This window comes from Halorubrum laminariae (assembly GCF_024494655.1).
Taxonomy (GTDB): Archaea; Halobacteriota; Halobacteria; order Halobacteriales; family Haloferacaceae; genus Halorubrum; species Halorubrum laminariae.
In genome coordinates this window covers 112628-170298 of the sequence record NZ_JANHDL010000005.1, presented here as the reverse complement: position 1 = coordinate 170298, position 57671 = coordinate 112628, and the positions used below count along the sequence as shown (strand labels likewise).

Here is a 57671-nt window from a genome sequence, read left to right as displayed (position 1 = left end):
TGATGCCCCAGTAGCACCGGCTTTTTCGCCGGTACGTACTCCTGTCCGTCTTCGTACTTGTGTGCCGGCGTCTCTCGGCTATCGTCGAGGTCGACGAACCGAGAGAGGTACCGCGAGTACCCCATATACCCTACGGTGAACGTGCCGAGCACGGCAGCTACGATCCAGATTACACTTGTCATTGGTTCCCTGCCTCGTGGTAGTAGTTCACGATCGAATACTTAAGTATTGTCTTCACTTATAGGAACGGCCCGGAAAACCGGCCGCCCCAGCGGGGGACACCGTACGGACGAATCCTCGTTCGCATTGTGAAATCTCCCCCAGATTCTAGGACATTCTCCTTCGCGCGCGCCTCTATCTCGACGTTGATTCGCGTCGATCCGCGCCAGTTCGCGTGGTCTGCAGCAGACGGCGGGCTACGTCGCATTCGGCGTCGATGTCTCGACGTTGAGTTCGGCGGCTACGTCCGAGAGTAGCTCCCCGCGCACTTCGCGGGTACGCGATTCGATCTCGGCGACGAGCGGGGGTGCGAACCCCTCTCGAACCTGTTCGAGGCGGTCGCGCTCGGTTTCGACCTTGTCTCGGAGATACCGGGCCCCCCGACCGTCTTCGTCGTCGTCGGGTGGCGGCGTGAGCTTGTTCGCGACGAGTCCACGGACGCGCAGGTCTCGGTCGGTGAAGCCCTCGATGGCCCGTCCGGTCTCGTTGACGGAGAGCTGATCGGGGTTCAACACGAGGAAGAACGCGGCGTCGTTCCGCATCGCGTCGCCCGCGTACTCGAAGAACTCCTTTCGTCGCTGCAGTCGCTCTATGACGGGATCGCCGTCGAGCAGTCGCCGAGGCTCCATGTCGCCGATCGCCGCCTTCTCGAAGAGGTCGATGGACTGCTTCCGCTTGTACAACAGCCGGTCGATCCAGTCGCCGAGGAACTCGGGAAGCCCGAGCAGCCGCAGCGTCGACCCCGTTGGTGCGGTGTCGAAGACCACCCGGTCGTACGGGTCGCTCTCCTCGCGCATCACGGTCACGAACGCGTCGAAGAGGGCGGCCTCGTACGCGCCAGGCGTCCCGTGTGACATCTCCAGTTGGCGGTTGATCTCCGAGACCATCGCCGCCGACACCTGCTCTGAGAGCCCCTCGCGGATCTCTTGGAGGTGGCGTTGCATCTCGTCTTCGGGGTCGATCTCCATCGCGTCCAGCCCGTCGACGCCCGCGACCGACTGGGGCTCGTCGCCGAACTGTTGGTCGAACACGTCCGACACCGAGTGTGCCGGGTCCGTTGAGACGACGAGCGTTCGGACGCCCGCGTCCGCACAGCGATAGGCGTACGCACACGAGACGGTCGTCTTGCCGACGCCGCCTTTCCCGCCGAAGAAGACGAACCGCTCCATCACCGCCCCTCCGTGTCTGTCGCGTCCGTCGGAACCGTGGCAACCGTGTCCATCAGAAGTGGTACTGCTGGCCCTTCCGCTCGATTAGGCTCTCGCGGTCCCACAGCCGCCGCTCCCACGCCTCGAACTCGTCTTCGAGGTACGGAAGCAGTTCGGCGGTGTAGTACGACACTGGCGACGGGATGCCGAACGCGTCGGGGAAACACGCGAGCATGAACTCGTCTTCGGCGTCTTCGGCCTCCTTCTCGATCTTTTCGTAGGCCGGATGGGTGATCATCCCGTGATAGAGGCCGCGGAGCCATTCTTCTAACTCCGCGCGAAAGGCGGCGATGCGGTCTGCGATGGTCATGATTCACCGTGACGGTCGGCTCGGTTAAAACCTATCGCGGGCCTTCGCAGGCAGTTCGTGCTCTCGTCAGGGCGATCGCCGGTACGCCGCGGCACCGGCTCAGTTGTGGTGAACAGATCGCGGACACGAAGGGATGCCAGCCAAGTTTTGCCCGAGGAAAGACAGCGACCCCCGATCAGGCCGAGTTGCCCTCGGCGGTCAGCTCGCCCTCCGCCGCGTCCGCCGACTCCACCGATTCCGATGATTCCGTCGACTCGTCCAATCCCGGTCCCTCACCGAGTTCGGGGCTGTCGCCGGTGTCCGGCGTCGGGGAATGCACGTCGTTGTTGAGAGCGCCCCAGACGAGATACAGCATGACGGCGACCATCAGGGTCGTCGCGATAACCGCCGCGACTCCCACCGCAGAGAGGTACTGGAACATGCTCCGCGGTCGGTGGGCCGAACGTATCAACGTATCGGCTTTCGGTGGCCTGCGACCGCCTGCACGTCCGTAGGTGGGCGTTCGAGCCGGTCGCCGCCGAGGAGTTGAAGAGGACGGCCAACCGAACGGATCGCATGACCGATCGGATTCCGGTGACCGTGCTGTCGGGAAGCCTCGGGGCGGGCAAGACGACGCTTTTGAACCACCTCCTCTCGACAGCCGGCGACCGCGACATCGCCGTCCTCGTCAACGACATGGGAGACGTGAACGTCGACGCCGATCTGATCGCAGAGGAGTCCGAGGTCGACGTTGAGGGCGTCACGGAGCTGTCGAACGGCTGTATCTGCTGTGAGCTGCAGGACGACTTGGAGACCGCGGTCGTGCGGCTCGCGAACGAGCGATCCTTCGACGCCTTGGTCGTCGAGTCCTCGGGCATCTCCGAGCCGGCACCGGTCGCGCGGCTGTTCACCACGGAATCGCGCGCGGCCGCGCGCTACCACGTCGACGCGCTCGTCACCGTGGTCGACACGCGACAGTTCCTCGACGCGTTCGCCGGTGACGAGGCCCCGACGCGCCGCGTGGATCCCGATGCGATCGGAGGCACCGATGTGGCCGACACCGAACGAGACCGCCCGCTTTCAGATCTCTTGGTCGAACAGATCGAGGTGTCGAACGTGGTCGTGTGCAACAAAGCTGACCTCTGTACAGACGCAGAGCTCGAGGAGGCGGTCGGTCTCGTCGGCGCGCTCCAGCCCGGTGCCGAGACGATCGTAACCGAATTCGCCGCCATCGATCCCGACCGGATCCTCGGCGTCGATCTCTTCGACGAGAGCGAAGTCGGCGACCTTCCGGGGTGGAAGCGCGCGCTCGAAGAGGCACAGTCCGAGAGCAGCGATGGAACGGACGGAACGGGAGACGATCACGGGGACGATCACCACGGACACGGCCACCGCCATCCCGACGAGGTCTACGGCGTCACCTCGTTCACGTACCGTCGCCGCCGGCCGTTCCATCCCGACCGGATCGCTGCGCTGCTGGGCGACCTCCCCGCCGACGTGGTCCGCTCGAAGGGGACGCTCTGGGTCGCGGGGGTGGACCAGCGCCAGCAGGTCGGGCAAGCCGGGCGATCGGTGCGCGTCGAGGCCCTCGGTCCGTGGATCGCGAGTCTCCCGCCGGTCGAGCGCGACATGCTCCGCTCGAACCGCCCGGGGCTCGACTGGGACGACGATCACGGCGACCGACTGACGGAGTACGTCGCCATCGGGACGGGGATCGACGAAGATGCGATCGTCGACCGCCTCGACGACGCGCTCGTCACCGACGAGGAGTGGGACGTGTTCGCAGGCGACGGCGGACGTGGCGGGGACAGCGAGCTGCCCGTCCCGACCGAACAGGGCGACGCGGTGGCACTCAGAGAGCCCTGAGAGCGAGAGCCGGGGTACGTCTAGATACTGGTGGGCGTCACCACGGTCGCTCGCTGCGGCGCGAACGAGTTCGCGTTTCTCCTCGCGGTGATGTTTGCATTGGCAGGCCGCTCCCGTCTCTGCGCGTCGGCGTCGCGATGGTGGGAACCGTATATGAGTGGTGTAGGAAGCGTGCCTCGGCGGTTTTAACAACCCGGCGTTAGTACTGTGAGTGAGCCGAATGGACGCAGACCACTCCCCCGTCACCGCCGACGACTTCTATCAGACGCTCGTGGAAAACGCGGCCGAGGGGATGTTGACGATCGACGAAAACAGCGACATCGTGTACGCCAATCCGGCGATCGAGGATATTCTCGGCTACACGCCGCAGGAGCTGATCGGGAGTTCAAAGATGGAGATCATTCCCGAGCGGTTAGAGCCCGTACACGCCGCAGCGCTCGAATCGTACGTCGAGACGGGAGCGCGGAACATCGACTGGAACGGGATCGAACTCCCGGCCCTCCACAAGGACGGCCACGAGGTGCCGACGCTCATCAGTCTACGCGAACACGAACACCACGGCGACCGGTATTTCACGGGGATAATTCGGGATGTCACCGAACGACGGCGGCGGGAGAACCAACTGCGCGATCAGAAAGAGCGGTTGGACGAGTTCGCTGACATCCTGACACACGACATTCGGAACCCGCTCTCCGTCGCCGAAGGCTACACCAAAATCGCCCGAGAACAGGATGACAGTCCGGAGTTAGCGAAGATCGAAGAAGCGCTTACCCGGATCGACACCCTCGTCGACGATGTCCTCGATCTCTCGAAGGAAGGGCGATCGATCGGTGAGACGGACGTGATCGATATCGGAGGAGGCGTCCGCGAAGCGTGGGAGAGCGTCGAGACTCACGAAGCCACGATACGGGTTGACGACGGTCTCGGGACCGTCGAGGCGGACGAGAGCCGACTCCAAGAGCTACTGGAGAACCTGTTCCGCAACGCGATCGATCACGCCGGGAGCGCTCCGACCGTTCGTATCGGTCCTCTTTCCGACGACGCCGGACTGTACGTCGAAGACGACGGGGCGGGGATCCCGGCGTCCATTCGTTCGGACGTGTTCGACCACGGATACTCGACGGATCAGGACGGAACCGGCTACGGCCTCTCGATCGTCGCGAAGATCGTGGACGGGCACGGCTGGGATATCTCCGTGACTGAGGGAACAGAGGGCGGCGCGCGGTTCGAGATCACTTGGTAACTCCGCCGGAGAGACGGAGGGCCGTCACTGACCGCCAGCCGAAGGCCGCTCTGCGGCGTCTCGTTACTCCGGCCCGTCGACCTCGGGCGTCGACGGTTCGGTTGAGACTCCCGTATCCGCGGGCGTCTCGGGCTCCTCGATCAGGTCTCCGGACCGCGCGCCGCGGCCGAACAGCCGCGAGAGGATACCGCGGTCGCTACGCTTCTCGGCGAGCAGGACGGAACACTCCACATCGTCGAGCACCTGCAAGACGAGCGAGCCGCGGACCAGCCGCGAGAGCAGACCCTTCTCCGTCGCGCCGACGATGAGCAGCGTGGCGTCGCGGGCGGCCCGCTCGATGTTCGTCTCCACGTCTCCCGACTCGATCCGCAGCGTTGCGTCTCCGAGGCCATGCTCGTCGGCCCACGTTGAGAGGAACTGTCGTCCCGCCGTCTCGTCGTCGGAGACGTGTAACAGGGTGACTTCACCGTCGAACTCCAGTTGGAGCATCCGGGCGACTGCCGCGGACAGGTCGGAGGCGGGGCCGCCGGCGGTCGGCACCAAGATTCGGGAGGGGTCGAAGCCGCGGTCGCGGAACACGAGGAAGTCGGAGGGGAGCGAGTACGCCAGCTCGTCGATGGCGGATTCGGCCCGGCCGGGCGCGCCGTGGGAGTCCTTGCCCCAGCCCATCACGGTGAGGTCAGCACCGTAGGTTCGGGCGGCGTCGAACACCTCCTCAAACACGCGGTGTGAGAGCACGACATGGGTCTCCACGTCGACGCCGAACGTCTCGGCGTCCTCCTTCGCGCAGTCGAGTAGGTCGTGGGCGGCGTCGTGAGCGCCGCGGTCGCGGGCGGCTTCGAGCGAAGTCTGGTCGGGGACGTTCGCGATGTTGACCGCGACGACCGTTCCGTCGCGCTGCTTGGCGATGGCCGACGCCAGCGTGATCAAGTGCTCTTCGGTCGCAGGGTTCGCGAGCGGTACCATCACGCGGTAGTCGCCGCCGCTCGGCTGGACGGAGGTGGCCGCGGCGACGGCCTGTTCCGGTAGCTCGTCGGACCGGTCGAGGATCCACGTGCCCAACACGCCCCGGGACTCCACCTTGTCGCGGGCGTACAGGAGATACCAGAGGACGGCGAAGACGACGAGACCGAAGGAGATCAGGATGATCGTTGGGTCGATGTACACGATCAGGGCGAACGACGACACCGTGCCGATTATCGGCACGATCGGATAGAAGGGGACCTCGAAGTCGGGGTCGTACCCCTCGACGCCGGACTCACGCATCACGATGAGCGCGAGGTTAAGCAGGCCGTAGACGATGAGGTGAAGCACGGAGCCCATCGTCGAGAGCGACTCGACGCCGCCGGCGACGAGGAACACGAGGATGAGCGCGCCGGTGAGCGCGATGGACTTGTAGGGAGTGCCGAACCGGTCGTGGATCTCGTTGAGCGACGGCGTGACGATCTTCTCGCGGCCCATCGCGAAGTTGATCCGCGACGACGAGAGGATGGAAGCGTTCGCCGAGGAGGCCGTCGCGAGCAGCCCGCCGATCAGGAGCATCCCCGCGCCGACCGCGCCGAGCGAGTAGCCGAACACGTCGTAGTTACCGAAGAGCAGGCGTGCGGCGTCGACGACGGCGGTCTCGTTGTTCGCGACCAGCTCGTTCGGCACCGCCGCAAGCAACACGAGGAGGAATAAGGCGTACACGACCGTGACGATGACGACCGATCCGAGCACCGCGAGTGGGAGGTTTCGGCCGGGATTTTTGATCTCTTCTGCAACGGACGTTATCTGGACGAATCCCAGATACGAGACGAAGATGACGCCGGTCACTGGGAGCACCTCGCTCGTCGTTCCCGGCGGCGCGAGCGGGCGCAGCGATTCCATATCGGCGTTCAGCAGGCCGACGACCGTGAAGACAGCGAGTATACCCAGAAGCGACATGACGATGACGATCTGGAGGCCGCCGGTCTCTTTCGCGCCGAAGTAGTTGACCGCGATGAACAACAGCGCGCCGGCGAGCCCGATCACCTGCGCGGCCTCCAGCGTGATCGGACCGAGTCCCACGGGACCGATCCCGACGAGGGCGTTGACGTACTCGCCGAAGCCGTACATATAAAATGCGGAGGCGAAGGCGAGTCCGAGCCAGTTGGCCCAGCCGGCGACGGAGCCGAACATTGGGCCCAACGCGCGATTGACGTAGAAGTACGCCCCACCGGACTTGGGCATCGCCGTGCCGAGTTCCGAGGCCGAAAGCGCCGTGAACAGCGCAATAACGCCGCCGAGCACGAACGTGAACGCCGCGAGCGGACCGGCGCGAGCGACCGCGGTGCCGGGAAGCACGAAGATTCCCGCGCCGATCATCGTCCCGATCCCGATTGTAATCGCCGCAAGCGGACCGAGGTCTTTCGCGAGCTCCTCGTCGCCGCTCACGGGGGGCCACCTCTGCTAGTGATGGCTACCCCTCGGGCGGTTGTGACTCTCCGTGCGTGTATCATACTATCTTTCTCTCCTCTGATCGTATAAACCCGGCTGATTCGGGTAGGGTCGCCGGAATATCGCCGAATTTGGGAGTGGTTCAAGACGAAGGTTCCGAACACCGTCGCCCGCGATTTTCGAGAATATCACAAGGAACATACCCGCCCGCGTCTCCGTAGTAACCATCAGGTGGATCCCGTGACTGAGAAACGCGAATACCGCGACGACTACGACGACAAGACGCTGTACATTCCCGGCCCGACCGAGGTCCGAGAGGACGTGATAGAGGCGATGGCTCGGCCGATGTTCGGCCACCGAATGGACCGGATGACCGATCTGTACACCACCATCGTCGAGGACACGAAAGAGTTCCTCGACACGGACAACGAGGTCGTCATCCTCACCGGCTCCGGTACCGAGTTCTGGGAGGCGTCGACGCTGAACCTCGTCGACGAGAACATCCTCGTGCCGACCTGCGGGAGCTTTAGCGAGCGCCACGCCAACGTCGCCGAACGGCTCGGCAAGGACGTGGATCGGCTTGAGTACGAGTGGGGCGAGGCCGTCAAGCCCGAGGACATCCGCGAGCACCTCGAATCCAGCGAAAAGGAGTACGACGTGGTCGCGACCGTGATGAACGAGTCGTCGACCGGCGTCCGTAACCCCATCGAGGAGATAGGCGACGTGATCTCAGAGTACCCGGACACGTACTTCGTCGTCGACGCGGTCTCCGCGCTCGGCGGCGACTACGTCGACATCGACGCACACGACATCGACGTGATCTTCGCGTCGACCCAGAAGGCGTTCGCGATGCCTCCCGGACTCGCCGTCTGCGTCGTCAGCGACGACGCCTACGACCGCGAGGTCGAGAAGGGAACCTCCTCGTGGTACGGCGGCTTCCGCCGCACGATCGACTACTACGATCGCAAGGGACAGACCCACTCGACGCCCGCGATTCCGGTCATGTTAGCGTACCGCAAGCAGATGAAACACATGCTGGAGGAGGGCCACGCCGCCCGCGACGAGCGCCACCGCGAGATGATGGAGTACGTCCACGACTGGGCGGGCGAGCACTTCGCGATGTTCCCCGAAGAGGGGTACGAGTCGCAGACGGTCGCCTGTATCGAGAACACGCGGGGGATCGACGTCGCCGCCACCATCGAGGAAGTGAGCGAGGAGTACGATATGGCCTTCTCGAACGGCTACGGCTCCCAGCTCGGCGAGGAGACGTTCCGGATCGGGCACATGGGCGAACACACCGTCGAGAGCGTCGAAGAGCTGACCGACGCGATCGAAGACGTGGCCGGGCTCTGAGTCGGGGACGCGACCCGGTTCTTTTGCTCACTCGCCGCCGAGCAGTTCGACGAGCAGCGCGTTCTGCGCGTGCATCCGATTCTCGGCCTGATCCCACACCAGCGCGCGGTCCGATTCGAGCACGTCGTCCGTGATCTCCTCGCCCCGATGAGCGGGCAGACAGTGCATCACGCTCGCGTCGGTGCCGGAGAGGAGGTCAGCGTTCACCTGGAAGCCGTCGAACGCCGCCAGCTTCTCGTCGCGCTCGTCCTCCTGTCCCATCGAGATCCACACGTCAGTGTACACGACATCCGCGCCGTCGATCGCCGCCTCGGGGTCGGTCGTCGGCTCCACGTCCGCGCCGAACGCGGCCGCTCGATCGAAGACGGCGGGGTCCATGCCGTAGTCGGCGGGCGTCGCGACTTCGACGTCGATCCCGGCCATCGCCGCGCCGACGACGAACGACTGCCCGACGTTGTTGCCGTCGCCGACCCACGCCACGGTCGCGTCCTTGCCCACCGTTTCGCGGATCGTCAGGAGGTCCGCGAGCGTCTGACAGGGGTGCGCCTCGTCGGTGAGCCCGTTGATCACGGGACAGTCCGCGTACTCCGCGAGTACCTCCACGTCGGCGTGGTCGAAGAGTCTGGCCATCACGCCGTCGACGTACCGGCCGAGCACGCGTGCGGTGTCGCGCAGCGGCTCACCGTGGCCGAGTTGGATGTCGTCGGGCCCGAGGAACATCGCGTGGCCGCCCAGCCGGGTCATTCCAGTCTCGAAGGAGACGCGAGTCCGCGTCGAGGGTTTCTCGAAGATCATTCCGAGCGTCACGTCGGTCAGTCGAGGGTCCGTCTCGCCCGCTTTCATCGCGGCGGCACGGTCCAGCAGGGCGTCCAGTTCGGCGGGCGTCACGTCGTCGATGTCGAGGAAGTCGTCGGTGGAAAGTGGCATCGTGTCGATGTGTTTGGTGTGGTGTCGTTCGAGAGTGAAGTGTCGGTCGAGAACGAGATCGTGGTTTTCAGACGCCGTTACAGTCGCTTGCGACAAACCTCGGTGAGGACGGTCACGGCGCGGTCCAACTCGGGGAGCGGGAGCCGCTCGTCCGGGGCGTGGTCCAGATCGGAGTTGCCGGGGCCGTAGGTGACCATCGGGCAGTCCCACGCGGCCGCAAAGAGGTTCATGTCACTCGTGCCGGTCTTTCGCAGCAGGCGAACGTCGCCGCCGGCCGATCGGATCGCGACACGAAACGCCCGCGCTAGGTCCGTCCGCGGGCTCTCCATGACGGGCGGCATCGGGTCGCCCCAGTGGACCGACCCGGTCGACAGCTCCGCCTCCGCGAGTTCGTGAATCTCGTCGACCGGGCGCGAAGGCGGGACCCGCAGCTGCACCTCCATCGTCGTCTCCACGGCGAGACCGTCGTCGCTCAGTCCGCCGTCGATCGAGATGGGCTTGGTCGTCACCTGATCGAACACCGCGGTCTCCGAGTCATCCGGGGTAAACGTCTCCTCGACCCCGTGCCACCAGTCGATCGCGTGCTGGATCGCGTTCGGCTCTGGCCGCGAGGAGTGACCCGACTCGCTCGTGTTCACGTACGTCCCCTCCAAGAGTCCGCGGTACCCGAGTGTGATCCCCGCCCAGCCCGACGGCTCGCCGTTGATCACTGACGCCGGCGCGTCGCGGTCGCCGATGAGGTGTCGCGCGCCCGCGGAGTCGACCTCCTCGCGGACGACGCCCACAAAGGAGACCCCGGTCTTTACCGCTGCGACCGCCATCGTGACCAGCGGCCCCGTCGCGTCGACCGCCCCGCGGCCCCACAGCACGGGGTCGCCGGGCTCTCCGACCTGAATCTCGGACGGCTCCGGCAGTTCGCCCGCCGGCGGGGCCGGCCGCACTTCCACTGGAATGTCGCCCGGGACGGTGTCGATGTGAGACGTGAGGAGCACGGCGTCGTTCGCCGGTGCCCGGACGTTTCCCGCGTCGTCGATCCACGCCTCGCGTCCGTTGGCCTCGAAGAAGTCGACGAGCCGCTCCGAGGCTCTCTCCTCCTCGCCCGACGGGGACGGGATCGACACCATGTCGTACAGCAGCTTCCGGGCCGGAGTGTCGCAGGCCGCGGGATAGCCGCCGCCGGCGACGATGTCGTCGCCGGCTCGCGTCGAACCGTCCGCGTCTGCGGCCTCGTCGCCCTCACGCTCTTTTCCGGCCGCCATCAGTTGATCACCTCGGCGATGGCGTCAACGACCGCGTCAGCGTGCTCACGCTCGATCGTAAGCGGTGGGAGCAGCCGCAGCACGGTCCGACCCGCCGGCAGCGCGAGTATCTGATGGTTGATCGCCAAGTCGCGAATCAGGCGATTCGAGCCGCGTTTTACCTCGATGCCGACCATCAGCCCGTCGCCGCGCACGTCGCGGATCTCGTCGCCGAGACGGCTCTCGATCTCGCCGCGCAGGTAGCTCCCTACCTCGTCGGCGTGCGCCGAGAGGCTCTCGCCTTCGATCACGTCGAGCGTCGCCCCTGCGGCGGCCGATACGACGGGGCCGCCAGAGAACGTCGAGCCGTGGTTTCCCGCCTCCTCGGCGATCCAGTCGCGACACAGCGTCGCGCCGATCGGGAGTCCGCTACCGAGCCCCTTCGCGGTCGTGAGCACGTCGGGTACCACGTCGTGGCGCTCCGCCGCCCACAGCGACCCGGTGCGGCCGAGGCCGGTCTGGATCTCGTCGAGGATCATCGCAGCGCCGGCCGCCTCGGTCGCCTCGCGGACTGCCTGCAGATAGTCGGTGGGCGCGGGGTTGATCCCGCCCTCGCCCTGCAGCGGTTCGAGGATGACCGCGGCGGTCTCGTCGTCGACGGCCTCGCGCATCGCCCCCGCGTCGCCGTACTCGACGAACTCCACGCCGCCCGCGAGCGGCTCGAATCCCTGTTTGTACTTCTGTTTCCAGGTGGTCGCGAGCGCACCCATCGTCCGGCCGTGGAACCCCTGCGTCGTCGCGACGATCTTCTCGCGTCCCGTGGCGTGCCGGGCGAACTTCAGCGCGGCCTCGTTGGCCTCCGTCCCGGAGTTACAGAGCCACACGTTGTCAATGTCACCCGGGCCGCCGGCGGAGAGCTTCTCGTACAGCGCCGTCCGCGCGGCGTGGGGATACGACGCCTGCACGTACATGAGATCCTCCAGCTGGCTCGTCGCGGCGTCGACAACCTCGGGGTGACAGTGACCGACCGGCGTGCACGCGTAGCTCGCACCGAAGTCGAGGTACTCGGTTCCGTTCGTGTCGGTGAGGTACACCCCGTCGCCGGAGGCGATCTCGATCGGTTTCTCGGAGAAGACGAACCCACTCATGCGGTCTCGCCCTCCGTTTCGGCCTGTTCAACGATCGCGGTGTGCTCGATCGTCGTCCCCGCGCCGCCGAGCGCGGCGACGATGGGATCGTCGACGTTGGCGTCGGAGACGACGACGCGGCCGGATCCCCCCGAGAGCGCCTCTTTCGCGGCCATCACCTTCTTACCCATGAACCCCTCTGCGGCGGATTCGACCGCCGCGAGTTCTTCGGGCGTCGACGCCGACTCGATCAGCGTGCCGGGGTCGTCGGGATCGGCGTAGACGCCGGCCACGTCGGTCAACAGGACGAGGTCGGCGTCGAGCGCGCCGGCGACCGCAGCCGCGGCGCGGTCGGCGTCGGCGTTGACTGGCGTGACGCCGCCGTCACTCTCTTTCCCTTCCATCGGGGGCGAGGCGACGGGCGTGTAGCCGTCGGCGAGCAGCCCCTCGAGGAGGTCGGCGTTCACCGACTCGATCTTCCCGGAGTGCTCGCCGCGGCGGATCTTCTTCTTGCCGTCCTCGACCACGCGGACCGCCGACTTGCGCGGACCCGAGAGGAGCCCGCCGTCGACGCCCGAGAGGCCGACCGCGTCGACGCCGGCCTCGCGGAACAGCGCCGTCAGCTCGGTGTTGAGCTTGCCGGCCATCGCCATCGTGAACGCCTCCATCGTCTCGCCGTCGGTAAACCGACCGGTGACGCCGGAGGCCGACTCGACGTACTCGGGCTCCATCCCGAGCCGCTCGATGACCTCGTCGACGACCGTCGAGCCGCCGTGAACGACGACGACCGCTCTGCCGTCCGCGGCGAGCGTCGCCACGTCGCCGACCGCGCCGGCGGGATCGACCGCCTTCGCGCCGCCGATCTTGACGACGACGGGGGGCTGGTCGGCGGGATCGCGCTCGGAGCGGCCGCCATTCGCGTCCTCGCTCATGGCGATCCCACCGGGTGTAACCCCTCGAACTCCAGGCCGGCGTCCTCAGGGAGGTCCAAGGCGATGTTCGCCGCGTGGACCGCCTGCCCGGCCGATCCCTTCATCATGTTGTCGATCGCCGAGAAGACGACGACGCGCCGGTTGCCCGGGTCGAGTTCGAAGCCGACCTCGCCGTAGTTCGTGCCGGCGACCGCCTTCGGCTCGGGGTAACGGTAGACGCCGCCCCCGCCGGAGACGATCCGCATGAACCGCTCGTCGGCGTACGCGTCGCGGTACGCCCCCCACAGGTCACCCTTCGAGACGGGGTCGCCAGGGAAGACGTGACAGGTCGCGCTCGCCCCGCGGACCATCTCGACCGCGTGAACGGTGAAGGAGACGGACAGACCGAGGTACGCCTCGATCTCCGCCTCGTGCCGATGACTCGTGGGCGCGTACGGGCGCACGACTCCCGAGCGCTCCGGGTGCGAGGAGGCCGCACCGCCGCCGGCACCCCCCTCCGAGGATCCGACCTTCACGTCGACGACGACCTGATCGGTCTCGGGGTCGAGAACGCCGGCGTCGACGAGCGGCTTCAGGCCGAGGATCGTCGCGGTCGCGTTACAGCCGCCGCCAGCGATCAGGTCCGCGCCGGCGAGGTTCTCGCGGTTGAGTTCGGGGAGCGCGTACTCCGCGCGCTCTAGGTACTCCGGCGACTCGTGGCCGTCGTACCACTCGTCGTAGGCGTCGGCCTCCGGCAGCCGGAAGTCCGCGGACAGGTCGACGACCGTGTCCGCCGCCTCGAAGTACGCGTCGATCTGCCCCATCGAGACACCGTGCGGCGTCGCCGAAAAGAGCACGTCGACGGATTCCAAGTCGTCCGGGTCCGAAAAGCGCAGGTCGAGCCCGCGCAGGTTCGGGTGCGAGCGCCCGACGGTCATGTTGTCCGCCGACCGCGACGTGGCCTGCACGACCTCGAAATTCGGGTGGCCGGAGAGCAGACGCAGCAGTTCGCCGCCGGTGAACCCCGTGCCGCCGATGACGCTCGCGGTGTAGGTTTCCCCGCTGACAGCGTCGCCGGCGGCCGCGTCAGCGTCGGCGTCCGTCGTCATGCGTTCGCCTCCTCGGCCGCGCTGTCGGCCAGTTCGGTCGCCTTTGTCTCCAGCCAGTCGACGACGCGTGCGGGCACGTCGACATCGGTGGCCGAGTCAAGTGCCTTGAACTCGACCGTGTGGTTCACCTCGTGGACGGTGTATTCGCCGGAGTCGGTCCCGCCGACCTCCATCAGGTCGACGCCGAGCAGCCCGCCGCCGACCGCCTCGCTCGCGCGCTCGACGTACTCGAGCGCCCGGTCGTCCAGATCGAACGACTTCACCTCGCCGCCCTTCGCGGCGTTCGTGAGCCAGTGCTCGGACGACCGCGTCATCGCCGCGACCGGTTCGCCGTCGACCGCCAGCACGCGGATGTCGCGGCCGGGCTTGTCGACGAACTCCTGGACGTAGAACACTTTGTGCTCGTAGTGACCAAGCGTCTCTTTATGCTCTAAGATCGCCTCGGCGGCGTTTCGCGAGTCGATTTTCGCCATCAGACGGCCCCACGAGCCGGTGACCGGCTTGAGCACGCACGGGTAGCCGAACGACTCGATCGCTTCGAGGGCGGCCTCCGTCGTGAACGCCACCTCCGTCGCAGGAGTCGGTATATCGGCCTCCGCGAGCGCGAGCGAGTTCTTCGCCTTGTCGGCGCAGACGTCGCCCGTCTCCGGTGAGTTGACCACGGGCACGCCGTAGCTGTCGAGGAAGCGGGTCGCGTACAGCGACCGGCTCGTCGACAGGCAGCGGTCGACGACGATGTCGAGGTCGTCGACGGCCGCGGTCGTCGAGTCGAGCCCGAACCGCTGTTTGCGGACATCTATCTTCTCTACCTCGTGGTCGCGGTCGCGAAGCTCTGAGAGCAGCAGCTTCTCGTCCTTCCGGATCCGCGAGTAGAGGATCCCGACCTTCACGCGGACCACCTCGGCGCGGTCGTCACCATCGACGTTACTCGCCCCAGTCTTCCTCGAGCTCGGGGGCCTCCTCTAACACGACGGGGTCGAGCGAGATGACCTCCAGCTCGGTTCCGGTGACCGGACTGTCGATTATCTCGCCGACCTCGACGTCGGCCGGCAGTTCGATCTCGTCACCCGTGATCGGGTCCTCCGCCACCAGCGTATCGGTGTCGCTCGTCATCGTGGATCCGTGTCAGCGTCGAGAGCGCATAAATGCTTCGAACTTGTTTGATAACTTACACTAGGCGAAGCGGCCGCTAGTCGCGTAAAACCGGAACGAATCGCCCCTCGTTCCGTTTCGTGTCAGAATCCAGTACGAACCGCGCCCCCTCGTGGGGACGGGATCGCCGCCGGCGGTCGCGGACCGACCGCCGACCGCGGCGGTCGTCGCAGCCGGTCCGGCTGCCGTCGTCGGTCAGACACCCCAGTCCACCTCGACACGGGTGCTCACCTCAGACATACTCGTTCACCTCGGCGTCGAGGGCGGCCGCCGCGTCCGCGAGCGACTCCCGACGCGACGCGATCGCCGTCTCGTCTGCGTCGAATCCCTCGTGGCGCGCGTCGAGATCGGATGCGACCGCGTCGGGGGCGGGTCCGCCCGCGGAATCGCGGCTCGCGACGCTGTGTAGGGGGTCCAGTGCGGCCTCCACGTCGTCTCGGCTCACGTACGCCGAGAGGGGCTCGCCCGTGACCGTTCGAGCGGCCTCGTCAACTTTTGCGGCGGCTTCCGACGGCGTGTCCTCGTCGTCGACACGCTCAGCCGCAGTCGCGACTATCTCGTGGGCCGTGCGGAACGGGAGCCCGCCCATGGCAAGCAGGTCCGCGACGCCCGTCGCCGTGGAGAAGCCGTCGCCCGCGGCGTCGGAGAGCACCGCTTCGTTCCAGTCGGCCGTCGCGACCGCGCCCGCCGCCACCTCGGCGGCCTCCCGAACGTCGTCCGCGGTCTCGAACACGCTCGCGTGGGCGCGTTGCAGGTCGCGGTTGTACGCTCGCGGCAGCCCCTTGAGCAGGCTCAGCGTGCCGGTCGCCTCGCCGATCGCATCGCCGGCGACGCCCCGAGTCAGCTCCAGCGTGTCGGGGTTCTTCTTCTGAGGCATGATCGAGGAGGTGGACGCGTAGTCGTCGGACAGTTCGACGAATCCCTTGTTCGAGAACAGGACTAGGTCCTCGGCGAGCCCCGAGAGCGTCGTCGCGAGCGTCGCGCACGCGGTCGCTCCCTCAGCGAGGAAGTCGCGCGCGGACGCGGCGTCCATCGAGTTGGCGACGAGCCCGTCGAAGCCGAGCAGGTCGGCCGTCCGCTCGCGGTCGACGTCGAACGGCGTTCCCGCGAACGCGGCCGCGCCGAGCGGCGAGCGGTTGGTCCGGTCGTAGGCGTCGAGCAGCCGCGCCGTGTCGCGCGCGACTCCACCCTCGTACGACAGCAGGTAGTGCGCGACCGTCGTCGGCTGGGCGGGCTGGAGATGCGTGTACCCCGGCATCACCGTCTCGGTGTGCTCGCCGGCGACGTCGAGGAGCGCCTCCCGCAGCGTCAGCGTGGCCTCGGCGGCCGCGAGCAGGTCCTCGCGCAGCCGGTACCGGATACAGGTCGCTACCTCGTCGTTGCGCGAGCGGGCGGTGTGCATCCGGCCGCCGTCGGGTCCGACGTGGTCGATGACCGCGGTCTCGATCGCCTCGTGAACGTCCTCTCCCTCGGAGAGTTCGGCGTGGCCCGCGGCTTCCACGTCGCCGAGCGCCGACAGGATCTCGCCCGCGACCGCGTCGGCGACGATCCCCTGCTCCGCGAGCATCACGGTGTGCGCGCGGTCGACCGCCAAGTCCGCCTCGAAGATGGCCGCGTCGGCCGCGAGACTGGAGAGGAACGCGCGGGCGGGACCGCCGCTGAAGCGGTCGCGGCGAACGGCCGTGTCGCTCCCGGCGGCGTCCGCGTCAGCGGACTCCGGCTTGGCGTCGTCCGTCGTCGTATCGGGATCGTCGTCGGTCATTCAGTTGTCGTCGGCGAGTTCGGGCTTCGAGACCGCCTTCTTCACGTCGTTGGCGAGGCGCTCCTGCAGGCCGTGGTACTTCGCGACGCCCGTGGCGTCCTCTTGGGCGATGCCGGCGACGTCCTCGGTGTTGAACGAGGCCATCTCCTCGGAGTAGACCGCGTACTCGGAGTCGCGAGCGACGACGCGGCAGTTGCCGCCCGAGACTTTCACGGTCGCCGTCCCCGTGACTACATCCTGCGTCTCGTCGACGAACGCGTTCAGCGCGTCGACGACGGGCGCGAAGACGAGGCCTTGGTAGGCCTTCTCGGACCACTCCTGCTCGATCCCCTTCTTGAACGAGCGCTCGTTCTTCGTGAGGACGAGGTCTTCGAGCGCCTGGTGGGCCGTCAGCAGGACCGTCGCGGCCGGGTGCTCGTAGTTCTCGCGCACCTTCAGCCCGAGCATGCGGTCTTCCATCACGTCGGTGCGGCCGATCCCGTAGCCGCCCGCGTACTCGTTGAGATGCTGGATGAGCGGGACGGGGTCCATCGCCTCGCCGTCGACGGCGACCGGGACGCCATCCTCGAAGGCGACCTCGATGGTCGTCTCGCCTTCGGGCTCCGCGGTCCACTCGTAGATCTCCTCCGGCGGCTCGTAGTTCGGGTCCTCTAGTTTCCCGCCCTCGACCGCGCGCGACCAGATGTTCTCGTCGATAGACCAGACGCCGCCGTCGCCGGCCTCGACGGGCAGGTCCTTCTCGGCGGCGTAGTCGATCTCCCACTCGCGGGTGAGCCCGAGCTCGCGCACGGGGGCGATCACTTCGAGGTCGGATCCGCGCCAGACGGCCTCGAACCGGAGCTGGTCGTTCCCCTTCCCCGTGCACCCGTGCGCGATGGCGTCACAGCCCTCCGCCTCGGCGACGCCCAAGATGGCCTCGGCGATGACGGGGCGGGCCAGCGCGGTCCCGAGCGGATAGCCCTGATACGTGGCGTTCGTCTTCACCGCGTCGAAACACAGCTCGGCGAACTCCTCTTTCGCGTCGACGACGTGGAGGTCGAGCCCGAGCGCGTCGGCGGTCTCTTCGGCCTCGTCGAACTCCTCCGTCGGCTGGCCGACGTCGACGTTGACGCCGATGACCTCGTCGTAGCCGTACTCCTCTTTCAGAAGCGGTACGCACACTGTGGTGTCGAGTCCCCCGCTGAACGCGAGTGCAACGCTCGTCATTATCGGAGTAGATCCGGCCTACCCCCTTAAATTCGACGGTTTAAATTTTGGAACAAAATAGCAGAACGGTCGCTAACGACGGACGGAGCTATCACTCTCGGAGACGAAGCGGCGCGAACGCGACGAGGGAAGAAGTTTACTGGCCTCGGGAGGCCAGTCGTCGCGCCGCGCCGGAAACCGGTCGCGGTCGGACGCCTCGTCGCGGTCGCGGGGCTCGTCGGCCTCGGAAGAGCGCCGCCACCGGACGAGCCGCCGCGGTCATTAGCTGCTAATTGTCGGGGTTTCGTACAAAAGGGTTCCGCAATCTTCGTGCCGTTCGATACCGGCGTGGCGCTCGCTGCCGCCGCGCCGCTCAAGTGCCTCGACCGCCAACGGCGCGTATCGTGAGCGACGCCGACTCCCCCCTCTCTGAGGACCGCCCGACCGTCGATCGCCCCCTCCGCGTCGACGCCCCGTTCGATCCCGCGGGCGACCAGCCCGAGGCGATCGAACAGCTGGTCGAGGGGTTCGAGTCGGGTGCCGAAACGCAGACGCTCCTCGGCGTCACAGGCTCCGGGAAGACGAACACCGTCTCGTGGGTCGCCGAGGAGTTGGACCAGCCCACGCTCGTGTTAGCCCACAACAAGACGCTCGCCGCCCAGCTGTACGAGGAGTTCCGCGAGCTGTTTCCGGACAACGCCGTCGAGTACTTCGTCTCCTACTACAACTACTACCAGCCGGAGGCGTACGTCGAGCAGACGGACACGTTTATCGACAAGGAGATGTCGATAAACGAGGAGATCGACCGGCTCCGCCACTCCGCGACGCGCTCGCTTCTCACCAGAGACGACGTGATCGTCGTCGCCTCGGTCTCCGCCATCTACGGGCTCGGCGACCCGCAGAACTACCGGGACATGGCGCTGCGGCTGGAAGTGGGGGAAGCCGTGGGCCGCGACCAGCTGCTCGCCGACCTCGTCGACCTCAACTACGAGCGCAACGACGTGGACTTCACGCAGGGGACGTTCCGCGTGCGCGGTGACACCGTCGAGATATACCCGATGTACGGGCGGTACGCGGTCCGGGTGGAGCTGTGGGGCGAGGAGATCGACCGGATACTGAAGGTCGACCCGATGAAAGGCGAGGTCGTGAGCGAGGAGCCCGCGGTCATGCTCCACCCGGCGGAGCACTACTCGATCCCGGACGACAAACTGGAGCGAGCGATCGCGGAGATCGAGGATCTGATGGAAAAGCGGGTGGCCTACTTCGAGCGGCAGGGCGACCTCGTGGCCGCCCAGCGCATCGAAGAGCGGACCACTTTCGATGTAGAGATGCTCCGGGAGGCCGGCTACTGCTCGGGGATCGAGAACTACTCCGTCCACATGGACAACCGCGAGTCCGGCGACGCCCCCTACACCCTGCTCGACTACTTCCCCGACGACTTCCTCACCGTCATTGACGAGTCTCACCAGACGATTCCCCAGATCAAGGGACAGTATGAGGGCGACAAGTCACGAAAAGACTCGCTCGTCGAGAACGGGTTCCGACTGCCGACCGCCTACGACAACCGCCCCCTGACGTTTGAGGAGTTCGAGGCGAAGACCGACCGTACCCTCTACGTCTCGGCGACGCCGGGAGACTACGAGCGAGAGACCTCCGAACAGATCGTCGAACAGATCGTCCGTCCCACGCACCTCGTCGACCCGAAGGTGGAGGTGGCGGAGGCGACAGGACAGGTCGAAGACCTCTTAGGGCGGGTCGACGACCGGATCGAGCACGACGAGCGCGTCCTCGTCACCACGCTCACGAAGCGGATGGCCGAGGACCTCACGGAGTACTTCGAGGAGGCCGGGGTCGACGTGGCGTACATGCACGACGAGACGGACACCTTAGAGCGCCACGAGATCATCCGCGACCTCCGCTTGGGCGACATCGACGTGCTCGTCGGGATCAACCTGCTGCGAGAGGGGCTCGACATCCCGGAAGTGAGCCTCGTCGCCATCCTCGACGCCGACCAAGAGGGATTCTTGCGCTCCACCACCACGCTCGTCCAAACGATGGGACGGGCCGCTCGCAACGTCAACGGCGAGGTGGTGCTGTACGCCGACCGTGTCACGGACTCCATGGAGGCCGCGATCGAGGAGACCCAGCGTCGCCGCGAGATCCAACAGGAGTATAACGAGGAACACGGCTTCGAGGCGACCACCATCGACAAGCCGGTCGGCGAGACGAACCTGCCGGGCGCGAAGACGGACACCTCCTCGGTCAGTGTCGGCGACGTGGAGACCGAAGACGGGGCGAGAGCGCAGATCGACGCGCTCGAAGACCGGATGGACGAGGCGGCGAGCAACCTAGAGTTCGAGCTGGCCGCCGATATCCGCGACCGGATCGCCGAGCTCCGGCGTGCCTTCGAGATCGGCGACGACGAAGACGAGGGGGTTCCCGCGCCGATCGGCGAGGAGTGATCGTCGACCGAGTCGCCCGGCCGAGCGGATGCTCCGATTCTCAGTCGATTGAACGCCGAGGCAGGGGTTTTTATCCGACACCGTCGGATCCGGTCCCATGCACCGGCGCGCGGTCGTGGTCGGGGTTCTCACCGTCGCCACCGCGGGCTGTACCGACCGCCTCCGTGACGTGGCCGCGTCGACTCCCCGGGATATCGCCGTCCGGAGCCGATACGTCGACGGAAACCCCCTCACTGAGGGGCAAAGTATCCGCGGGCTCCCGGCCGAGCTCCACGTCCACGCCGCATCGTATCGATCGCACGACGGCGCGCTCGGGGCACTCCGTCCCGACGCGATCGAGTCGCGGTCGTTCGTCGACGCGACGGAGTTCGTCGACGGCGGCGGCGAGGCGATCCTCGTCGTCGCCCAACGGCTCACCGCGCCCGAGGTCGAACTGCGACTCGGCTCGATCAGCCGCATCGGCGACGGCGCTCTCCGCGTCGCGCTCGATGAGTCCGGCCCCGACGTGGATGTCGAGAAGCTCGACGATCCAGTCGTCAAGACCCTCCTTCTCCGGCTCATCGACCGGCAGGAAACGCCGACGCGCGTCGTCGTCTCCGTCGACGGCGACCGCGCCGGCGTGACGATCTGAGCGTCGGCGCGTCTGGCGCGGGCCTCGGCCGACGATCGCCCACTGGTCGCGTCTGCGTCCCGCGATCGTTTAGTGGCTCGGCCACCTCCCGCCGGTATGATCGCTGTGTCCCGCAGAATCCGCGGAGGAGTCCTCCTTGCCCTAGCGGCGGCCGCGTTCGCGGGCGCGGCTGCCGTCGCGCCCGTGATCGTCCCCGAGACCGGAGGCGCTGCCGGCAGTCCTGACCTCGTCGTGCCGTCGCCGGTCTCGATGCTGGCCGCGCCGGCGCTGCTCGCTGCCGGGTCGGTGTTTCTGGTCGCCGGCGCGGCCGCGCTCGGCGACGCCGACCTCTCCGCCCGCGCTGCGCTCCTCGTGCCGGCGGTAGGGGGCGTCGCCGCGGTCGCGCTGGGCATCGGCGTCGGCACCGACTTCGGAGCGGCCGCCGCCGCGGTCGCCGCACCAGAGGTGCTCGCTGCACTGCGGTCCGGCCCGCCGGCCGCGGTCGCGGTGGGCGCGCTCTGGGCGCTCGATCCGGCGGCGTGGCGGCCCTGAAACGAACACAGACTGTCGCCGCCGCGGACGCTCCGCGCCGTGTTCAGTCGCCCGGACGCTCAGTCTCGGCCTCCAGATCGACGTTGCGGTCGGCTTCGCGGGTCTCCTCTCCCTGCCGGGCGAGGTCGACGTCGCGGGCCGTGTCCGCGTCGCGAGTCTCGTCGGTGCGCAGGTCGCTGTCGGCCACCGTGTCGAGCTGTTCGAGGGCGCTCTCGATGTCCTCCAAGCCGAGCATCTTCTCCGTCTCTTCGTCGAACTCCTTGCTTTCGAGCCCATCCATCTGTTGCACGTCGGAGCCGGACAGCGCCTTGCCGTACCGGCCGACGAGGCTCGTCAACTCCTGCGGAAGGACGAACGTCGTGGACTCGCCCTTGCCGATCTCCTCTAGTGTCTCCATGCCGCGCTCGATGATCGCGCGTTCGCCCATCGACTCGGCAGAGCGGGCGCGGAGCACGGTCGAGATGGCGTCTCCCTGCGCTTCGAGGATCTGCGACTGCTTTTCGCCCTGCGCACGGATGATGTTCGACTGCTTGTCACCCTCCGCCTGCTCGACCGCCGAGCGACGCTCGCCCTGCGCCTCCAGAATCATCGCCCGGCGACGGCGCTCCGCTCCAGTCTGTTGTTCCATGGCGCGCTGGACCTCCTGTGAGGGGCTTACCTCGCGGACTTCGACGGCCTCGACGCGGATGCCCCACTCGTCCGTCGGCTCGTCCAACTCCTCGTTGATCCGGTCGTTGATCTGGTCGCGCCGGGAGAGCGTGTCATCGAGTTCCATGTCGCCGAGGACAGCGCGGAGGGTAGTCTGCGCGAGGTTGGAGACGGCCCGCTTGTAGTCGTCCACTTCGAGAAACGCCTTCTTCGCGTCCATCACCTTGATGTAGACGACCGCGTCCGCCGTCACCGGCGAGTTATCCCGCGTGATCGCCGACTGGCTCGGCACGTCGATCGTCTGCGTTCGCATGTCGAACGGGTACGTGCGGGAGACGAACGGCGGGATGACGTGGACACCCGGTTCGAGCAGCTTCCGGTACTCGCCGAACACCGTCAACGCCTCCTTCTCGTAGGCGTCGACGATCTCGACGGCGCTGACGACGGTGACGACCGCGAGCAACAACGCGAGCGCGGCGACACCGAAGACGAGGCTCTGATTGAGGAGGGCGAAGCCGACGACGACTGCGGCACCAAGCGCGAGGTACTGCCAGACTGAATCGGGGACCGCCCCGACCGCGTCCGACATGTCGACGGCGTCACCGCGCGGACCGTTGGTTCCCATGCGAGACGTTACGACCGGACGCTGTTAACGGTTGGCACGAGAGGCGGCCGTTACGGAGAATCGAGGAGAAAGCCTCGCGCTTCAGCGCGGGGAGGATGTCAAGGAAGTACAAGGAGAACCTTTCGTGTCACCGCAACGCGTCGAGGTCGAACTCGAAGGCCGCGACGGGGACTTCCAAGTCATGTTCGACGAGCACGGCGGGGTGGATCTCGCCGATCACGCCGACCGCCTCACTGTCGATCATCACGTCTGCGGTCCGGCCGTCGATAAACGATGGATGTTCGGTCCGGGGCGTCTCCAACTCGGCTCCGAAGTCGTCACACACCGCCTGCAGCCGACCCTTCGCCGCCTCGTAGGAGGCGTCGCGCCGAGCGACCGCACCGGCGACGTGGCGGGCCTCGGCAACGTTCGAGTTCTCCGAGTCGTCGTGTTCGGCGACGAACCCAACCTCCGCGACGTCCTGCGGATAGGTGTTGTGGGTGTTCCGTTCCAACAGCATCACGAGCGACGGGAGCGCCCACGTCCGGAGCTGGGTGTACTCCTCGCTGTACGGTTCCGTGATCTCGACCGGGCGACCCCCGCCGAAGACGGAACTCTCCGGCTCGACGTTCATCCGGACGTAGTTCTCCGTCATGCTCGTCATGTGGAAATTCAACAGATCCTCGAAGCCGAGTCCGACGAGGCTCGTCCGGACCGCGTCCTCCAGCCGGGAGCGCTCGTGGCGGCCGCCGACGGTCCCCACGTCCGGATAGCGCGGCTCCAATTCGTCGAAGCCGTGCGCGCGCCCCACATCGTCGACGAGGTCGAGCGGGTGAAGCACGTCGACGCGGTAGGGCGGAATCGTCACCTCGTAGGTCACGTCCTCGTCGAGCGTGTAGCTCGCGTCGAGGCCGGCACGCTCGAAGCAGTCGACTACCTCCTCTCGTTCGAAGTCGACGCCGAGCAGTGTCTCGATTCGGTCGTGGGTGACCGACTTCTCGGTCGTGTCGAAGTCCGGCCGGACCAACTGAGGGCCGTACTCGTCCGGGTGGGTCGCGCCGTCGGCGTACTCGACTTCGACCTCCTCGATCGTCGCGCCGCGGGCGGAGAGCGCGTAGCAGACGATCGCACACATCTTGTCGATCGTCCACTGGTCCGTCCCCGTCAACTCGACGAGGAGTTCGCGCGACCCCGTCGTCACCTCGGTCCGCTTGCCGTTGATCACCGGTGGGAACGAGAAGAGACCAAGATCGTCGTCGATCGCCGGATACCGGTCGAGGTCGCCCACGAGGTCAGCGTAGGTCTGTCCCGTCCCGTGTTCTTCCAGCACTTCGGCCGGCGTCAGCTCGTCGTTCGAGTCGAGCGGGACGAAGGAGACGCCGTCGGGATCGACGCCGCGGTAGGTGATCGACGGCTCCGCACCCTCTTGGAGCGCTGCGCCCTTCACCATCGCCAAATCGTGGATCCCGATCGCGCCCTTCGCGCGGCCGCGTCCCATCGTTGCGTGGAGTTTCTCCTGCAGCTGGATCAGCGAGTCGAGCCCCCCCTCGTCGAGGTCGACGCCGCGGACGATTGCGCCGGTGACGTACGGTCGCTCGTCCGGCACCGACTCGTCGACCTCGATGGTCCACTCGGGATCGTTCGTGTCCGGGACGTACACGCCGCGATCGTCGCCGTAGTGGTACCGCAGCGAGCGCGCGACGCCCTCGACCGAGAGGCGATCGAGCCGGTCCGGTGCGAACTCGAACTGGAGGAGCCCGTCGTCGGTCTCGCCTTCGAACTCCAAGCCGAGCCCGAACAGATCCGTCTTGAACTCCTCGTCCGTGGTGTCCGTCCGTCCCGTCAACCCGCGAATCTCGTCGGTGTCGATGTCGACGACGGGCATCAGTAGCTCACCTCCGCGTTCCGCAGGAAGTCGATGTCGGCGAGGGTCCCGTGGAGGTCGCGGATATCCTCCGCGCCGGTCGTCAGCATGGCGAGTCGCTCCAAGGCGAGCCCCCACGCCATCACGTCGCAGTCGACGCCGAGCGGTCCGGTGACCTCCTCGCGGAAGACGCCGGAATTACCGATCTCGATCTCTTCACCCGTCTCCGGATGTTCGCCGAACAGCTCGAATGACGGCTCGGTGTAGGGATTGTAGTGCGGTTTGAATTTGATATCCGTGATCCCGAACTGCCGATAGAACTCCTCGAAGGTGCCCATCAGGTCACGCACCGAGAGATCCTCGGCCATCACCCATCCCTCTATCTGGAAGAACTCCAGCAGGTGCGTCGGATCGAGCGTGTCGTTGCGGTACACCTTCTCGACGGAGAAGTAGCGCTGTGGCGGCTCTAACTCCGCGCCTGCGATCCCAGAGAGGTATCGCATCGACAGGGAGGTTGTATGGCCGCGTAGCGCGACTTCGCGGGCGAACTCCTCGGACCACGGCGAGTGATAGCCGTCGCCGTCCTCACCCCATCCCTCGCGATGAGCCCGCTCCACTCGGCGAATCAGCTCTTCGGGGATCTCGTCCATCGGGTCAACGTCGAGCGCGAACCGGTCCCAGTGGGTCCGCGCCGGATGGTCTTGGGGCATGAACAGGCAGTCGTTGATCCAGAAGTCGCTGTCGGCGTGCGGGCCCTCCATCTCCTGAAAGCCCATCCCGACCAAGACATCCTTCACGCGGTCCGCGGTCCGGCGGAGGACGTGCTTGCGTCCGCCGCTCGCGGTCGGCGCGTCCGCCTCGACGTTGTACTCGGAGAACTCCACGTCCCGCCACTCGCCGCTCGCGAGGAGTTCGGGCGTGACCGCAGAGACCGTCTCGGTCGCCTCGATGCCCGTCATCAGCGCGTCGACGCCGTCGTCGGTGAGCGCGATCGACCGGGTCGTCGACTCCTCGACGGACACGAGCCCGCGGGAGTCGAGCCGGTCGATCACCGCGTCGTCGTCGTCCGACATCTCGTCGGCCGCGAGCGCGGCGAGCGCGGCGGCTTCGGCGTCGGCGTCCGGGTCGGCGTCCGGGTCGAGGACCAGTTCGCCGGAGTCGATCCGTCCGAACCCCTTCCGCGCGAAGTTCGAGAGCGCGATGTCGACTGCGGGGCCGTCGAGACCGGCCTCACCGATGACACGTCCCATCGAGACCGGCTCTTCGTCGGCGTCGAGCGTGACCCCGGCCCGGTAGAGCCGGACCTCGGGGAGCCCGTCGTCGACGTATTCGCGCCCCTCGTCGGTGAGCGCGAGCGTCTCGGTCGCGGTCTCGGCCACCGTCAGTAGTCCCTCGTCGCGGAGGTCGAAGGCCGCACCGGTGACTGTCTCGGGTTTCAGTCCCGTCTCCGCGGCGATTTCGGCTACGCTTCGTTCGTCTGTCGCGCTCGCGGCTTCGAGGACCGCGAGCTGTCGTTCCGGGAGTCGCATTCGAGTTATCCGTATAGGTGGTCGGCTGGTTGGTAACGGTTCCGGGACATCGCTGTCACCGGCTCAGGACACCTGCTCTCGAAGCCGCTCGATCCGGTCCCCGAGCGGTGGCTGGACCGCGAACCACGTCGACCAGTCGCCGATCGCCGGTTCGACTCCCCGAAGCTCGGCAGCGCGCTCAAACGCGTCGGCGACGCGGTTCGCCCCTACCGCGTCGGCCGCGCGGGAGTCGGCCGCGTACTGCACCCGGCGACCCACCCAGAACGCGGAGAGCCCGATCGCGATGAGCGACGCGAATCCGGTGTCGAACGGGACCGCCGCGGTGACGATCGCGGCCAACACAGCGAGAACTGCTGCGACGGCGACGGCCCGGAACTCCGTGTACCGCGTCTCGACGCGGCCGGCCTCCGCCGCGAGGAGGCCGATCGCGATGTCTTCGTCCACCTCGTCCAGCAGGCTCTCCGTGACGAACAACACTTGTCGACGGGGCGGTCCGCGCACCGCCACGTCGACGGGCTCTCGATCTCCGTGGTCAACCGAGTTCGTCGCCGTCGAGTCGGTCGCGTCCGTCGTCGCCGTGTCGCCTTCGGATATCGCGCCCGAGCTGCGTTCGATCGCTATCCGATCGATGTTGAGGCCGGCCTCTTCACGGAGGAACGCGAATCGACCGCGCTCCGCGTCCGTCGGTTCGCGCAGGTCGCGGAAGCGGTCGGCCGCGACGAGGGGACCGACCTCGACCGCGAGGAACGCGACGACGGCGACGGCGGCGACGAACGCGGCGGTGAGCATGGACTCCTGTTTCGCGCCAGTCGAGTAAAACGCCACGACCGCCGCCCGACACCTCACCTCACCGCGGCACCCGACGAACCACCTCTCGAACCGCGCCTGCGGCGTCGCTGTCGGGTGCGGTATCGATCACCGGCCGCTCCTCGGCGACCGACCGGCCGACGCGCGGGTCCGCCGGAACGACCGCGACCGGTGCGCCGAGAGCGTCTCCGATCGTCTCTACCGGCGGTGGCTCGACGACGCGGTTGACTATACAGCCGACGAGCCCGGCATCGAGTTCCCGGGCGAGTTCGCGAGTCCGGATCACGTCCGCCAGCGCGAACGCTCGCGGCGACGCGACGAGGACGGCCGCGTCCGCGACCGCCAGCGGAACGCCGGCGTCCGCGCGTCGCCCCGCGGGACAGTCGAGGACGACGGTGTCGCGCTCGCGTTCGAGCCGTCCGATCGCCGATTCGAGCTGCGTCAGGTCACAGGCCCGAGCGCCGGCGAGCGTTCGTCCGCAGGGAACGATGTCGACCGGTCCGGACCGCAGGGTTTCGATCGGGTCGGCGCGGCCGGCGAGCACGTCGTGGAGATCCGGTCCGCGCCCACCCGGGAGGTCCGCCATCCCGAGATCTGTATCGACGACGACGGCGTCGAGCGCGGCGGCGACGTTGTACGCCATCGTCGTCTTCCCGACGCCGCCCTTGCCACCGGCGACAGCGAGTATCACGCCAAGCGCTCCAGCGACTCTATCGGCACATCCGTCGCGTCGGCGCGCGCCGCCAGCGCGGCCGTTCGTTCGCTCACCACACGGAGGCGTTCTGTGTCTGCATCAACCCGACGATCGAGGTCGGATAGTCCACGGAGCCCGCCCGTTTCTTCGACTACCGCCGTCGCGGTGGCAAGATCGGCGTCCGTGATCCGCTCCGCGCGTTCCACCCGGTCGGCCACCGCGTCGAGCCACTCGTCGACCGCCGTCGGTACCGCGTCGTCGCCGTCGTTCTCGCGGCCGTCGCCGCTCGCATCACCGCCTCCGTCACCAGCCTGATCGGTCCCCACATCCGGATCACTGGACCGGTCGAATATCTCGCCAGTGACGGTCTCTCTCGGCGGTCTGTGATCTCCGAGAGTGTGGATCGCGGTGAGGGTAGGCGTCCCGGCGGGGACGGTGAGTGACTGGTCGGACTCACCCGGTATCCGAGTGGTGTCGGCGTCGGTCTCGAGTTCCGTCACGCGCATCTCGACCGGGGGCTCGACGGGATCGGCGAGCGCGGCGAAGCCCACGGCGCGAGACTTGCCGGGAGCGAGCCGCACGACGACACCGGTCGCGTCCCATCCGGCTTCCGGGACTCCCCTGCGGCGCGGCGGTAACACCGGGCCGTCGAGTCGGCTGTCGAGGCGTACGCGACGCGGAACCGCCTCGTCGTTGCGCACGCGACACCGCACCAGCGACGCGCCGCCATCCCGCTCGACGGTCCACGTGAGATCCATACGGTCAGTGTCGCGGATTCACACTTAACGTGTCACCGCGCGCTGTGAGACACCGGTGTAGAGCCACAGGGTGTTCGACGTCATCCGTCGAGATCACCGGGTGTTCCACGCTGGCAGATGACTTCGGTGTCGATCACGGTCTCAATTCGTCCACCGTGGTCGTTGACCCAGGCGATCGCCGCCTCGTCGACCGTGACGGGACTGTCTAGCTCGGCGATCCGCACCGCCGCCAGCGACGCAGCGAGACGCGGACCGTCGTACGCCGACGGATCTGCGCCGGCGTCGTTCGGGCAGCCGCCCGGCACGTCGGCCAGCGCGTCGTGAAACGCCGGATAGATCCCACGCGCGAGTTCGTCGCATGCGTCGCGGCGGCGGTTCTCCAATCGGTCTCGAAGTTCGAGTCGGCGTTCACGCGTGTCTCTGGCATGATCGGCTTGGGCCAGTGCGCGGTCGAGCGCCTGTTCCGCCGCGATTCGGTCCGTCTGGACGGCCGCCAGCGCCGCCGCAGCCGATTCGAGTTCGGCGAGCGCCTCGTCCGTTTCGGCACCGACTGCCCGGCGAGCGCGTACGTCGCCGCGAAACGCCGCGATCTGCTCTTTGAGTCGTTCCTCCTCGCCGCCGGTGTCCGCGACGTGCCGCCGAGCCGCGTCGAGATCGATCGGAGGGGTCGCGATCGCCGCGAACCGCTCGTGAAGGTCGATCAGCTCCGCGCGGACCGACGATTCACGTCCACGCGATCGGGCCGCTGCGGCGAGTTCCCTGCGGAGGGACGTTCCGGTCGGGATCCGTCCGAGAATCGTTTCGGGTGACGAGACGACCGTCTCGGAGCCGGCCGTCGGCCTCTTGGTTCCGCCCGACTCGCTTCCTGTATCGACGCCACTTCCCTCGTCGCTGGCGAGATCTCCCGGTCGACCACATCGACCTCGCGGACCGCTCACAGCTCTTCGCCGCGCATCGCGTCCGGGTCCGGATGAGACGTCCCCGCGGCGAACGCGGTGTACGGTGTTGATTTCGACTCTCGGTCCGCGTACGCGACCGCCGCCTCACGGACCGGCGCATCGAGCGTCACGTACTCGTTGAACGGCTCGGTACGCTCGATCTGTACGTCACCGCGGTGCGACTCACGGAGCCGGAGCGCAAGGAAGGCGGCGTACACCGTCGCGTCGACGAGCGCGGCGCGGCCGAACCGCCTGACTACGACATCTCCGTGGCGGCGACACAGGTTCCGGAGCGCGGTTCGGGCCGCAGCCGAGTACGTCACGACCAACAACACGACTGCCGGTGGTCGACTCTACACCTTAGCGGTTCCGAACCTCTCTGGCGATCAGATGCGTTCGATCTCAAATTCGGGGACTGGATCGTTTTTTAATTCTGTCAAATCATCAAACTTGTTTCGGTCTCCTGACTGATCGTCGAGGCGACTCTCGGGAGGTTTGCCCGACGGATCCGTGTCGGATGCACTAGTTCCGACTGAGATTCCGGCTCGCGCGAGCACCCGCTCGCGTGCGGCCGGCTTTGAGGCCGCGACCACGACCGTTCCGTCCACCGGCTCCTCACCGACCGCGCGGAACACGTCGTCGTCGCCCTCGAACTCGCTGGCGTACGTGCGCAACACGGTCGCCACCCGCTGCTCCGTCGCCGCCAGATCTGCGTCCCCGTCTTCGAACGCGCGGAGGGCGTCCTCGACGTTTCGCATCGCTGATATCCGGTCCATCTACGTCGTCCGCAGGTGACCCTGCTTCGGCTCGTACACTTCACCCTTCGTGCGGAGCTTCTCGATCTCCTGTTCGGCCTTCCCGGGATCCATACCGATCTCGCCGGCGCGGTCGAGCACCTCGTCGACGGGTGCGCCTTCCTCGTACTCCTCTTCGATGTCGGCGATCAGGCCCTTGATGTTCTTGATGCGGTCGCGCTGGCTCTTCGAGGTACCGGTCTCCACCACGTCGGCGTCGAATTGTCCCGTCTCCGGATCGACGCCGATATCCTTGAGACACGACTCGACGATATCGGTCGCGCGGTCGGCGTCCTTGCGCTCGACCGTGTCGGAGAGACGGAGCCGCGCGCTCGCCTCCGCGAGCCGAACCATCGCCTCCAGCTTCCGAGCGGTGACCGGAACGGGCGCGTCCTCGTCGGCCCCCTTCGAGCGCAGATCGACGTAGAACTCCTCGATGAGTTCCTTCGCCTCTTCTGTCATCGTCGGGAAACAGGACCGCTTCGCGTGGGCGATGTACTTCCGAAGCAGTTCGGCGTCGATCTCCGGGGCGACCTCTTGGGTCACCTCCGCGACCTGATCCGAGGTGAACTCCGAACTCGCCAGCTCCTCGCGCTGGGTGTTGAGCTCGCCGGCGTAGTTCGTCTTGATGATATGTTTCGCCAACCGCGAGTCGTGTTCCGGGTCCGGGCTGTCCGTCACCGTGAAGATGAGATCGAACCGCGAGATGAGCGCGGGCTCCAAGTCGATCTGTTCGCCGATCGGCTCGTACTGGTCGAATCGACCGTACTTGGGGTTCGCCGCGCCGAGCAGCGAACAGCGGGCCTTGAGGGTCGCGTTGATACCCGCCTTCGATACCGATATCTTCTGCTGTTCGAGCCCCTCATGCATCGCGGAGCGGTCCGACGAGTCCATCTTATCAAGCTCGTCGACTGCGGCGATTCCTTTGTCGGCGAGCACGAGCGCGCCGGCTTCGAGCGACCACTGCTGGCCGTCTCCAAAATCATCTCGTACGGCTGCGGCCGTAAGCCCTGCCGCAGATGATCCTTTACCGGAGGTGTACACGGATCGCGGGGCGATGTTTTCTACATACGAGATCATCTGGGAGTTGTGTGAGATGATCCCATTCGAGACGTAGTTATGCGTTCCATCGACTTCAAGATCGTACACCCAGTCATCGTTAGGATCGACCAGTTCAACTGACTCGATACGGTCCCAGCGGATGTCGCCATCGGTCAACTGCCGAAGGGCCGAAATGTCGGCATCGACGGTACCCCCATCCGTCTGTACGCTTGCGATATCGGCATCCTCAGTCGAGGGCGAACGAGCAGCTTCGAATGCCTCGACGACGCTTCGGAGCGCGCCGACGCTCGGATTTCGGGACCCTGATTCGTAGTGACGATAGGTCCCACGGGGAACCCCACACTCGTACTGCGTCAGCCCGAGCGACTCGCGAACCCGCCGGAGGACGGACGCGATGTTCGGGACGACATCGACGTTGGTGTTCCGGTCCGTTTTGAGGTGTTTTTCCGCCGCTTCCTGTTTCCGATCGGTCACGAACCCGATCTCCGTTACGTACCTGTCGAACTGTGCTCCGCTGATGCGTAGCCTATGGCTTCCGTTCTTCCGCTCGTGGAGTTGGCTGGTGATCCCGTGTTGAAGCAGAAGCGCCTGAAGATCGGGGAGGAGTTCATTGCTCATCGAGGCGACGGTGATCTCCCGTTGTTTCGCCGAGACGTGAGCCTCTCCCTCGACGAACCCCTTGATAAACATTCGCGTAGCCGACGGCGACGCTCCGAGAATCGCCTTCGGTATCCGTTGCTCTGCGGAGCTTTCCAGCAGCATTTCCTCGAGGTTTTTGAGGAAACTGACAAACTCTCCGGCGGAACACAGCAACTCACGTGCGTCCTTCTCGTCGTGTGGTTCGCGGGTGGTAGTCCGCAGACCGAGCGTCTCGAACGTCGATCGGGCGTCGGACAGAACCGCCTCGTCGTTGTTCGTGATCGAGACGAAACCCGAGTGGTCGTCGCGCCGCTCGACGTATCCTTCGGCGACGATATATCCGAGCAGGCGCGCAAGATCTGGAGTCCACTCGTCAGGAAGATCGAGTCGAACAGCGTTGTACGATCGAGCGCGTCGGAATTCGACATCAAGCGTGTCGTCTCCCTCCACATCGAGTCGTTTCGGAGCAGCAATGAACTCGTCCTCGTTCAGTTCCTCTGCGACGACGGGCTCGAACCGTCCGTCACGCTGGACGAACAGGGGATGCGACGGCGTCACGTTTAGCTCCGCACCCGACACGGTCTCGATGCAATACATCCTCTCGGGAGCCTCACGCTTCCAGACTTTCGTCGCCTGCGAGGATTCGATCGTTCCGTCGGATCGGAGCGACGGAACTTCGAAATTGACCTCGTCGAAGACGCCGTCGTCGACCGGTTTCGGGTCATCGAGATTATCTTCAACGAGTTCGCGTATCGGAACCTCTCGACCGTCTCCAAGCGTCACACGGGAATCACCGTCGAGACACTTACCAGTACCCGGGTCTCCGATTAAAAGCATATGTAGGTCTCCCCGAATCCGCGACCCGTCGGGGAGGTGCTTCGTCACGCCCGAGAACAGCTGGAGGATCATCGCGAGCTTCTCTTCCTCGTAGCCGTAGATGGCGGGCGCGATGGAGCCGACCATCGCCTCGTAGATGTCGTCGCGATTGGAGAGTTCGATGATCTCGCGTTTGTCCGCCTCGGTGATATCCATGTCCTCGAACTCCTCGTCCTCAATGCCGATGGAGACCCCGTCCATGTACAGGTCGAAGATAGCCGACTTCTCGTTGCCCTGCTCGACCTGTTCAATGTGGAGGACGCCGACGCAGGTGACGTGGTCGCCGGGGCTCACCTCGCCGGTGATGTCGTCGATGATGTCGATATCGATCGACTGGGGCGTCTCTCCACCGCGGAGGCCCTCTGGAGATTCCTGAATCCGGAGCTTCTGTGAGTCGACGAACTCCGACTGGTCGAAGTTGACGCGGAACGGGCCCTGTCGTTCACAGCCTTGACACTCGTGCGGCTCTTGGAAACCGCCGTCGCCCTGCGGGATGTACGTCATCGTGCCGCACCGCTGGCACTCGAAGGCGGCTTCTGTCACCTTCGGACGCACGTCCGTCGCCTTGCGAACGATTCCTCTGACCGAGACGAGGCTCCCGATGTGGTCGTCGTGGACGCGGATGCCGCGGATGTCGATGCTCTCTGGGAGGTTCTCGATGCGGACGTGTGCGCGGCCGAGGCTGACGTCAGCGGGGAGGTCGTAGAGCCGGAGTGCCTCCTCTGCGTACTCGCGCATCTGGTCCGGCTTCGTGCGGAAGTCCTCCGCAAGGTCGCGGTCGAACTGGAACAGGTCGTCGTAATCGACGTATAGCGAGCGCTGTTCGTTGGGGTAGTTCTGTGCGAGGGTGCCGATCTCCTCGCGGTAGTAGTTGCGGTAGAACTGAATAAACCGCTCCGTGAGGTCCTGATTCCCGGCCTGAGCCATTACGGAACCTCTTGGTCGCCATCACGTATGAACCTCATGTTCGGCGAGGACGGAGACCGATCCGACGACGCCGCTCGGTTGGAGATGACACGCCTACGCTCGGGACACGAACGTTGCGTCCGCCGAGGTCCGCCCGTCGTTGAACGAGAGCACCTTCGCGCGGATCACGTCGCCCTTTCCGAGGCCGCCCGGTACGTCTTCGGTAAAGATCACGAACCCCTCTACCTTGCCGACGGCCACCTCCTCGCCGGAGTGGTGGTCGGTCAGTTCGGTCACCCCGAACTCGTAGGTCTCGCCGATGTCCACCGGCGGGTCGCGCTGCTGTGCCGCCTCGTGTGCCTGTTTTGACTCGCGCGCGTCGGCCGACGGAGCGCGGAGCCGGCGGAAAATTCCGAGGAGTACAGCGAGCACGAGCAGCGCGGCGGCAGCGATGACGACCGGTGACGAGGGTATCATACCCGTCGGTCGGTCCGCGGTCACCTAAACGATCGGGGTCTCGTGCGACCGGCCCCTCTCGCGCGGAGGGCTCCCGATTCCGACTCGGAGACGCGGAGCGCGGGCGACGCATGAGAAACGCCTTTGCTCTCGAAGCCCCCGACTCGATCCAATGCGACACAGCCCCGGTCGCCGTCGACTTGTCTTTGGCCTCTGTCGACCCCTCTACGGGTGTGATGCGCCGTGAAGGTCGCCGACGCGGTGCCGGAATTTGCCGACGCGTTCGGGTTTGAGGAGTTCAACCGGATGCAACGGGAAGCGCTGCCCGGGATACTGGAGACCGACCACAACGTGGTCGCGTCCGCCCCGACCGCCTCCGGTAAGACCGCGCTCGCCGAACTCGCGATCTGCAAGACGCTCGACGCGGGCGGGACCGCACTGTTCGTCGCGCCGCTGCGCGCGCTCACAAACGAGAAGGAGAGCGAGTGGGACCGCTTCGAAGAACTCGGCTACTCCGTCTACGTCGTCTCCGGCGAACGCGACCTCAACCCTCGCCGAGCCGAGCGCGCGGACGTGCTCGTGACGACGCCGGAAAAGGCCGACAGCGCGACGCGAAAACACGACTCCGCGCGTTACTCGTTTATCACCGACGTGGACTGCGTCGTCATCGACGAGGTCCACCTGCTCGACAGCGAGAAGCGCGGCGCGGTGCTCGAAGTGACCGTCTCGCGGCTCCGACGGCTTCAGGACCCCCGAATCGTCGCGCTCTCGGCGACCATGCCGAACGTCGACGACGTGGCGGCGTGGCTCGACGCGCCCGCGGAGACGACGTACTCCTTCGGCGACGAGTACCGCCCCGTCGACCTCGAAACGGGCGTCAAGACGTACTCGCACGGTTCGAACGCGTTCGCCGACAAGTATCGGCGGCTCTACCGCGCGCTCGACTTGGCGGAGCCGCACGTCCGCGACGACGGTCAGGCGCTCGTGTTCGTCTCCTCGCGGCAGGACACGGTGCAGGCGGCCAAGAAGGCGCGCGACGAGATCACGGACCGCGACATCCCGATCGACTCCCGCGGCGACTACGACTTCCACAACGAGGCGAAAGAACTCACCAACGACACCCTCCGCCAGTCCGTCACCGACGGCGTCGGCTTCCACCACGCCGGGCTCGGGAAAGACGACCGCGATCGCGTCGAGGAGTGGTTCAAACAGGGGAAGATCAAGCTGCTCTTTTCCACGTCGACGCTGGCGTGGGGGGTGAACCTCCCCGCGCGTTGCGTCGTTATCCGCGACACGAAGTATCACGACCCGCTGGAGGGAGAGACGGACATCTCGCCACTCGATGTGCTTCAGATGCTTGGCCGGGCGGGCCGTCCGGGATACGACGACGTAGGTTACGGCTGGGTCGTCTGCGACCACGGCGACGCCGACCGGTACCGCGAGCTGTTGGCGGAGGGCAAAGCGATCGAATCGCGGCTCGCCGGCGAGTTGGAATCCCACCTCAACGCGGAGATTTCGATGGGGACGATCCGGGGCTTAGAGGACGTGATGGGGTGGCTAGAGACCACGTTCTACTACGTCCGCGCGCAGTCAGAACCGGAGGCGTACGAGTTCGCGACGCTGCGCGACCGCGTCCGGGACACCCTTGACTCGCTCGTCGAAGACGGGTTCGTCGCGGCCGACGACCTCGCGGTCGAACCGACCGCGCTCGGGCGGCTCGCCTCGAAGTACTACCTCCGGCTCGACACGGCGCGGCGGTTCCACCGGCTCGCGGAGCGGGAGACGCTGACTGTCGATCGGCTGTTGGCGACCGTCGCGGCCGCGGGCGAGTTCGACTCCGTCTCGGCGCGCGCGGCCGAGTCCGACGCGATCGACCGGATCCTCGACGACCGCGACACCGATCTGGAGGACGGCCACCGCAAGGTGTTCGCCATCCTGATTGCAGGGATGGCGGACTCTATCCCCTCGGATCTCCGCTCCGACGCGTGGGTGATCCGACAGAACGCGCTCCGGCTGCTGGCCGCGCTCTCAGAGTTTCTCGATCGGTTTGCCGGTCCTCGCGCCGCCAACCTCGCCGCCCGCGTCGAAGCGCGCGTCGAACACGGCGTCTCGCGGGAGGCGGTCGCGCTCACCGCGATCGACGGGGTCGGCTCCGGCCGCGCCGAGCGGCTCGCCGACGCCGGACTCACCTCACCCGCCGCGGTCGTCGACGCCGGCCCGAGCGCACTTGAGAAGGCCGGCATGAGCGGCTCCGTCGCGGAGCGGATCGTTGACGCCGCACGGGAGTGTCCCCGGATCGATGTCGACTGGGGCGCGTTTCCAGACGCCATCGCCGTCGGCGAAAACGAGATGTGCGAGATAACCGTCTCGACCGTCTCGGGTCGCGGTCGAACGGGAATCCGGGTCACCGTCAACGACGTGGAGATGACCGCACAGACGACGTACCTCGACGGGAAGACGGCGGTCCCGGTCGGCGTGTTCGGCACGCCCGACGCCGACGAACTGGAGTTCGTCGTTGAGGTCGTGTTTCCGGACCTCCCGCTGATGCCCGTCAGAGCGACGCGGACGGTTCGCGTGGAGTGAGTTCTTCCCGGCCGCTCGACTTCCTCACCGCCCACCACTCCCATCGCCCTGACGACATCGACCCCCGACGACACCGACCGCTTAACACGCATACCGCGGCCAGCCGGGGTATGCCGGAACGACTCCGCGTGCTCGCAGGCGACTGTCAGGTGACCGAACGGGGCGACCGCTCGCGAAGTTATCGCGGGCGCGTCGTCGTCCTGATCAAACCGGACGACACCACGCTCGTCCACGACGCCGACGGCTACCAGCCGGTCGCATGGCTCACCCGCCCGGACTCGGTCGTCGTCGAGGGCGACGGCGCGGGATTCTCCGTCACCGCCCGCGACGGAAATCGAAGGCTCCGGATCGTCTCGGCGGAGGCGACGGCGAGTCGTGCGCTCCCGGTCACGGAGGCCGGGGTCCCCGTCGGTACCTGCCCCGAGGACGGCGGCCCGCTCGTGCGTTCGCGCGGCGACGTTGTCTGTCTCGACTGTGAGTCCCGATGGGGGCTCCCGGCGGGGGCGAGTGTCACGGACGCAACGTGTGACGACTGCGGCCTGCCGAAGATCCGCGTTGAGCGCGGCGAGCCGTTTCACCTTTGTCTCGACCCTGCGTGCGATCCGATGGAAGCGGCCGTCAGCGATCGCTTCGACCGCGTTTGGGATTGTCCCGACTGCGAGGGATCGTTGACCGTCGAGTTCGCTCCGGGGCGCGTGTATCTCGCCTGCGAGAACCGACCGGACTGTGAGACGACGCTCTCGATCCCGTCCGGCGTCGTCGTCGACGAGTGCGACTGCGGACTGCCGATATTCGAGACGGCCGCCGGTCGGAACTGTCTCGACGGCACCTGCGAGTTCACCGGCCACACCGCGACCGCAACAAGAGACTGAGTCCGCTACTCGTCCGCTTTTTGCCAGCTGATCGCCGGCTATTCCGCCAGCTGCTCGCGCCCCGGCGCGATGAGCCGGTCGAGGTACTCGGCGAGCGCGCCCTTCGCGTCGGCGGGATGCAACTCGCCGGACTCCAGATCGGCTTCGAGGGCGTCGTACGACTCGTACGTCAGGTCGCCGCCGTACTCCTCGGGTCGCTCGACGCGAACGGTGTCGAACCGCGGGAACACGTGGTACTCGAACACCTGCAGGACGGGGTTTTCGCGCGTCTCGCCGTCCTCGGTCGGATCGGGATCGGCCGTCGGCGGGCAGTAGGCGTCGTTCACTTTCGACTCGATGTCGTCGCGGGAGTCCTCCATGGAGATGGTGACGCCCTCGCTCGAGGACATCTTCCCGCGGCCGGTGCCGAGGTCGGCGATGAGCGGCGTGTGGAGGCTCGTCGGCGGCTCGCGGTCGATGCTCGGGAGCACGTCGCGCGCAAGCATGTGTACCTTGCGCTGCTCCATCCCGCCCACCGCGAGATCGACGCCGAGGTACGGGATGTCGAGCGCCTGCATCAGTGGGTACACTGCCTGCGACACCTTCACCGAGTCGCTGGAGGTGATCTCGGCCATCGCGCGCTCGGCACGCGCGAGCGTCGTCTCGAGTTCCAAGGCGTGCAGATCGAGCGTGTAGTCGTCGTCGAGCTGGAAGTCGGAGCCGAGCACGAACTGCGTGTTCGACTCGTCGAGCCCGTAGGCGATGAACTGGTCGCGCATGCGCTCTGCGGTGTGGCGGATCTCCTCGAAGGATCCCTTGTCGTTGAGGTAGGCGTGCACGTCCGCAAGCAGGACCGTCACCTCGAAGCCGGCCTCTTGGAGGTCGATAAGCTTGTTCGCGGTGAGCATGTGACCGATGTGGAGCACGCCCGAGGGCTCGTAGCCGACGTACGCCCGCTTCCCGTCGGGGTCGTCGGCCAGCGCCTCGATCTCCGCCTCGGTGACCACCTCGGCCGCGTTCCGGGTGATCAGCTCGTGAGCGTCCATACTCTCGACTGTGTGTTCCCGGACATATGACTTCTGGAAGCGCGCGGACAGGCGGCGACAGGTCTCATCGCCTCCCGTCGCAGTTTCGTTACTCCTCGGTCTCGGGTAGCGTCCGCCCCGCACGGTGCTCCGAGATGATCCGGTCGAGATGCCGTTCCTTCTTCGCCTTCCGCCGGTGCTCGGCGCTCGTCTCCCACTCGTCGATCGCCGCGTCGAGTGCGGCCTCCTCCGCGACCGCGAGGTCGTCGACCTCGCGGACGGGGACCGCGTCGACCGAGACGATCGGAATCGCGTGATCGAAGAGCACCCGATCGGCCACCTCGGAGAGGTTCCCGTCGCGGATCACCGCCCGCGGCTCCGTCTCCGCCAGTCGCTCCGCGGTCCGTCGCCCCGCCCCGGAGGCGTCACGGAGGTAGACCACGTCGCCGGCGACGAGCCCGTACGCCTCGTCGGCCGCCTCCAAGGCGTCGAGCGTGAACTGCTCGACGACCTTCACGCTCGCGAGCCCCCGACCCTCCGCCACGTCGTCGAAGTTCGAGTGGTCGAGCCGCCACAGCTCCTTCAGCGTCTCCACCTTTCGCTCCAGTTCGTCGACGGCCTCCCTCGCTTCGTCGCGCTCGCGCTCTAGGCGATCCGTCTCGCGTTCGAGCCGAGAGACCGCTCGGCGGGTGCGGGCTTCGATCCGCTCTTCGCGTTTAGCCTCCTCCAGTTCGCCCTCCAACTCCGCGACGCGCTCGTCGCGCTCGGCGAGGTCGGCTTCCAGCGACTCAGCGTGCGACTCCAGCCTGTCGACGCGCTCGCGGAGTCGTCGGATCGTCTCCTCCTCCTCGGTGCGCTCGGGCTCGGTGGGATCCGCCTCGTCGGGGTCGTCGTCGCCGCTTCCGCCACCGTCCCCGTTCCCGTCCTCGCTCAAGTCGTCGATGACAGCCTCGACGGACGCGCCGCCGGCGACAACGCCCGCTATCACCGCCTCGCGGTCGAGTCGCGGCGGGGTCTTCACCGCGATGCGCTCGAACTGGTCCTCGTGGTCGTCGTACGCGTATAGCGCGGCCGCCAGCGCGTCGCGCTCGTGGTCGTTCGCGTAGGTGGTCTCGCGGGTCCGGTGGAGCTTCTCGTCGACGGGGAGGTCCGTGGTCGGCCGCCACCCGGCGGCGTCGAACGACCGCCGGAACTTCTCGACGGTCTCCGGCATGGGCTCCACGTCGGCGGCGACGATGATCGGTCGCCCCTGCTCGATTATCCACTCGGTCACGTCGGCGGTGTCAGCCGTCCGCGAGGAGTACAGCGCGTGGACGGTGCCGTCGAGGCCGACGACGGCGGCCGCGGTGGTGGTTCCCGGATCGATCCCGACGATCACGCGGTCGCGCCGCTGCACCAGCGGCTCGTACTCGATCCCGTCGCGGCGCTCGCGCTCGACCTCGACGCGCACGTCCCCGGCCCGCGTGTTCGACACGGGGATGTCCTCGGGGCGGGCCTCGACGGTGAACGTCGCGTTCGCGAAGCCGCCGTACTTCTCCGTCACCTCGCGCTCGAACGACAGGTTCGCCTCCTCCAGTTTCGACTGGACCTGTCGCGTCCGCTTCCGGACGTTCCCGTGGATCCGCCGGGTGTACCGGTCCTGACTCCACCCTCCCTTTCCCGTCGAGCGGCCGCGAGACACCTTCACCCGCGTCTCGTCGGTGAAGGCGGTCACCTCGTGGCCGACGTTGGCGGCGGCGAGCCGCGCGGCCGCCTCCGCCTCCTTCATCGGCTCTTTCCCGTACGGGATCCCGTGGCGAGAGGCGACCCGTGAGAGCGGCTCCGGCCGCTCCGCGCCCGTCACCTGCACGAGCCGGGAGCCGTCCGGCAGCGACCGGAGGAACCCCACGAGTTCGTTTTTGTCCGCCGCCAGCTCGTAGGCGTTGTCGGTGGCGACGTACAGGGGCTCGCGGTCGTCGATCAGCCGGCAGAGCTTTCGAAAGGAGACCACGTCGCGGGTCACCCGCGCCATCGGCCCGTCCGCGTCCGGCGCGTCCGGATCGTCCTCGTCGACGGGGTCCAAGACGACGAGGGCGTATGAGGGGTCGTCGCCGCGAACGTCGCCGCTGTGCACGTCGACGCCGAACACCGGCCGGTCGCGGGCGCGGATGGTCCGGGTTGTCACGCGCCGAAGTAGGCCGCTGACGCGTATATACCCCACGCCGGAATGGCCGCCCGCGGCCATCAGACCGCCGCCGACCCGACCTCGGCGCGCGTCCGAGCGCCGGCAGAACACTTATCGGAAGCCATTGTCGACCGTGAGACGATGCCCTCCACGGTCGGATCGAGGCTTCTGACAGCGGTACGGGTTCTCGCGATGCTCGCCGGGTTCGGTGTCACGATCGCGACTGCGATCTGGCTCGCAACGATGCCGCCACCGCCGCCGGGAAGCGACGGCTTCGCCCACGGAATGGCCGCGATCGTGGGATCTGTCCTCATGGTCGTCTCCCTGTTCGCCGCAACGGCGAGTGCGGTCCTCCCGGCCGCGTTCGGACGCCCGGACCCGCTCGGGTTCGGTCGGCGACAGCGGCGCGCGCTCCAACTCGCTGGCGTTCTGATCGGCGGCGGATTCGTCATCGGCGTCGCGTCCGGGATCGCCTCGATCGCTCCGTTCGGCGTGATCGCGTGGCTCGCCTTCCTCGCGCTCGCCGCCGTCGTGGTCGCGGTCACGCTGTGCTGGCGGCTCGCGGAGGTCGCCGCTCAACGGATCGGGTCGGGGACGTAAGCCGACGGCAGCCGATCTCAGAACAGTCTGTCGAGATCCTAGTACAGCTCGTCGAGATCCTCCTCGACGTGCGAGTGTTCGTCGGCCGGGAACTCGCCGCTTCTCACGGCGTCGCGGTACGCCTCGACGGCGTCGAGCATCTCCCCGCGCACGTCGCCGAACTGCCGCGAAAAGGGCGGTGCCCACTCGCCGAGGCCGACCGCGTCGTTGATCACGAGCACCTGCCCGTCGCAGTCGGGCCCCGCACCGATCCCGATCGTCGGGATCGCGAGCGCCTCCGTGACCGCCCCGGCGAGGTTGGCAGGGACGTGCTCCAACACGAGCGCGAACGCACCCGCCTCGGCGTGTGCGCCCGCGAGATCGATTATCTCCTCTGCGGCCTCCCGCTCTGTCCCCTGTCGGGTGTACCCACCCAAGCGGTTGACGTGCTGTGGCGTGAGTCCGAGGTGCGCCATCACCGGAATTCCCACGTCCGTCATGTGGCGGGTCATATCGACGGTATGGGGACCGCTCTCGATTTTCACCGCGTCCGCGTTCGCCTCCTTCAGCAGCCGGCCGGCGTTTCGCACCGACTCCGCCTCGTCGACGCCGAAGGAGAGGAACGGCATGTCGGCGACGACGAGGGCGTCCTCGGTCGCGCGGGCGACCGCGGCGGTGCGGCTCGCGACCTCGTCGAATGTGACGGGGAGCGTCGAGTCGTAGCCCAGCGCGGCGTTTCCCATGCTGTCGCCCACGAGCACGGCGTCGATGCCCGCCTCGTCGACGATCGCCGCAGTCGGGGCGTCGTAGGCGGTCAGTATCGTGATCGGCTCCTCGCGATCCCGGAGTCCCCGCGTCGTGGTCATACCTCAAACACGCCGGGCGACCGGTTAAAATCGCCGAATCCGGCGTGAAAGCGATTCAGATGACCCGCGCCGGACCGCCACCGATTTGTCGATCCGGCGCGGAGACTGGGTCGTGCAACCCGTCGAGCGGGCCGACTACGAGGGCGTCGACTACGGCTGGGTGATGCAGACGACGTTCGTCGTCACCATCCTCGTTGGCGCGCCGGCCGTCGCCGTCCTCTCCACACTTGTCACCTTGGAGACGTGGGGGGCCCGCGCCGCGTTCGCGACTCGCGTCGGCGCGCCGATCTGGTTTCTCACCGCCGTCGCCGTCGCGCTCTACGCAAAGCGCACCGAAGCGGGTGACGGCGGAACATCCGGAGACGAGGCGGGTGACGGCGGAACGTCTGGAGACGAGGATGACGACGGCTGACCCCGGCCGAACTACCGATCGCTGAACGCCGTCACCCACGCGTAGTCGGTGCCCGCGCGCTCCGCGGTTACGGCGTCGCGCTCGGAATCGCCGACGAAGAGCGTCCGGTCCGGCGCGGCCCCGAGACGCTCGACCGCCGCGAGCAGCGACTCCGGGTCGGGCTTGTACGTCTCTGCGGTGTCGCGGCCGACGATCGCAGCCGAATCGATCGCCCCGCCGAGCCCGTGCGTCTCGATCGCGACGCGGCAGGCTACCTCGGAGTTGAGCGAGCAGACGCCGACCGCGGGGCCGGTCACGGCGGCGGTCTCGGTCTCCCCCTCGATATCCGCTGTCGCCCCACGGGCCGCCTCGGCGAGACGCCGCCCGAGCGGGAGCAACGTCGACTCGCGCGCGCCGGTTCGCTCGTACTCCGTGATCGTCGCCTCGATGGGGGCGCGAATCCCGTACTCGTCGGCCGCGCCGAGCAGTTCCCACAGCTCCCTCGTCGGCGGCTTGACCGCGTGTTCCGCGTACACGTTGAGCACCGCCTCGGCGACGGCGGCCCAGTCGACGGCGAGATCGACCAAGGTACCGTCGAGGTCGTAGACGACGGCGTCGTAGGCCGCGAGATCCGGTCCGACGGGGGCGGCAGTGTCGGTCGGGGTATCGGTGACGATCGCGGTATCGGCGTCGGTTGCGGTATCGGCATCGGCCGCGATGTCGGCCACGTCATCGGCTGGCTCGTCGTCGGTCATACCCGCGAGTTCGATCCCACGCCGAAAAAGGTGATCGGGGTGGTGCGGGAGCGTTCTACAGGCGGAGCAGGCCGAGTGCCTCGGGGCTTGACCCCGAGGGTGAAGGCCGTCGAAAGATTAACGAAACCACGGTTTGTACAGTTGATACAGTCAGAGACCCACAAAGACGGGTTAAAGACCGTAATCCAACGCTGACTGAGACGATTTAGAAATGCGACTCCTCTCAAAACCCGCGTCTTCGACGTGGTGCGACGGGAGTTGTCGGGCGGGGTGGAGCCGCCGACCCTCACGGACGCAGCGAGCGTTCAGGTGTGAATTCCAGCCGACCCATCTCGGGAAGGTCGGGGGGAATTAAATTTGCCTGCGACGGCACGGCCCTGTTTGAGACGTGCGGTCAAAACGGTGAAGCCTCGGGGCTTGTCCCCGAGGCTTCACCGCCGGCTACTTCCACAGCGGGTACAGCTCGTCGCGCGGCGGCTCCGCGATCTGATCGCCGTCGAGGTAGACCGTGCCGGCCGTTTTCGGGTTGTCGCCGTCGACCGACTCGTCTCTCCGAACCTCGCCGATCACGCCCGAGTCGATCTCGACCGCCGAGAGCGCGTCACGGGCGTCCTCGACACGTGCCGGCGGAACCGCCGCGAGCAGCGCTCCCGACCCGAACGTCGCCAGGGGGTCGACGCCGAGCGCGTCACAGCAGGCCCGCGTCTCGGGACGGACCGGGACACGATCACGATCGACCGAAAGCGCAGTCCCGCTCGCCCGTGCGGTCTCGACGAGCGCGGTCAGCAGGCCGCCCTCGGTCGGGTCGTGCATAGCGGTCGCGGCGTCTCGTACTGCGGCCGCGTCGGGAACGACGCTCACGTCGTCGAGGAACTCGGCGGCGGAATCGAGCGTCTCGGTCGGAACGCTCGCGTCCAGACACGCGTCGCGGAAGTCGGTCGCGAGGATCGCCGTCGCCTCGATGCCCGCGCCCTTCGTGAGCAGGAGCCGGTCGCCGGGCTCCGCGCCGCCGCTTTCGACGAACCGGTCCGTGGTCCCGAGCGCGGTCATCGAGCAGAGCGGCCGCGCGAGCGCCGGCAACACCTCGGTGTGGCCGCCGACGATGGCGACCCCCAAGTCGCTTGCCGTCTCGTCCACCTGTTCGGTCACCACTCGCCGGCGCGCGGCGTCGTCGTCCGGCAGGAAGAGGGTGTGCGTGAGCCACCGTGGGTCAGCGCCGCTCGCGGCAACGTCGTTGCAGGCGACGTGAACCGCCAGCTCGCCGACCGCGTCCGCCGCAAGCGACAGGGGGTCGGCGGCGACGACGAGCGTCTCGTCTGCGCCGGCGAGGTCGATCGCCGCCGCGTCCTCGCCGTAGGCGGGGCCGGTCGCGACTGCTGGGTCCGCCGCGCCGGTCGCCGCGAGAACCTCCGCGAGCGCCGCGGGGTCGAGCTTCCCGGTCATCGTTCTCGCGGCCACGTGACCACGTCGTTCGGCTCCGCGTCGAGGCCGCCCGCCTGCGCGAACGTTGGGGCCCCGCCGCCCCCGCCGCTGAACATGTCCGTGACTGCGTCGACGACGAGAGTGGTGTCGGGGTCGCGGTCAGCCGGCTGTTCGCTCGATTCGGGGTAGAAGTACGTCTCGTCGAGGACGATCTCGCGCCCGTCGACGGACTCGATCGTCGCCGCGAACTCCCGGACTCCGGGGTCGTCAGGCGGGCGTGATGCGATCATGGACGACTCGTGGTCGCGGCCGGATAAATAGGTGGCCGACGGGTGTCGCGTGGGCGTCGCGGGTAGAGAACGCGGCCGCGTAGTCGACTGTGTGGTGAGCGTCGGCGACGACCGTCAGGGTCGCCCTGTCGACCGCGTCAGGGTCGCTCGGCAATGATCGTCTCGCCCGCTCGGACCGACTCGCCCTCGGCGACGCGGAGGTCGCCCTCGCGCACGTCCGCCGGCAACACCACGTCGGCGCGCGAGCCGAACGAGACGTGGCCGATTCGCTCGCCGCGATCGACGGCGTCTCCGGGTTCGACGGACGGGTGGATCCGGCGGGCGAACCAGCCGGCGATCACGAGGAGTTCGTACTCGCCGCAGTCGATCGCGACCTGCTCGTTGCGGTCGGACTCCTTGTCGAAGGCCGGGCGGTTCGCGCCGGGGCGGTGTCTGACCTCTCGGACCGTCCCGGGGAGCGGCGCGCGGTTCACGTGCACGTCGGTGACGTTCATAAACACACCCACTCGGATCCGGTTCCCCTCCTCGCGGATCACGGAGACCGTGCCGTCCGCGGGCGCGACGACGACACCCTCGGCGTCCGGGGGCGCGCGGTCGGGGTCCCGATGGAACCAGAGCACGCCGAGCGCGAGCGCCGTCAGGGCGACGCCGACGGGCGGTGCGAGCGGCAGCGTCACGGCGGCCGCGAGCGCGGGGACGAGCGCCAGCCGCCACCCGTTGTCGACGACCGGGAACGGGAGCACCCGGGCGAGCGGAGGATCGCGGGTCACGTCAGGCCCCCGCGGGGTCGCGAAGCGGCGGGTCGAGTTCGGTGCGGCCGGCGGCCCACGCCGCCAGCAGGTGCGTGAGGTGGAGCCGGTCGTCGAGCCCGTCCGTCAGATCGAGGTCGGCCTCGCCGGCGAGCACGTGGAGCCGAGCGAGATCTGCGCCGTCGTACGCCGAGCCGGCGCGAGCGACGCGGAGGGTCTCGCGGAGCAGCTCTCCGCCGTCGTATCCTCCCTCGTCGAGCAGGTCGTCGAGCGCCGAGCGCGCGTCGGCGAACTCCCCCTCCTTCGCGGCGGCGAGCGCCTCCCGGATCGCGTCGTCGTCGCCGACCTCGCCGAGCGTCTCGTAGGCGGTCGACATCGTAATCTCGTCGCCCTCGACCGCGGTCGCCTGCGCCGAGAGGATCGCCTCGCGGAGGTCGCCGCCGGCTGCGCTGGCGACGAACTCCAGCCCGTCGGCGTCGTACGACACGCCCTCGCGCTCGCAGATCGTTTCGAGGACGTCGATCGTCTCGTCGGTGGTCGGCGACCGGACTTGTACCGGGAAACACCGCGACCGGATCGGCGCGATGAGCTTCGACGGCTGGCGCGTCGCGATCACGAACTGCGTGGTCCGGTGGTGTTTTTCCATCACGCGCCGGAGCGCCTGCTGGAAGTCCTCCCGGATGGCCTCGGCGTTGTCGAGCAGGATCGTCTTGTACTCGCCGGACATCGGCGCGTACGACGCCGACTCCTTCAGAACCCGATTTATCATGTCGCGTTTCGCCATCCGGCTTCGCCCCTGCAGGAACCCCTCGAAGCGGGGGTCGGTCCGGATCTCTTTTTTCGTTCGTCCGAAGAAGTCGGCGACGTTGATCTCGATCAGGTCGCTTTCAGGGTGGTCGTGTGCGGTCCGCGTCAGCGCCCGCGTCGCCGCCGTTTTCCCGACGCCCGGCGGCCCCTGCACGACGAGATTCATCGGCTCGTCGACCGCGCGCTCCAGCCGCTCGCGTGCCTCGTCCTGCCGGATCTCGTCGAGCGCGGGAGCGTGCGCGTCGATCCACAGCGGTCCCTCCATGTCGAATCCTCGGTGACGAGCGCTCAAGAATCGGTCGGTCGTCTCCGCGTCGAGGCTGCGGAGTCTCCTTCGCCGATCCCGACCGGCGGATCACCGCCGCCGCGCGAGCCCGACCGCGAGGGCGACTCCGCCCGCGGCGGCCGCGACCGCCGCCGCAGCGAACACGCCGCGGACGCCGAACGCCGGAACGAGCGGGCCGAACAGCACGGGCGAGACGAACTGACCGGTGTACCGCGGGGCCGCGAGGGGGCGACGGCCCCGACGCGGGAGCGGTTCGAGCGCCTCCTCTCGATCCGATATCGCTGCGCGTTGACGGTCGGGCGTCGGCTGTTTCGCGTCTCTACGATACAGCGTTTTCGCGGATCTGAGGCCGTGAAACGGCGTCTATGATTTTTATTAATTTTCTGAGTAAATGAACATCAATCGTTAAGTACGCGTGGTTTGAAACGCAAGCGTACATGACACGAGACAGTCCGACCGAGGACGCTGATCGGCTCACTCGCCGACACTACGTTGCAGGCGCTGGTACCCTCGCGACCGTGGGGATCGCCGGGTGTTCGGGCGGCGGCGACGGTGGCGACGGGACAGATGGGTCCGACGGCTCTGATGGCTCTGACGGCTCTGACGGCTCTGACGGTTCCGACGGCAGCGACGGCAGCGATGACGGCTCCGATGGCTCCACCGAACTGGAGATCATCCACTGGTGGACCGCCGGTGGCGAACAGGACGCGTATCAGGCCCTCCTCGACGGCTTCCGAGAGGAGTATCCGGATGTCGAAATCGTGGACAACCCGGCACCGGGTGGCGCGGGCTCCGCGATCGACACGGTCGTCCAGAACCGCGTCATCGATGGGAATCCGCCGAGCACGTTCCAGATCTGGCCCGGTCAGGCGCTCACGCCCTACACCGGTGAGGGGCTCCTCGAAGACATCGGCGACTCCGTCTGGGACGAGGAGATGCGGAACGCGTACCTCGACGATGTGGTCGACCTCGCGCAGCCCGCGGGGAACCTCGTCGCGGTCCCGATCAATATCCACCGGCTGAACAACCTGTTTTACAACGTCAGCGTCCTCGACGACGCGGGTGTCGACGCCACCGACATCGACGGTCCGCAGGGGCTCCTCGGCGTCTTCGAGACGCTCGACGCGGAGACAGACGTTACCCCGTTAGTTCACCAGACCCAGAGCCCGTGGTCTTCGCTCCAGCTGTGGGAGAACATCTTCATCGGCGAACAGGGCGTCGACGCCTACCAGACCCTGATCGGCGGCGACGTCTCCTCGCTCGAAGACGAGGTCCGCTCGGCGCTCGAACTCCTCGCCGAGTACCTCAACTACATCCCCGAGGATGCCGGATCGATCAGCTGGGACCAGGGGAACAACGATGTCATCTCCGGCGACGCCGCGTTCCTCCACCAAGGCGACTGGGCGGCCGGTCAGTACAAGTCGGCCGAGGACTTCGAGTTCGAGAGTGATTGGGATATGGTGCCGTTCCCCGGCACCTCTAGCGTCTACCAGTCCGTCATCGACTCGTTCGTTTTCCCGACGGGGAACCCCTCGCCGGAAGCGACAGAGCAGTTCCTCAACTACGCAGGCTCGGTTGACGCCCAAGAGCGGTTCAACCCGATCAAGGGATCGATCCCGCCGCGTACCGACGTGCCGATGGACGAGTTCGGCGACTTCCTCTCGCGTCAGTTCGAGGACTTCCAGAATTCGAACACCCAGCCGCCGGCAATCGCCCACGGAACGGCGGTCGCCCCGGCGATCCAGTCCTCGCTTGAGGAGGTCTTCGCCAACTTCAACGGCAACCAAGACGTCGACGCCGCCTACGAAGGCATCGCCAACTCGTTCTGAGCCGATGACGTCACGGATTTTTGCGGCGCTGACGCGCGAAACCGACGAGTCGAAATCCGACGCAGAGCCGGTACGCGACGGTGACGATACGGTAATCGCCGATGAGCCACCGGTGCGCACCGATGGCGGCACCGTCGCCGACAGCGCGGGCGATGCGTCGAACTCGACCGTCGGGGACGACGCGTCTGCGCTCGACCGGCTCCGTCGCAGTCGGTTCCTCGAATCGATCCCGTTCTGGGGACCGCCGGCGGTCTTGGTGTTTTTCTTCGTGTACGGGGCCATCGCGTGGAACTTCGTCATCTCGCTGACCGGATGGGAGGGGCTCGGTAGCCCCGACTACTCGTCGCTGTCGACGGAGATGTACACGCGGCTACTCTCTGATCCGTCGTTCCACGCGGCGTTCCGGAACACGCTAGTGTTGCTCCTCGCGTTCACGGTGTTCTCGCTGATCCTCGGGTTGCTCGTGGCGATCCTCGTCGACCAGAAGATCCGGATCGAGAACACGTTCCGGACGATTTACCTGCTGCCGATGAGCCTCTCCTTTGTCGTCACCGCGATCTTCTGGTCGTGGATGTACAACCCCTCGAACGGACTCATCAACGAGGCCCTCCGCGGGGTCGGCCTCGACGCGTTCACGCAGGCGTGGCTCGCGGACCCGCAGTTCAAGCTGGCGGCGATAATCTTTGCGCTGATGTGGCAGTTCTCGGGGTACTGCATGGTTGTGTATCTCGCCGGACTCCGCGCGATACCGAAATCCCAGTACGAGGCGGCCCGCATCGACGGCGCGTCGACGATCAAGCTCTACTGGCGCGTGATCATCCCGCAGCTACGGGCCTCCACGATGTCCGCGGCGGTCGTGCTCGTCGTGTTCGCGCTCAAGGCGTTCGACTTCCTGTTCGTGCTGTTCGGCGTCAACCCCGGGCAGTCGGCCGACATCCTTTCGGTGATGATGTACCGCGTCGCGTTCGACCGGATCCAGTGGGCGTACGGCTCGGCGGTCGCGATGGTGTTGTTCGCGATGACGCTCGGCGTGATCGGTCCGTACCTCTACGTCCAGTACCGGCGGGGTGAGCTATGAGCACGGCGGCACGGCTCCGCTCGACGGTCGCGAGCCTCGATCGCTCGCGCGTCGCGCTGTACACGGTGCTGCTCGCGCTCGTAGCCTTTTACCTCGCACCGCTCGAATCCGGGTTCATGACGGCGTTCAAGACGCCGGACGGGTTCCGGACGACGACGCCGTTCGCGCCGCCGCCGGCCGGCGAATTCACCATCTCCGCGTGGGGGACGGCCTTCGAGCGACTCTCGACCGGGCTGCTGAACAGCGCGCTGATGGCGGTGCCGGCGACCGTGCTGTCCGCGCTGTTCGGATCGCTCGCGGCCTACGGCCTGACGAACCTCAGCTGGCGCGGCCAACTCGGGGTACTCGTGTTGTTCGTCGCCGGCGTGTTCATCCCGTATCAGGCGGTGCTGGTGCCGTTGACGCAGTTCTGGTCGTTCGTCGACATCGGCGGGCGAATCCCGCTTGCAATCGTCGCCGACAACGAGGGGCTGATCAACCTGAGCATCACCCACGTCGCCTACGGGATCCCGATCTGTACGGTGCTTTTCCGATCGTACTACGCGACGATCGACGACGAGATGCTGGAGGCGGCGCGGCTGGACGGGGCGTCGGCGGCGACGATCTACCGACGGATCATCCTGCCGCTGTCGATCCCGATCTTCGCGGTGACGCTCATCTACCAGTTCACGCAGATCTGGAACGACCTCCTGTTCGCCATCGTGCTGGTCAGCAACCCGTCCAACCAAGTGGTGACAGTCGCGTTGAACCAGCTTCAGGGCTCGTTCGTCCAGCAGTTCAACCTCCAGATGGCGGGGGCGTTCGTCGCGGCGCTACCGACGCTCGTCGTGTACGTCCTCTTCGGTGAACAGTTCGCGAAAGGCGTCGCAGGTGACTCATAATGGCACGACTCGAACTCGACTCGGTGACGAAGCGATTCGGCGAGGGAGACGGCTCCGTCCTCGCTGTAGACGACGTGGACGTCGACATCGCGGACGGGGAGTTCCTCGTCCTCGTCGGTCCGTCCGGCTGTGGGAAGTCCACGACCCTCCGGATGGTCGCCGGGCTCGAAACGATCACGGACGGCGAGATCCGTCTGGACGGCGATCGGATGAACGAGCAGGGGCCGGCGGAGCGGGACATCGCGATGGTGTTCCAGAGCTACGCGCTGTACCCGCACATGACCGTCCGCCAGAATATGCGGTTCGGACTGGAGGAGTCGACCGACCTCAGCGACGACGAGATGGACGGGCGGGTCGACGAGACGGCCGAGCTGCTCGACATCACCGAACTGCTCGACCGGAAGCCCGGCGCGCTCTCCGGCGGCCAGCGGCAGCGCGTCGCGCTCGGTCGCGCCATCGTGCGCGAGCCGAAGGCGTTCCTGATGGACGAGCCGCTCAGCAACCTCGACGCGAAGCTCCGGTCTCAGATGCGGACGGAACTGCAGCAGCTACAGGACGATCTGGACACCACGACCGTCTACGTCACGCACGACCAGACGGAGGCGATGACGATGGGCGACCGCATCGCCATCCTCGACGCCGGCGAACTCCAGCAGGTGGCGACGCCGCTCGAAGCGTACCACCGCCCCGCGAACCAGTTCGTCGCCGGGTTCATCGGCGAGCCGTCGATGAACTTCGTCGACTGCGCGGTCGAGGACGCGACGCTGGTCAACGAGGCGTTCCGCTACCCGCTCGCCGACGAGGTGGGTGCGGCGGTCTCCGAAGCCGACGACGCGACGCTCGGGATCCGGCCCGAGGACCTGTCCGTCGACCCGGCCGCGGACGCCGACGACGCGGCCGACGGCGGCCACGCGTTCGACGCGACCGTCGCCGTGGTCGAGCCGATGGGCGACGAGAACGTCGTCCACCTCTCGCTCGCGGACGGGCCCGACCTCGTCGCGACCGTGAACGGCCTCCGCCGGATCGAGAGCGGAGCGGAGGTGCGCGTTACGATCCCCGAGAACGCGATCCACGTGTTTGACGGCAACTCCGGCGACGCGCTCCACAACCGCTCGCTCGATGAGGCCGAACTGGACGACGCGCGCGTCTGATCTCGGCCGACGTTCCCGTCGCTCACACCGCGGTCGCCGTTCCCATCGCTCACACCTTTTCCCCACACTGCTTCTCGTCGCGATCGGTTCCTCCGACGACCGCACTCGGTTCGACGACCGCTCAGACGCCGCGGCGTCGCCACGCCCGGCCGGTTGCCCGTCCCACCGCGGCGGCGGCGACGACCTCGACGTAGAACGCACAAAAAAAGCCGAGCGCGACCGCGTTCAGCGGTTCGTACAGCGCGGCGGCGAGACCGAGCCCACCGGCGGCGAGCAGCGTCGCGACGAGGTAGCCGGCGTCCTGTGCGGCCGCGCCGACGAGCGACCTATCGACCGCCGCGCGCAGCGTTCCCTCGCGGGCGACCGCGGCGAGCGCCGCCGGGAGCGGATAGCAGATCGCGGCCGCGAGCAGCGTCGACACCGTCGAACCGATCGTGAACAGCAGTCCGTCCGTCGTTCCGGTCGGATCGAACCCTTCGAGCGGGCCGCCGAGCGTCACCACGAGGAGGGCGACCGGCACGGCGAGGTATCCGACCGTTGTCGCGGTCAGTCGGAATCCGTCGAAAAGCAGCGCGCCGACCGGTCGCCAATCCGGTCGATCCGGGTCGACGTGTGACTCGGCGGTCGCGGTCGCCGCGAGCACCCGCGACAGGTAGCCGGCGACCGCGATAAGCGGGAGCAGGGGAACCCACACCGCGAGCAGATGGAGGCCGCCGCCGACGAGAAGCGAGTCGACCCGGGGTGACCCGCGAACCGGAAACGTCAGCACGCTCGCCATCACTCGCGCGCCCGCTCCATCTCGCGTCGGATCCCGTCGCGAACCCGGTCCGTGAGGTCGTTGTCGGTCGAGCGGACGCCGTCCGCGGTCTCGGCGTCCTCTGTTTCGAGGAGCCGGTCTAGTTTCCGCTCGAACTCCTCGTCGCCAATCTCGCCGCGGGCGTAGCGTTCACGTAGCGCGTCGAGCGCGGGGTCGGGCGATTCGGCGTCCGCGTTTCGCGCTCCGTCGGTCGCGTCGGGGAGGGGTTTCGTCAGCGTGTGGAGGACGGGGAGCGCGACGAACAGGCCGAAAAACCAGACGAGCGGGAGCGTCCACCAGACGCCGGATACGAGGGGGGCCGCGACGCCGCCACCGAGCACGAGCAGGGCGAACACCCGCCGCCAGCGGTGTCGCAGGTTCCACGCGATCCGCCGGAGGAGGCCGGTCATGTTCGGGCGGACGCCTGCGAGGCGGAAATCGGTTTCGTCGCCGACGGCGCGGCCGCCGCGGTCCTCCGGCCGCTCCGAGATCCGGCGTCGAGTCCGCCTCGCTACCCGATATCGAAGACGAGTCGATCGCCGGGCGTGACGCCGTGTCGGTCGCTCCAGCCGCGCGGCACTTCGAGGACGTACCGTCCCGTGCCGCGGTACCGAGTGAGCGGCCGACCTTCCGGCTCCGCCTCGTGGATCGCGGTTATCGTTCCGTCGGCGTCGGCGAACACGATGTCGAGCCCGAACGCCATGTCCCGCATCACGTAGGCGCGTTCGGCTGAGTCGCCGTGGACGAACAGCATCCCTCGGTCGTCGGGGAGGGCGTCCGTCTCAGAGAGCCCGACGTACTGTTTCACGGGCCCGTCGGCGACGCGGACCTCGACGGACCCGAGCGACGCGTTCGTCTCCCCGTCGACCGTCTCGACGGTGGTCGTCTCGTATCCCGCGATTAGGAGGGACGGATCGCCGGCGAGCGCGACGGCGACGAGGAGCGTGACGAGGGACGCGGTCGCGGCGAGACCGAGGGCACGGCGGCGCACGGCCGACGTTGGCGGCGGAGAAAGAAACCGTTTTCCGCTCTCAACCGGTTGAAACGGTGAGGGCTCGTGGTCTAGCTGGTCATGACGCGGCCTTTACAAGGCTGAGGTCGGCGGTTCGAACCCGCCCGAGCCCATACCTGTGGCGAGTAACTCTACGAGCCGCAGGTATGGAGCGAGTTCGAATCAGGGAGCGGAAGGTGAGCGAGCACAGCGAGCGAACGGGAGCGACTCCGGTTCGAACCCGCCCGAGCCCATTTATCGGACGAACGAAGTGAGTCACTGAAATTATGTGAGGGCGGTCGAACCCTGAAAGACGCAGCGTCGAGCGAAGCGAGACGACCGTCTTTCTCCGGTTCGAACCCGCCCGAGCCCATACCTGTGGCGAGTAACTCTACGAGCCGCAGGTATGGAGCGGGTTCGAAGTAGGGAGCGAGAGGTGAGCGAGCACGTCTGATTTCTGGTGCTGGTAGATCGGCGATGAACACCTTCAAAGCCCCAGTCGCTTCGCGCCTCTGGCAGCCGCCGGTGACTGCCCCTTTTGATCCCCGTCCCATCCCCACAGCACCGCAACCGCACCTCACGCCTCCCCAGCCTCGCGGTTCGCGCTCTCCGAGCGCTCACCGCGTCCCTCGCGGACTCCTCGCGGCCTGTCGGCCGCTCGGAGGCGCGCCACCGCACCTACAATTGGCACTCGCTGATGGGCTCACCAGCGCTAATCAGCCTTAAGTCGCCGCCGCGCCGAGGGTGGTGACATGAGCTACGAGGCGGTCTGCTTCGACCTCGACAACACCCTGTACCCGTACGCGCCGTGCAACGAGGCGGGTAAGCGGGCCGCGCTCGCCGCCTTCCGTGAGTGCGGGTACGACATGGACCGGTCGACGTTCGACGACCTGTACGCGACCGGCCGCCGAGAGACGAAACGCGAGACTCGCGGCACGGCGGCTTCTCACTCGCGACACATCTACTTCAAGCGAGCCCTCCGAAAGTACGCCGACGAGCACGACGCCGAGACCGCGCTCGCGGTCGGTGACGCCTACTGGGACGGGTACATCGACGCGATGGCGCTCTGTGACGGCGTCGAGCGCACCGTCGACGCGCTCGCGGACGCCGGAATCGCGGTGGCCGTCGTCACGAATCTCACCACTCGCGTCCAGCTGCAGAAGCTCTCGCGGCTGGAGATTGACGACCGGATCGACCGGCTCGTCACCTCCGAGGAGGTCGGGCGAGAGAAGCCGAGCGCGCTCCCGTTCACGACGGCGCTCGCGTCGCTCGATTGTCGCCCGAGCGACGCGCTCGTGGTCGGAGACAATCTCGAAGCAGACATCGGCGGCGGGAACGCCCTCGGAATGGACACGGCGCTGTTCGTCGCCGACGGCGACGTACCCGCCACGGACGAGATCGCCGAACCAGATCGACCGGATGTCCGGCTGGACGCGTTCGACGAGCTTCGCGAGGTGGCGCTTTGACCCGCGATGACCCCGAGGAAAATCTCGATCGCCTGCGCGACGCCCGCAAGGCCGTCGTCGAGTACGCGCCGGCGCTCGCAGATCTGACACCAGGGCGAACCGGAAACCTGAGCGTCCGCGACGGCGACGCGATCGCGGTCACGCCCACCGGGGTCCCGTACGACGCGTTCGACGCGGGCGACGTGCCGGTCGTCTCGCTGGACGGCGAGCGGCTGGCGGGGCGGATGGCCCCGTCGAGCGAGGTGCCGATGCACACGGGAATTTATAAACACGACAGACCGGGCGCTATCGTCCACACCCACTCGCCGTGGGCGACGACGATGGCGACGCTCCATCGGAAGCTCCCCCCGGTCCACTACATGATCGTCGCCGTGGGGCGCGAGGTTCCGCTCGCCGACTACGCCCCCTTCGGCACGGAGGAACTCGCGGCGAACGTCGTGGGTGCGATGGCCGAGGCCGACTCCGACGCCGCGATCCTCGCGAACCACGGGCTCGTCGTCACCGGCTCCGACATCGAGACGGCGGTCGAGAACGCCCGCCACGTCGAGGACCTCTGCCGGCTTTATCTCCGAGCGTCGTCGGTCGGCACCCCGCACGTGCTCACCGACGAGCAGCTGTCGACCGTCGAAGAGCGCTTCGCGAGCTACGGACAACAGCCGGACGTCGGAGACGAGTAGCTGCGAATCGGGACGTAACGAGACGGACGGCTCGCTCGCCCGGTTTTATAAATACCGGGCGGGCTACCGGATCGGTATGACTGACACGGAACCGGCGGCTGCGGTGCGAGAGATCGCCGACTCGATCGCGACGATGGAGATCCGTGGGGCGGCGACCATCGCCTCGGCGGCCGCGGAGGCACTCGCCGTGCAGGCCCGCGCGGCGGCCGGGGGTGGGGAGACCGCGAGCGATCCGTCGGCATTCCGCACGTCGATTCGATCGGCCGCGCGGACGCTCCGCGAGACCCGGCCGACCGCGGTGTCGCTGCCGAACGCCCTCCGGTACGTCCTCCAGCGGATGGAGGGTGACTCGGTCGACGCCCTCAGACGGAGCGTCGTTGACGCGAGCGAGGCGTTCGTCAGGCAGCTGGACCGCGCACAGGAGGACTTGGGTCGCGTCGGCGCGAACCGCCTCACCGACGGCGACACCGTGATGACCCACTGTCATTCGACGGACGCGCTCGCGTGTATCGAGGCCGCCGTCGAACAGGGGAAGTCGATCTCGGCGGTCGTCAAGGAGACGCGCCCGCGCCAGCAGGGGCACATCACCGCCGAGCAGTTGCGCGACGCCGGCGTCCCGGTTACACTCATCGTCGACTCCGCGGCGCGTCGGTACCTCGACGAGGTCGACCACGTCCTCGTCGGGGCCGACTCGATCGCCGCCGACGGCGGCGTGATAAACAAGATCGGTACGTCGGGGCTCGCCGTTAACGCCCGCGAGCGCGGCGTCCCGATCATGACCGCGGCCCAAACGATCAAGCTCCACCCGGAGACGCTGACGGGCCACACCGTCGAAATCGAGATGCGCGACGAGAGCGAAGTGATCGATCAAGAGGCCCGAGAAGCGGTCGGCGAGATAGCCGTCGAGAACCCGGCGTTCGACGTGACGCCGCCGCGGTACATGGATGCGATTGTCACGGAACAGGGGCAGTTCCCCCCCGAAAGCATCGTGACGTTGATGCGAGAGCTGTTCGGAGAAGGAGCCGTGGAACCGTGGGAAGAACCATGAACGGAGAGGGTGACGACGGCCCCACCGAGCGCGGAACGAGGCCGAACGACTGGGAGGCCGAAGTGGCGGAGTGGAACGAGGAGGTCACCGAGTGGGAGTCGGCGGACGACGACTCGACGGAGGACCCGAATCCTGCCGGAGACGCTGACGCACCTAGTGACGACCCCGTCGACGATTCCGATTCGACCGGCAGTGACGACCCCGTTGACGATCCCGACCTAGAGCCGGAGTCGGCCGGCCGCGTGCCGAAGGTAGTCTCGGCCGGCCATATCAACTGGGACGTGACGATCCACGTCGATCGGCTGCCCGAGCCGGACGGCGAGACCCGCATCGAGCGGCTCGAACAGTCGGGCGGCGGCAGCGCCGCGAACGTCGCGGTCGGCCTCGTCGGTCTCGGCGGTCAGTCGGTCGTCTACGGGAGTGTCGGCGGCGACGAGTCGGGCGCACTGGCGCTCCGCGAACTGGCGAGCGCCGGCGTTGACCCCGGACAGGTGCTCGTCGACGCCGACGCGCCGACCTCGGTGAAGTACGTGATCGTTGACGGCGACGGGGAGCTGTTGATGCTGGCGAACGACGGCGCGAACGAGTCGTTCTCGGCGGCCGAGTTCGACCCCGACACGCTTCGCGCGGCCGACCACCTCCACCTCACCAGCCAGCAACCGGAGACCGCCGCCGCGATGGCGACGGCCGCGGGCGAGGCGGGCGCGACCCGGAGCTTTGACCCCGGACGACGCGCCGGGGACCGCGAGTTCGACGCTGCGCTCCGCGCGACCGACGTGC

The 57671-nt window shown here is 67.3% G+C and carries 55 protein-coding genes, 1 tRNA gene and 1 pseudogene (2 of these 57 running past the window's edge); 20 read left to right on the top strand and 37 right to left on the bottom strand.

Annotation, left to right across the window (positions count from 1 at the left end; all coding sequences use genetic code 11):
- The 4 genes from NO887_RS10900 to NO887_RS10885 form a co-directional block, all read right to left on the bottom strand.
- Positions 1–182: the 5' end (the start) of a carbon starvation CstA family protein gene (locus NO887_RS10900; RefSeq protein WP_256418319.1), read on the bottom strand. The gene continues 1672 nt to the left of window position 1, outside the view; only the first 182 of its 1854 coding nucleotides appear in the window; it begins with the start codon at positions 180–182; the stop codon falls past the left edge of the window.
- Between the two features lie 234 nt (positions 183–416).
- The gene (locus tag NO887_RS10895) at positions 417–1388 is read right to left on the bottom strand and encodes an ArsA family ATPase (RefSeq protein ID WP_256418318.1); all 972 of its coding nucleotides are present in this window, start codon (positions 1386–1388) and stop codon (positions 417–419) included.
- Between the two features lie 52 nt (positions 1389–1440).
- Positions 1441–1737, bottom strand: a complete 297-nt coding sequence (locus NO887_RS10890) for a DUF7990 family protein (protein ID WP_256418317.1) — start codon at positions 1735–1737, stop codon at positions 1441–1443.
- Positions 1738–1912: 175 nt separating this feature from the next.
- A complete protein-coding gene (locus tag NO887_RS10885) occupies positions 1913–2158 on the bottom strand; it encodes a hypothetical protein (protein WP_256418316.1) in 246 nt (81 codons plus the stop codon).
- A gap of 134 nt (positions 2159–2292) precedes the next feature.
- On the opposite strand from NO887_RS10885, the gene NO887_RS10880 reads away from it, so the two are divergent.
- Together NO887_RS10880 and NO887_RS10875 are read left to right on the top strand one after the other, a co-directional pair.
- Entirely contained in the window at positions 2293–3582 is a 1290-nt protein-coding gene (locus NO887_RS10880; RefSeq protein ID WP_256418315.1) for a CobW family GTP-binding protein, read from the top strand.
- A gap of 220 nt (positions 3583–3802) precedes the next feature.
- Positions 3803–4825 (top strand): two-component system sensor histidine kinase NtrB, encoded by a 1023-nt coding sequence (locus NO887_RS10875; protein ID WP_256418388.1) that lies wholly within the window; start codon positions 3803–3805, stop codon positions 4823–4825.
- Positions 4826–4888: 63 nt separating this feature from the next.
- Here the strand turns inward: NO887_RS10875 and NO887_RS10870 are convergent, their stop codons facing one another.
- Positions 4889–7240 (bottom strand): amino acid permease, encoded by a 2352-nt coding sequence (locus NO887_RS10870; protein ID WP_256418314.1) that lies wholly within the window; start codon positions 7238–7240, stop codon positions 4889–4891.
- Positions 7241–7483: 243 nt separating this feature from the next.
- Here NO887_RS10870 and NO887_RS10865 point away from each other — a divergent pair, with 243 nt between their 5' ends.
- Positions 7484–8596, top strand: a complete 1113-nt coding sequence (locus NO887_RS10865) for a pyridoxal-phosphate-dependent aminotransferase family protein (RefSeq protein WP_256418313.1) — start codon at positions 7484–7486, stop codon at positions 8594–8596.
- 27 nt (positions 8597–8623) lie between these two features.
- Here NO887_RS10865 and argF read toward each other — a convergent pair whose 3' ends face one another.
- The 9 genes from argF to NO887_RS10820 form a co-directional block, all read right to left on the bottom strand.
- Positions 8624–9523, bottom strand: coding sequence for an ornithine carbamoyltransferase (argF, locus tag NO887_RS10860; RefSeq protein ID WP_256418312.1), 900 nt, complete (start codon positions 9521–9523; stop codon positions 8624–8626).
- A gap of 77 nt (positions 9524–9600) precedes the next feature.
- Positions 9601–10782 (bottom strand): [LysW]-lysine hydrolase, encoded by a 1182-nt coding sequence (locus NO887_RS10855; RefSeq protein WP_256418311.1) that lies wholly within the window; start codon positions 10780–10782, stop codon positions 9601–9603.
- Positions 10782–11909, bottom strand: a complete 1128-nt coding sequence (locus tag NO887_RS10850) for an aspartate aminotransferase family protein (RefSeq protein WP_256418310.1) — start codon at positions 11907–11909, stop codon at positions 10782–10784. The genes NO887_RS10855 and NO887_RS10850 overlap by 1 nt, the downstream gene beginning before the upstream one ends.
- Complete coding sequence (locus NO887_RS10845; RefSeq protein ID WP_256418309.1) at positions 11906–12820, bottom strand: acetylglutamate/acetylaminoadipate kinase; 915 nt, start codon at positions 12818–12820, stop codon at positions 11906–11908. The genes NO887_RS10850 and NO887_RS10845 overlap by 4 nt, the downstream gene beginning before the upstream one ends.
- Positions 12817–13908, bottom strand: a complete 1092-nt coding sequence (gene argC / locus NO887_RS10840) for an N-acetyl-gamma-glutamyl-phosphate reductase (RefSeq protein WP_256418308.1) — start codon at positions 13906–13908, stop codon at positions 12817–12819. Before argC ends, NO887_RS10845 begins: the two co-directional genes overlap by 4 nt.
- Positions 13905–14798 (bottom strand): lysine biosynthesis protein LysX, encoded by an 894-nt coding sequence (gene lysX, locus NO887_RS10835; protein ID WP_256418307.1) that lies wholly within the window; start codon positions 14796–14798, stop codon positions 13905–13907. Before lysX ends, argC begins: the two co-directional genes overlap by 4 nt.
- A 34-nt stretch (positions 14799–14832) precedes the next feature.
- A complete protein-coding gene (gene lysW, locus NO887_RS10830) occupies positions 14833–15021 on the bottom strand; it encodes a lysine biosynthesis protein LysW (protein WP_049983816.1) in 189 nt (62 codons plus the stop codon).
- 271 nt (positions 15022–15292) lie between these two features.
- A complete protein-coding gene (argH, locus tag NO887_RS10825) occupies positions 15293–16822 on the bottom strand; it encodes an argininosuccinate lyase (protein WP_256418306.1) in 1530 nt (509 codons plus the stop codon).
- Positions 16823–18028: an argininosuccinate synthase gene (locus NO887_RS10820; RefSeq protein WP_256418305.1), complete on the bottom strand. Its 1206-nt coding sequence runs from the start codon at positions 18026–18028 to the stop codon at positions 16823–16825. It abuts the gene before it with no gap.
- Positions 18029–18411: 383 nt separating this feature from the next.
- On the opposite strand from NO887_RS10820, the gene uvrB reads away from it, so the two are divergent.
- From uvrB to NO887_RS10805, 3 genes are all read left to right on the top strand, one after another.
- Complete coding sequence (gene uvrB / locus NO887_RS10815; RefSeq protein ID WP_256418304.1) at positions 18412–20469, top strand: excinuclease ABC subunit UvrB; 2058 nt, start codon at positions 18412–18414, stop codon at positions 20467–20469.
- A 97-nt stretch (positions 20470–20566) separates the two neighbouring features.
- Entirely contained in the window at positions 20567–21100 is a 534-nt protein-coding gene (locus NO887_RS10810; RefSeq protein ID WP_256418303.1) for a hypothetical protein, read from the top strand.
- Positions 21101–21196: 96 nt separating this feature from the next.
- On the top strand, positions 21197–21631 hold the full coding sequence (locus NO887_RS10805) for a hypothetical protein (RefSeq protein WP_256418302.1): 435 nt from the start codon (positions 21197–21199) through the stop codon (positions 21629–21631).
- Positions 21632–21674: 43 nt separating this feature from the next.
- On the opposite strand, the gene NO887_RS10800 is transcribed toward NO887_RS10805, so the two are convergent.
- From NO887_RS10800 to NO887_RS10750, 11 genes and pseudogenes are all read right to left on the bottom strand, one after another.
- Positions 21675–22904, bottom strand: a complete 1230-nt coding sequence (locus NO887_RS10800; RefSeq protein WP_256418301.1) for an SPFH domain-containing protein — start codon at positions 22902–22904, stop codon at positions 21675–21677.
- 127 nt (positions 22905–23031) lie between these two features.
- Positions 23032–24768 (bottom strand): phenylalanine--tRNA ligase subunit beta, encoded by a 1737-nt coding sequence (gene pheT, locus NO887_RS10795; RefSeq protein ID WP_256418300.1) that lies wholly within the window; start codon positions 24766–24768, stop codon positions 23032–23034.
- Positions 24768–26276, bottom strand: coding sequence for a phenylalanine--tRNA ligase subunit alpha (gene pheS, locus NO887_RS10790; protein ID WP_256418299.1), 1509 nt, complete (start codon positions 26274–26276; stop codon positions 24768–24770). Before pheS ends, pheT begins: the two co-directional genes overlap by 1 nt.
- Before the next feature lie 63 nt (positions 26277–26339).
- Entirely contained in the window at positions 26340–27065 is a 726-nt protein-coding gene (locus NO887_RS10785) for a M48 family metalloprotease (protein ID WP_256418298.1), read from the bottom strand.
- 58 nt (positions 27066–27123) lie between these two features.
- Complete coding sequence (locus NO887_RS10780) at positions 27124–27774, bottom strand: MinD/ParA family ATP-binding protein (protein ID WP_256418297.1); 651 nt, start codon at positions 27772–27774, stop codon at positions 27124–27126.
- The gene (locus tag NO887_RS10775) at positions 27771–28535 is read right to left on the bottom strand and encodes a DUF7857 domain-containing protein (RefSeq protein ID WP_256418296.1); all 765 of its coding nucleotides are present in this window, start codon (positions 28533–28535) and stop codon (positions 27771–27773) included. Before NO887_RS10775 ends, NO887_RS10780 begins: the two co-directional genes overlap by 4 nt.
- Before the next feature lie 80 nt (positions 28536–28615).
- The gene (locus NO887_RS10770; protein WP_256418295.1) at positions 28616–29473 is read right to left on the bottom strand and encodes a DUF7856 family protein; all 858 of its coding nucleotides are present in this window, start codon (positions 29471–29473) and stop codon (positions 28616–28618) included.
- The gene (locus tag NO887_RS10765; protein WP_256418294.1) at positions 29470–29808 is read right to left on the bottom strand and encodes a DUF7855 family protein; all 339 of its coding nucleotides are present in this window, start codon (positions 29806–29808) and stop codon (positions 29470–29472) included. Before NO887_RS10765 ends, NO887_RS10770 begins: the two co-directional genes overlap by 4 nt.
- 177 nt (positions 29809–29985) lie before the next feature.
- Positions 29986–30249 (bottom strand): annotated as a pseudogene (locus NO887_RS10760) (DUF7854 family protein); the annotation flags it as partial.
- Positions 30250–33771 (bottom strand): LAGLIDADG family homing endonuclease, encoded by a 3522-nt coding sequence (locus tag NO887_RS10755; RefSeq protein WP_256418293.1) that lies wholly within the window; start codon positions 33769–33771, stop codon positions 30250–30252.
- A gap of 93 nt (positions 33772–33864) precedes the next feature.
- Positions 33865–34227: a TRAM domain-containing protein gene (locus NO887_RS10750; RefSeq protein WP_256418292.1), complete on the bottom strand. Its 363-nt coding sequence runs from the start codon at positions 34225–34227 to the stop codon at positions 33865–33867.
- A 222-nt stretch (positions 34228–34449) separates the two neighbouring features.
- Here NO887_RS10750 and NO887_RS10745 point away from each other — a divergent pair, with 222 nt between their 5' ends.
- The gene (locus NO887_RS10745; protein ID WP_256418291.1) at positions 34450–36789 is read left to right on the top strand and encodes a DEAD/DEAH box helicase; all 2340 of its coding nucleotides are present in this window, start codon (positions 34450–34452) and stop codon (positions 36787–36789) included.
- Between the two features lie 110 nt (positions 36790–36899).
- Complete coding sequence (locus tag NO887_RS10740) at positions 36900–37661, top strand: endonuclease NucS domain-containing protein (RefSeq protein ID WP_256418290.1); 762 nt, start codon at positions 36900–36902, stop codon at positions 37659–37661.
- A gap of 38 nt (positions 37662–37699) precedes the next feature.
- On the opposite strand, the gene NO887_RS10735 is transcribed toward NO887_RS10740, so the two are convergent.
- Complete coding sequence (locus NO887_RS10735; protein ID WP_256418289.1) at positions 37700–38686, bottom strand: tyrosine--tRNA ligase; 987 nt, start codon at positions 38684–38686, stop codon at positions 37700–37702.
- An 88-nt stretch (positions 38687–38774) separates the two neighbouring features.
- Positions 38775–40829, bottom strand: a complete 2055-nt coding sequence (locus tag NO887_RS10730; protein WP_256418288.1) for a DUF460 domain-containing protein — start codon at positions 40827–40829, stop codon at positions 38775–38777.
- A gap of 141 nt (positions 40830–40970) precedes the next feature.
- Between NO887_RS10730 and NO887_RS10725 the strand changes: the two genes are divergently transcribed.
- Complete coding sequence (locus tag NO887_RS10725) at positions 40971–41429, top strand: hypothetical protein (protein WP_256418287.1); 459 nt, start codon at positions 40971–40973, stop codon at positions 41427–41429.
- Between the two features lie 38 nt (positions 41430–41467).
- On the opposite strand, the gene panB is transcribed toward NO887_RS10725, so the two are convergent.
- Positions 41468–42274 carry a 3-methyl-2-oxobutanoate hydroxymethyltransferase gene (gene panB, locus NO887_RS10720; protein WP_256418286.1) on the bottom strand — a complete coding sequence of 269 codons (807 nt, stop codon included), beginning with the start codon at positions 42272–42274 and terminating at the stop codon, positions 41468–41470.
- Positions 42275–42386: 112 nt separating this feature from the next.
- Here panB and NO887_RS10715 point away from each other — a divergent pair, with 112 nt between their 5' ends.
- On the top strand, positions 42387–42686 hold the full coding sequence (locus NO887_RS10715) for a DUF5822 domain-containing protein (RefSeq protein ID WP_256418285.1): 300 nt from the start codon (positions 42387–42389) through the stop codon (positions 42684–42686).
- Between the two features lie 11 nt (positions 42687–42697).
- Here NO887_RS10715 and NO887_RS10710 read toward each other — a convergent pair whose 3' ends face one another.
- The 6 genes from NO887_RS10710 to NO887_RS10685 form a co-directional block, all read right to left on the bottom strand.
- Positions 42698–43420, bottom strand: a complete 723-nt coding sequence (locus NO887_RS10710) for an HAD family hydrolase (protein WP_256418284.1) — start codon at positions 43418–43420, stop codon at positions 42698–42700.
- A gap of 441 nt (positions 43421–43861) precedes the next feature.
- The gene (locus tag NO887_RS10705) at positions 43862–44863 is read right to left on the bottom strand and encodes an AIR synthase family protein (protein WP_256418282.1); all 1002 of its coding nucleotides are present in this window, start codon (positions 44861–44863) and stop codon (positions 43862–43864) included.
- Positions 44860–45132, bottom strand: a complete 273-nt coding sequence (locus NO887_RS10700) for an alanyl-tRNA editing protein (RefSeq protein ID WP_256418394.1) — start codon at positions 45130–45132, stop codon at positions 44860–44862. Before NO887_RS10700 ends, NO887_RS10705 begins: the two co-directional genes overlap by 4 nt.
- The gene (locus tag NO887_RS10695) at positions 45110–45286 is read right to left on the bottom strand and encodes a hypothetical protein (RefSeq protein ID WP_256418280.1); all 177 of its coding nucleotides are present in this window, start codon (positions 45284–45286) and stop codon (positions 45110–45112) included. Before NO887_RS10695 ends, NO887_RS10700 begins: the two co-directional genes overlap by 23 nt.
- Entirely contained in the window at positions 45270–45902 is a 633-nt protein-coding gene (locus NO887_RS10690) for a protein sorting system archaetidylserine decarboxylase (RefSeq protein WP_256418279.1), read from the bottom strand. Before NO887_RS10690 ends, NO887_RS10695 begins: the two co-directional genes overlap by 17 nt.
- A gap of 1 nt (position 45903) precedes the next feature.
- Positions 45904–46953 carry an AAA family ATPase gene (locus tag NO887_RS10685; protein ID WP_256418278.1) on the bottom strand — a complete coding sequence of 350 codons (1050 nt, stop codon included), beginning with the start codon at positions 46951–46953 and terminating at the stop codon, positions 45904–45906.
- On the opposite strand from NO887_RS10685, the gene NO887_RS10680 reads away from it, so the two are divergent.
- From NO887_RS10680 to NO887_RS10660, 5 genes are all read left to right on the top strand, one after another.
- Positions 46924–47343, top strand: coding sequence for a hypothetical protein (locus NO887_RS10680; RefSeq protein WP_256418277.1), 420 nt, complete (start codon positions 46924–46926; stop codon positions 47341–47343). The two genes, NO887_RS10685 and NO887_RS10680, sit on opposite strands and share 30 nt — an antisense overlap.
- 68 nt (positions 47344–47411) lie before the next feature.
- Positions 47412–48803: an ABC transporter substrate-binding protein gene (locus NO887_RS10675; RefSeq protein WP_256418276.1), complete on the top strand. Its 1392-nt coding sequence runs from the start codon at positions 47412–47414 to the stop codon at positions 48801–48803.
- Between the two features lie 4 nt (positions 48804–48807).
- Positions 48808–49881 (top strand): carbohydrate ABC transporter permease, encoded by a 1074-nt coding sequence (locus NO887_RS10670; protein WP_256418275.1) that lies wholly within the window; start codon positions 48808–48810, stop codon positions 49879–49881.
- On the top strand, positions 49878–50762 hold the full coding sequence (locus NO887_RS10665) for a carbohydrate ABC transporter permease (RefSeq protein WP_256418274.1): 885 nt from the start codon (positions 49878–49880) through the stop codon (positions 50760–50762). The genes NO887_RS10670 and NO887_RS10665 overlap by 4 nt, the downstream gene beginning before the upstream one ends.
- Positions 50762–51913: an ABC transporter ATP-binding protein gene (locus NO887_RS10660; RefSeq protein WP_256418273.1), complete on the top strand. Its 1152-nt coding sequence runs from the start codon at positions 50762–50764 to the stop codon at positions 51911–51913. The genes NO887_RS10665 and NO887_RS10660 overlap by 1 nt, the downstream gene beginning before the upstream one ends.
- Before the next feature lie 121 nt (positions 51914–52034).
- On the opposite strand, the gene NO887_RS10655 is transcribed toward NO887_RS10660, so the two are convergent.
- From NO887_RS10655 to NO887_RS10645, 3 genes are all read right to left on the bottom strand, one after another.
- The gene (locus NO887_RS10655; protein WP_256418272.1) at positions 52035–52691 is read right to left on the bottom strand and encodes a DUF4013 domain-containing protein; all 657 of its coding nucleotides are present in this window, start codon (positions 52689–52691) and stop codon (positions 52035–52037) included.
- Positions 52691–53119: an SHOCT domain-containing protein gene (locus tag NO887_RS10650; RefSeq protein ID WP_256418271.1), complete on the bottom strand. Its 429-nt coding sequence runs from the start codon at positions 53117–53119 to the stop codon at positions 52691–52693. Before NO887_RS10650 ends, NO887_RS10655 begins: the two co-directional genes overlap by 1 nt.
- Positions 53120–53220: 101 nt before the next feature.
- A complete protein-coding gene (locus tag NO887_RS10645; RefSeq protein ID WP_256418269.1) occupies positions 53221–53700 on the bottom strand; it encodes a DUF192 domain-containing protein in 480 nt (159 codons plus the stop codon).
- Between the two features lie 60 nt (positions 53701–53760).
- Between NO887_RS10645 and NO887_RS10640 the strand changes: the two genes are divergently transcribed.
- The 5 genes from NO887_RS10640 to NO887_RS10620 all read left to right on the top strand — a co-directional run.
- A tRNA-Val gene (locus NO887_RS10640) sits at positions 53761–53834 on the top strand.
- Between the two features lie 618 nt (positions 53835–54452).
- The gene (locus NO887_RS10635) at positions 54453–55166 is read left to right on the top strand and encodes a ribulose-1,5-bisphosphate 5-phosphatase (protein WP_256418267.1); all 714 of its coding nucleotides are present in this window, start codon (positions 54453–54455) and stop codon (positions 55164–55166) included.
- Positions 55163–55843, top strand: a complete 681-nt coding sequence (locus tag NO887_RS10630) for a ribulose-1-phosphate aldolase (protein WP_256418266.1) — start codon at positions 55163–55165, stop codon at positions 55841–55843. The genes NO887_RS10635 and NO887_RS10630 overlap by 4 nt, the downstream gene beginning before the upstream one ends.
- A gap of 76 nt (positions 55844–55919) precedes the next feature.
- On the top strand, positions 55920–56891 hold the full coding sequence (locus NO887_RS10625) for a ribose 1,5-bisphosphate isomerase (RefSeq protein WP_256418265.1): 972 nt from the start codon (positions 55920–55922) through the stop codon (positions 56889–56891).
- Positions 56888–57671: the 5' portion of an ATP-dependent ribose-1-phosphate kinase gene (locus NO887_RS10620; protein WP_256418264.1), read on the top strand. The gene runs 413 nt beyond the window's last position; only the first 784 of its 1197 coding nucleotides appear in the window; its start codon is at positions 56888–56890; its stop codon lies beyond the right edge, outside the window. Before NO887_RS10625 ends, NO887_RS10620 begins: the two co-directional genes overlap by 4 nt.

Coding starts and splice junctions, on each gene's coding strand:
- NO887_RS10850 (WP_256418310.1), bottom strand. CDS start 11,909: ATGAGTGGGTTCGTCTTCTCCGAGAAACCGATCGAGATCGCCTCCGGC.
- NO887_RS10785 (WP_256418298.1), bottom strand. CDS start 27,065: ATGCTCACCGCCGCGTTCGTCGCCGCCGTCGCCGTCGTCGCGTTCCTC.
- NO887_RS10655 (WP_256418272.1), bottom strand. CDS start 52,691: ATGGCGAGCGTGCTGACGTTTCCGGTTCGCGGGTCACCCCGGGTCGAC.
- NO887_RS10660 (WP_256418273.1), top strand. CDS start 50,762: ATGGCACGACTCGAACTCGACTCGGTGACGAAGCGATTCGGCGAGGGA.
- NO887_RS10855 (WP_256418311.1), bottom strand. CDS start 10,782: ATGGCGGCCGGAAAAGAGCGTGAGGGCGACGAGGCCGCAGACGCGGAC.
- argH (WP_256418306.1), bottom strand. CDS start 16,822: ATGACCGACGACGATCCCGATACGACGACGGACGACGCCAAGCCGGAG.
- NO887_RS10800 (WP_256418301.1), bottom strand. CDS start 22,904: ATGGGAACCAACGGTCCGCGCGGTGACGCCGTCGACATGTCGGACGCG.
- NO887_RS10890 (WP_256418317.1), bottom strand. CDS start 1,737: ATGACCATCGCAGACCGCATCGCCGCCTTTCGCGCGGAGTTAGAAGAA.
- panB (WP_256418286.1), bottom strand. CDS start 42,274: ATGACCACGACGCGGGGACTCCGGGATCGCGAGGAGCCGATCACGATA.
- NO887_RS10705 (WP_256418282.1), bottom strand. CDS start 44,863: ATGACCGGGAAGCTCGACCCCGCGGCGCTCGCGGAGGTTCTCGCGGCG.
- lysW (WP_049983816.1), bottom strand. CDS start 15,021: ATGACGAGCGACACCGATACGCTGGTGGCGGAGGACCCGATCACGGGT.
- NO887_RS10675 (WP_256418276.1), top strand. CDS start 47,412: ATGACACGAGACAGTCCGACCGAGGACGCTGATCGGCTCACTCGCCGA.
- NO887_RS10740 (WP_256418290.1), top strand. CDS start 36,900: ATGCCGGAACGACTCCGCGTGCTCGCAGGCGACTGTCAGGTGACCGAA.
- NO887_RS10875 (WP_256418388.1), top strand. CDS start 3,803: ATGGACGCAGACCACTCCCCCGTCACCGCCGACGACTTCTATCAGACG.
- argC (WP_256418308.1), bottom strand. CDS start 13,908: ATGACGACGGACGCCGACGCTGACGCGGCCGCCGGCGACGCTGTCAGC.
- NO887_RS10845 (WP_256418309.1), bottom strand. CDS start 12,820: ATGAGCGAGGACGCGAATGGCGGCCGCTCCGAGCGCGATCCCGCCGAC.
- NO887_RS10755 (WP_256418293.1), bottom strand. CDS start 33,771: ATGGCTCAGGCCGGGAATCAGGACCTCACGGAGCGGTTTATTCAGTTC.
- NO887_RS10775 (WP_256418296.1), bottom strand. CDS start 28,535: ATGGATCTCACGTGGACCGTCGAGCGGGATGGCGGCGCGTCGCTGGTG.
- NO887_RS10880 (WP_256418315.1), top strand. CDS start 2,293: ATGACCGATCGGATTCCGGTGACCGTGCTGTCGGGAAGCCTCGGGGCG.
- NO887_RS10735 (WP_256418289.1), bottom strand. CDS start 38,686: ATGGACGCTCACGAGCTGATCACCCGGAACGCGGCCGAGGTGGTCACC.
- NO887_RS10665 (WP_256418274.1), top strand. CDS start 49,878: ATGAGCACGGCGGCACGGCTCCGCTCGACGGTCGCGAGCCTCGATCGC.
- NO887_RS10750 (WP_256418292.1), bottom strand. CDS start 34,227: ATGATACCCTCGTCACCGGTCGTCATCGCTGCCGCCGCGCTGCTCGTG.
- NO887_RS10650 (WP_256418271.1), bottom strand. CDS start 53,119: ATGACCGGCCTCCTCCGGCGGATCGCGTGGAACCTGCGACACCGCTGG.
- NO887_RS10685 (WP_256418278.1), bottom strand. CDS start 46,953: ATGGAGGGACCGCTGTGGATCGACGCGCACGCTCCCGCGCTCGACGAG.
- NO887_RS10820 (WP_256418305.1), bottom strand. CDS start 18,028: ATGACGAGCGTTGCACTCGCGTTCAGCGGGGGACTCGACACCACAGTG.
- pheT (WP_256418300.1), bottom strand. CDS start 24,768: ATGCCCGTCGTCGACATCGACACCGACGAGATTCGCGGGTTGACGGGA.
- NO887_RS10895 (WP_256418318.1), bottom strand. CDS start 1,388: ATGGAGCGGTTCGTCTTCTTCGGCGGGAAAGGCGGCGTCGGCAAGACG.
- NO887_RS10725 (WP_256418287.1), top strand. CDS start 40,971: ATGCCCTCCACGGTCGGATCGAGGCTTCTGACAGCGGTACGGGTTCTC.
- NO887_RS10805 (WP_256418302.1), top strand. CDS start 21,197: ATGATCGCTGTGTCCCGCAGAATCCGCGGAGGAGTCCTCCTTGCCCTA.
- NO887_RS10885 (WP_256418316.1), bottom strand. CDS start 2,158: ATGTTCCAGTACCTCTCTGCGGTGGGAGTCGCGGCGGTTATCGCGACG.
- NO887_RS10635 (WP_256418267.1), top strand. CDS start 54,453: ATGAGCTACGAGGCGGTCTGCTTCGACCTCGACAACACCCTGTACCCG.
- NO887_RS10810 (WP_256418303.1), top strand. CDS start 20,567: ATGCACCGGCGCGCGGTCGTGGTCGGGGTTCTCACCGTCGCCACCGCG.
- NO887_RS10625 (WP_256418265.1), top strand. CDS start 55,920: ATGACTGACACGGAACCGGCGGCTGCGGTGCGAGAGATCGCCGACTCG.
- NO887_RS10710 (WP_256418284.1), bottom strand. CDS start 43,420: ATGACCGACGACGAGCCAGCCGATGACGTGGCCGACATCGCGGCCGAT.
- pheS (WP_256418299.1), bottom strand. CDS start 26,276: ATGCGACTCCCGGAACGACAGCTCGCGGTCCTCGAAGCCGCGAGCGCG.
- NO887_RS10700 (WP_256418394.1), bottom strand. CDS start 45,132: ATGATCGCATCACGCCCGCCTGACGACCCCGGAGTCCGGGAGTTCGCG.
- argF (WP_256418312.1), bottom strand. CDS start 9,523: ATGCCACTTTCCACCGACGACTTCCTCGACATCGACGACGTGACGCCC.
- NO887_RS10670 (WP_256418275.1), top strand. CDS start 48,808: ATGACGTCACGGATTTTTGCGGCGCTGACGCGCGAAACCGACGAGTCG.